Genomic DNA, 57,671 nt, shown 5'->3' with positions numbered 1-57,671 from the left:
CATTTACTTGCCCAACGCTGCCAGTGCGCGCGAGTTGACCTCGTCGACCTCACCCAGTGCGTCGACGGTGAGCAAATCGTTCTTGTAGTAGTCGAGCAGCGGCGCCGTCTCCTCGCGGTACACCCGGAGCCGGTTGCGGATGACGTCTTCCTTGTCGTCGGCGCGACCACGCGCCAGCATCCGTTCCACGACGATGTCCTCGTCCGCCACGAACGAGAGAACGCCGTCGAGCTTGGTGTCCAGATCAGCCAGGATCGCCTCGAGTGCCTGCGCCTGATCGACCGTGCGCGGGAAACCGTCGAGAAGGAAACCGTTGGCGGCATCCGGCTCCGCGACGCGCGCTTTCACCATGTTGTTGGTGATTTCGCTGGGAACGAGATCTCCGGCGTCGAGGTACTTCTTCGCCTCGAGACCGAGCGGTGTCTCCTGGCCGATGTTCGCCCGGAACAGGTCGCCGGTCGAGATGTGCGGGACACCGAGCTTCTCGGAAAGAATCGCGGCCTGGGTGCCCTTGCCTGCACCGGGAGGACCAAGGAGGACAAGTCTCACTTGAGGAACCCTTCGTAGTTGCGTTGCATCAATTGACTTTCGATCTGCTTGACCGTGTCCAGGGCGACACTGACGAGGATCAGCACTGCCGCGCCACCGAAGATGCTGCTGGTGGTCTGGCTCCCGGACAGGAAGAAGTGGGGCAACACTGCGATCAGGCCGAGGTAGATGGACCCCGGGACCGTGATGCGGTTGAGCACGTAATTCAGGTAGTCCGCGGTGGGGCGTCCCGGGCGGATGCCGGGAATGAACCCACCGAACTTCTTCATCTCGTCGGCGCGCTCTTCGGGGTTGAACGTGATCGCGACGTAGAAGAACACGAAGAACACGATCAACGCGAAGTAGATGGTGATGTACACCGGATTGTTCGGGTTCACCAGATACTCGTTGATGATCCGCTGCCACCAGCTCGGATCTGCAGCCGACGTCGCCCCGGTGAGCTGCGCGATGAGGTTCGGCAGATACAGCAGAGACGACGCGAAGATCACCGGGATGATGCCGGCCTGGTTGACCTTCAGCGGCAGGTAGGTGGACGAACCGCCGTACATCTTGCGGCCGACCATGCGCTTGGCGTACTGGACGGGGATACGGCGCTGGCCCTGCTCGACGAAGACCACGCCCGCAATGATGGCCAGAGCGGCGACACAGACGATCGCGAAGATCAGCCCGCCGCGGCTGTCGAGAATGGCCTTGCCCTCCGACGGCAGCCGGGATGCGATACCCGCGAAGATCAGCAGCGAGAAGCCGTTACCGACACCGCGTTCGGTGATGATCTCGCCGAACCACATGACGAGCGCGGCACCCGCCGTCATCACGAGGACGATGATGACGAGCCCGAAGATGCTCTTGTCGGCGATTATTTCTTCCTGACAACCCTGCAACAGCTGACCGCGCGCTGCGAGCGCGACGATGCCGGTGGCCTGCAGAATCGCCAGCGCGATCGACAGATATCGGGTGTACTGCGTCATCTTCGCCTGACCGGACTGGCCTTCCTTCCGAAGCTGCTCGAACTTCGGGATGACGACCGTCAACAGCTGAACGATGATGCTTGCCGTGATGTAGGGCATGATGCCGATCGCGAACACCGAGAGCTGGAGCAGGGCTCCACCGGAGAACAGGTTGATCAGCGAATAGATACCGGCGGAATCGCCGCCCGACAACTGGTCGACACAGGCTCGGACGTTGGCGTAGTCGACGCCGGGTGAGGGCAGCACGGCACCGACGCGGTAGAGCGCGACGAGGCCGAGCGCGATGAGGATCTTCCGCCTCAGGTCCGGGGTCCTGAGGGCCGAGACGAAGGCGGAAAGCAAAGATCCTCCTGGCACGACGGTGGGTGGACGAGTCACTGGGACTTTGTCCGTGAATGAACTCTAGAACTCTAACAGTGGCGACTGAACGTGCAGTTGGGAGACCTGGGCCGACCCGGTGCACAGCGGCAAATGGCCGCAGTACAGCCCGAAGCTGTACTGCGGCCATCTACTGGCTAGCGGTGATTGCTCACAGCTCGGTGGCGGTACCACCGGCAGCAGCGATCTTCTCCTTGGCGGAGCCGGTGAACTTGTCGACCGTCACCTGGACGGCGACAGTCAGGTCGCCGTCGCCGAGAACCTTGACGAGCTGGTTCTTGCGAACGGCGCCCTTGGCAACGAGATCCTCGACCGTGACCTGCCCACCCTCGGGGAACAGACGGGCGATGTCGCCGACGTTGACGACCTGGTACTCGGTGCGGAACGGGTTGGTGAAGCCCTTGAGCTTGGGCAGACGCATGTGCAGCGGCATCTGTCCACCCTCGAAGGCGACGGGCACGTTCTTGCGGGCCTTGGTGCCCTTGGTGCCGCGACCCGCAGTCTTACCGCGCTTGCCGCCCTCGCCTCGACCGACGCGGATCTTGGCTGACTTGGACCCGGGCGCGGGGCGCAGGTGATGCAGTTTGATGGTCATGGTTAGACCTCCTCAACTGTGACGAGGTGGCGCACCACGTTGATCAGACCGCGGTTCTGCGCATTGTCCTCGCGGACAACCGTCTGCCGGATGCCCTTGAGACCGAGGGTGCGCAGCGAGTTCCGCTGGTTCTGCTTGGTACCGATGGTGCTCTTGATCTGAGTGACCTTGAGTTCGGCCATTACTTCACGCTCCCAGCCTGTGCACGCGCACGCAGCATGCCGGCGGGGGCCACATCCTCGAGGGCGAGACCGCGACGAGCGGCAACTTCCTCGGGGCGCTGCAGACCCTTGAGCGCAGCAACGGTCGCATGGACGACGTTGATGGCGTTGTCGCTACCGAGCGACTTCGACAGGATGTCGTGGATGCCCGCGCACTCCAGCACGGCACGCACCGCGCCGCCGGCGATGACACCGGTACCGGCGCTCGCGGGACGCAGCATGACGATGCCGGCAGCGGCTTCACCCTGGACGGGGTGCGTGATGGTGCCGCCGATCATCGGAACGCGGAAGAAGCTCTTACGAGCCTCCTCGACACCCTTCTGGATGGCCGCAGGAACTTCCTTGGCCTTGCCGTAGCCGACGCCGACCAGTCCGTTGCCGTCGCCCACGATCACCAGTGCGGTGAAGCTGAAGCGACGACCACCCTTGACGACCTTCGACACGCGGTTGATCGTGACGACCCGCTCGATGTGGTTCGACTTCTCGGCCGACTGTCCGCCGCGACGATCGTCGCGACCGCCACCACGACGGTCGCCGCCGCCGCGGTTGTCCCCCGTGTTGGGTCCATTCTGTCCGGCGGGTCCGCTTCCGCCGTCACGCCTCTGACGTCCCGGCATCAGGCTGTCCTTCCGTTCGAAATGATGGTCATCAGAACTTCAACCCGCCTTCGCGAGCTGCGTCTGCCAGGGCCGCGATGCGACCGTGGTAGCCGTGTCCGCCGTGGTCGAAGACCACAGTCTCGACTCCGGCAGCCTTCGCGCGCTCGGCGATCAGCTGACCGACCTTCGCGCTGAGGGTCTTCTTGTCGCCGTCCGCAGCGCGCACGTCTGCCTCGGTGGTCGACGCCGCGGCCAGCGTGTGGCCCGCGAGGTCGTCCACCAGCTGGACGTGGATGTGGCGCGAGGACCGGTTGACGACCAAGCGGGGACGCTCGGGCGTGCCGGACACCTTCTTGCGGAGACGGAAGTGACGACGCACCTTCGACAGGCGACGCTTCGTGGACGCATCCTTGCCCAGCGGAATCCGCTTGGCTTTCTGGTTTGCAGTCTGGCTCATATCACTTACCCGTCTTTCCGACCTTGCGGCGGATCTGCTCACCCTCGTAACGCACGCCCTTGCCCTTGTACGGGTCCGGACGGCGGAGACGGCGGATGTTGGCCGAGATCTGCCCGACCTTCTGCTTGTCGATGCCCGACACGGAGAACTTGGTGGGCGACTCGACCGCGAAGGTGATGCCTTCCGGAGCCTCGATCGGGACCGGGTGGCTGTACCCGAGCGCGAACTCGAGGTCCTTGCCCTTGAGAGCAACGCGGTAACCGACGCCGTGGATCTCCATCTTGGTGGTGTAACCGTCGGTCACACCGGTGACCAGGTTCTGCACCAGCGTGCGAGAAAGACCGTGGAGTGCACGGCTACGACGCTCGTCGTCCGGACGGGTGACGCTGAGCGTTCCGTCCTCGTTCTTCTCGATGGTGATCGGCTCTGCGATGGTGAGGCCGAGGGTGCCCTTCGGCCCCTTGACCGTGACGTCCTGGCCGTCGATCGACACGTCGACACCGGCGGGGACGGTAACGGGAATCTTTCCGATACGCGACATTGTGGTGGCCTCCCTTACCAGACGTAGGCGAGGACTTCCCCGCCCACTCCTTGATTGGCCGCCTGGCGATCGGTGAGCAGGCCGGTGGACGTGGAAATGATCGCCACGCCGAGGCCGCCCAGAACCTTGGGCAGGTTGGTGGACTTTGCGTACACACGCAGACCGGGCTTCGAGACACGACGCACGCCGGCAAGGCTGCGCTCACGGCTCGGGCCGTACTTGAGGTCGACGATGAGGGTCTTACCGACCTCGGCGTCCTCGGTGCGGTAGTCGGCGATGTAGCCCTCACGCTTGAGGATCTCGGCGATGTTCGCCTTGATCTTCGAGTGGGGCAACTTCACCTCATCGTGGTACGCCGTGTTGGCGTTGCGCAGACGTGTCAAGAAGTCTGCGATGGGGTCGGTCATGGTCATGAGGTTGACCTCTACCTTTCTCACAACGGTTCCCTCTGCCGTGTCCGGCGCAGGCCTATCGCGAAGTAGGTCTTACGTTTCCCGGCCCGAGATTACGAACCGGAAGTCTGTGGTGGGTGACGTCGTCATCGTCGCGGCGACGACGTCACCGGATCACCAGGAGCTCTTGTGGACGCCGGGCAGCTCGCCGGCGTGCGCCATCTCGCGGACGCAGATTCGGCACAGGCCGAACTTGCGGAACACCGAGTGCGGACGACCGCACCGCTGGCAGCGGGTGTAGGCGCGCACCGCGAACTTGGGCTTCTTGTTGGCCTTGTTGACCAATGCCTTCTTAGCCATTAGCTCAGTTCTCCTTGAACGGGAAGCCGAGGTGCTTGAGCAGGGCACGGCCTTCTTCGTTGTTGGTCGCGGTGGTCACCACGGTGATGTCCATGCCGCGCGGACGGTCGATCTTGTCCACGTCGATCTCGTGGAACATCGACTGCTCGTTCAGGCCGAACGTGTAGTTGCCGTTGCCGTCGAACTGGGTTCCCGACAGGCCACGGAAGTCCCTGATGCGGGGAAGGGCCACGGACACGAGACGGTCCAGGAATTCCCACATGCGGTCGCCGCGAAGCGTGACGCGGGCACCGATCGGCATGCCCTCGCGAAGCTTGAACTGCGCGATCGACTTGCGTGCCTTGCGGATCTCGGGCTTCTGACCGGTGATCAGAGCGAGATCGTTGACGGCACCGTTGATGAGCTTGGCGTCGCGGGCGGCGTCACCGACACCCATGTTGACGACGACCTTGACGACGCCCGGGATCTGCATCACGTTGGCGTAGTCGAATTCGCTGTTCAGCGCAGCCTTGATCTCTTCGCGGTAGCGAGTCTTCAGGCGCGGCTGGATCTTGTTCTCAGTGGAGGTCATGTCAGATGTCCTTCCCGTTCTTCCGGGAAATCCGAACGCGCTTGCCGGACTCTTCGTCTGTCCGGTAGCCCACGCGGGTGGGGTTGCCGTCCGAGTCGATGACCGCGACGTTGGAAACGTGGATCGGGGCTTCCTGCGTCACGATGCCGCCGGAGGAAGCTCCGCGCTCGTTCGCGGAAACCGCGGTGTGCTTCTTGATGCGGTTCACGCCTTCGACGAGGACCTTGTTGGTCGCGGGGTAGGCCTGAATGACCTTGCCCTTCGCGCCCTTGTCCTTGCCGGCGATGACCAGCACGGTGTCACCCTTGTGCACCTTCATCACAGCACCTCCGGGGCGAGCGAGACGATCTTCATGAACTTCTTCTCACGCAGCTCACGGCCGACCGGGCCGAAGATGCGGGTGCCACGGGGATCGTTGTCCGGCTTGATGAGGACGGCGGCGTTCTCGTCGAACTTGATGTACGACCCGTCCGGCCGGCGACGTTCCTTCGTGGTGCGGACGATGACGGCCTTGACGACCTCGCCCTTCTTGATGTTTCCACCCGGGATGGCGTCCTTGACGGTGGCGACGATGATGTCACCGATCCCGGCGTAGCGGCGTGACGAACCACCGAGAACGCGGATGCAGAGAATCTCCTTGGCACCCGTGTTGTCGGCGACGCGCAGCCGCGACTCCTGCTGAATCACTTACTTCTCCTTGACCTGGTGTTTTCGACTGGAGCGACCAACTGGCGGTCGCTCTGTCGTGCACGGCAGATTTCCGACCCGACGTGCGCGGTCCGTACCCGTACCCTGCATGAGGCCGCCCTGACGGGTGGCACAACGGTGGGGTTGCCGTGCATCTGTCGCAAGGCAACCCCACCATCATACTGGACACATATTGTGGTTCTTACTTGGCCTTCTCGACGACCTCGACGAGGCGCCAGTGCTTCGTCGCGGACAGCGGACGGGTTTCCATCAGCTGCACGAGGTCACCGACACCGGCGACACCGTTCTCGTCGTGGGCCTTGACCTTGCTGGTCCGGCGGATGATCTTGCCGTAGAGCGGGTGCTTGACCCGGTCTTCGAGCTCGACCACGATCGTCTTCTCCATCTTGTCGGAGACGACATATCCGGTGCGGACCTTGCGGCTGCCGCGCTCTGTAGTGCTCACTGCTTTTTCCTCACTCATGCCGCGTCACCTGCGTCCGGACCAACGGCCAGTCCGAGCTCACGCTCACGCAGAACGGTGTAGATACGCGCGATGTCGTGACGGACGGTCCGAAGCCGGCGGTTGTTGTCCATCTGGCCGGTGGCCATCTGGAAACGAAGGTTGAACAGCTCTTCCTTCGACTCACGAAGCCGGGTGACCAGCTCTTCTTCGGTGAGCTCGCGGAGCTCTGCGGCTGGGGTTCCAGTAGCCATCAGAACTGCTCCTCCCTTGTCACGATCCGGCACTTGCAGGGGAGCTTGTGCATCGCGCGGCGCAGGGCCTCGCGTGCGATCTCCTCGTTGGGGTAGCTCATCTCGAACATCACGCGACCAGGCTTGACGTTCGCGATCCACCACTCGGGGGAACCCTTACCGGAACCCATGCGGGTTTCGGCCGGCTTCTTGGTGAGGGGGCGATCCGGGAAGATGTTGATCCAGATCTTGCCGCCACGCTTGATGTGCCGGGTCATGGCGATACGAGCGGACTCGATCTGCCGGTTGGTGATGTAGGCAGGCTCGAGAGCCTGGATGCCGTAGTCACCGAAGGTCACCTGGGTTCCACCCTTGGCGGCACCCGAACGGCTCGGATGGTGCTGCTTGCGGTGCTTGACCCGCCGTGGGATCAACATGCGTCAGCCCTCCTTCTGTTCAGTCGTAGCGGGTGCATCGGCGGTGGCGGTCGCTGCGCGACCGGCCTCGGTGCTGGTCGCGGTGGTGCCGGTGGCACCGGAACGACGGGGGCGGCTCGGACGCTCGCGCCGCGGACGATCGCCGGCGGGAGCAGCCACGTTGGCGGCGAGCTCACGCTTGCCACCGACGATGTCGCCCTTGTAGATCCAGACCTTCACGCCGATGCGGCCGAAGGTGGTCTTGGCCTCGTAGAGGCCGTAGTCGATGTCGGCGCGCAGCGTGTGCAGCGGGACGCGACCTTCGCGGTAGAACTCCGAGCGGGACATCTCGGCACCACCGAGACGACCGGAGCACTGGACCCGGATGCCCTTGACGTTCGGCTGACGCATGGCCGACTGGATGGCCTTACGCATGGCGCGACGGAAAGCGACGCGGTTCGAGAGCTGCTCGGCGACACCCTGGGCGACGAGCTGAGCCTCGGCCTCGGCGTTCTTGACCTCGAGGATGTTCAGCTGGACCTGCTTGCCGGTCAGCTTCTCGAGCTCGGAACGGATGCGGTCGGCCTCGGCGCCGCGGCGGCCGATGACGATGCCCGGACGCGCGGTGTGGATGTCCACACGCACACGGTCACGGGTGCGCTCGATCTCGACCTTCGCGATGCCCGCGCGCTCCATGCCGGTGGCGAGGAGCTTACGGATGGCGACGTCTTCCTTGACGTACTCCGCGTACTGCTTGTCTGCGTACCAGCGGGACTTCCAGTCGGTGGTGATGCCGAGTCGGAAGCCGTGCGGGTTGATTTTCTGGCCCACTACTGAGCACTTCCCTTCCGGCGATTACGGGTCGATGTTCCGGTCTTCGGCAGGCTCTCCACGATCACGGTGATGTGGCTCGTCCGCTTACGGATACGGAACGCACGTCCCTGTGCACGCGGCTGGAACCGCTTGAGGGTCGCGCCCTCGTCCACGTACGCCGTGGCAACGACAAGCGTGCTCGGGTCGAGGTCGAGGTTGTTCTCGGCGTTGGCTGCAGCGCTGGCGATCACCTTGGCGACCGGCTCGCTCGCTGCCTGCGGCGCGAACTTCAGGATGGAGAGGGCGTCTTCAACCGAACGCCCGCGGACCAGGTCCACAACTCGACGCGCCTTCATCGGCGTGACGCGCACGTGGCGCGCAATTGCCTTGGCGGTCGGGTTGGCGGTTTCGGTGTTGCTCATCGCCTCTTCGCCTTCCGATCATCCTTGATGTGACCCTTGAACGTGCGGGTCGGTGCAAACTCTCCGAGCTTGTGTCCGACCATCGAGTCGGAGACGAACACGGGGACGTGCTTGCGGCCGTCGTGAACCGCAAACGTGTGGCCGATGAAGTCCGGGATGATCGTGGAACGACGGGACCAGGTCTTGATGACCTGCTTGGTTCCCTTTTCGTTCTGCACGTCCACCTTCGCGAGGAGGTGGTCATCGACGAACGGGCCCTTCTTGAGGCTGCGTGGCATCCTTCACTCCCTCCTAGCGCTTGTTCTTGCCGGTACGGCGACGACGGACAATGAGCTTGTCACTCGCCTTGTTCTTGCGGGTGCGGCCTTCGGGCTTGCCCCACGGGCTGACCGGGTGGCGACCACCGGAGGTCTTACCCTCACCACCACCGTGCGGGTGGTCGACCGGGTTCATCACGACACCACGGACGGTCGGGCGCTTGCCCTTCCACCGCATACGGCCGGCCTTGCCCCAGTTGATGTTCGACTGTTCGGCGTTGCCGACCTCACCGATCGAGGCGCGGCAGCGAACGTCGACGCGACGGATTTCGCCGGACGGCATACGCAGCGTGGCGTAGGTGCCTTCCTTACCGAGCAACTGGATGCTGGAACCAGCCGAGCGGGCCATCTTGGCGCCGCCACCGGGGCGGAGCTCGACGGCGTGGATGGTGGTACCCGTCGGGATGTTGCGCAGGGGCAGGTTGTTGCCGGGCTTGATGTCGGCGCCTGCACCGGACTCGACCGGCGCACCCTGGAACAGGCCCTTGGGGGCGATGATGTAGCGCTTCTCGCCATCTGCGTAGTGCAGCAGGGCGATACGCGCGGTGCGGTTGGGGTCGTACTCGATGTGCGCGACCTTGGCCGGCACGCCGTCCTTGTCGTTGCGACGGAAATCGATCAACCGGTAGGCGCGCTTGTGACCGCCGCCCTTGTGCCGGGTGGTGATACGACCGTGTGCGTTACGTCCACCGCGTCCGTGGAGCGGGCGAACCAGCGACTTCTCGGGGGTCGACCGAGTGATCTCGGCGAAGTCCGAGACGCTCGAGCCACGACGGCCCGGAGTTGTCGGCTTGTACTTACGGATTGCCATGAGTCTTCTCGTCCTCTATGTCTCGTCAAGTCCCGGCGCTTACGCGACCGGTCCTCCGAAGATCTCGATGGGCTTGCTGTCGGCCGAGAGGGTCACGAGCGCGCGCTTGGTGTCCTTGCGCTTGCCGTAACCGAACCGGGTCCGCTTGCGCTTGCCCTGACGGTTGGCGGTGTTGACGCTTGTCACAGTGACGCCGAAGATCTTCTCGACGGCAATCTTGATCTGCGTCTTGTTCGAGTCCGGGTGCACCAGGAAGGTGTAGGTGCCTTCCTCGATCAGTCCGTAGGACTTCTCGGAGATGACCGGAGCCAGCAGGATGTCGCGGGGGTCAGCGATGGTCGTCACTTGGCCTCCTCCTTGTTCTCTTCCTGGACGCTCTCGGCGGGCCCGTGGATGAACGTGTTGAGCGCCTCGACGCTGAACACGACGTCATCGCTGTTGAGCACGTCGTACGTGTTGAGCTGGTCGGGTGCGATGGGATGCACACCGTCCAGGTTCTGCACGCTCTTCCACGCCGCAATGTCTTCACGTCCGACGACGAGCAGGACCTTCTTGCGGTCCGAGATCTCGCCCAGGAACGCCTTGGCGCCCTTCGTCGAGGGAGTCTGACCGGCGACCAGCTCGGTGATCACGTGGATACGCTCGTTGCGCGCCCGGTCGGAGAGAGCTCCGCGCAGGGCGGCGGCCTTCATCTTCTTGGGCGTCCGCTGGCTGTAGTCACGCGGCTGCGGGCCGTGGACGGTGCCACCACCAGCGAACTGCGGTGCACGGGTCGAGCCCTGGCGAGCGCGGCCGGTGCCCTTCTGGCGGTACGGCTTCTTTCCACCGCCGCGAACCTCGCCGCGGGTCTTGGTGGAGTGGGTGCCCTGACGCGCAGCTGCGAGCTGAGCGACGACAACCTGGTGGAGAAGCGCGATGTTGGCAGGCGCGTCGAAGATCTCCGCGGGGAGGTCGACGGTGCCGTTGGTCTTGCCGCCGGCGACCTTGACGTCCAGCGTCAGCTTGGTCGTCGATGTCTCGGTGCTGGTCATGCCCGTGCACCACCCTTCACTGCACTCTTGACGATCACGAGGCCACCCTTGCGGCCGGGGATCGCACCCTTGATCAGCAGCAGGCCGTTCTCGGCGTCCACCTTGTGGACCGAGAGGTTCTGCGTCGTGATGCGGTCGCTACCCATGCGACCGGACATGCGCATGCCCTTGAACACGCGGCCCGGAGTGGCGCAACCACCGATGGAACCGGGGCGACGGTGCACAGCCTGGGCGCCGTGCGAGGCGCCCTGGCCGGCGAAGCCGTGGCGCTTCATGGTTCCGGCGAAGCCCTTACCCTTGCTGGTTCCGGTGACGTCGACGTAGGCGCCGTCCTCGAAGACCTCGGCGGTAAGTTCCTGGCCGACCTCGTACTCCGAGGTGTCGGCAACGCGGAGCTCCACAACGTGGCGGCGCGGGGTGACGCCGGCCTTGGCGAACTGGCCGGAAGTCGGCTTGTTCACCTTGCGCGGGTCGATGGCGCCGAACGCGAGCTGCACGGCGCTGTAGCCGTCACGCTCTTCGGTACGAATCTGGGTCACGACGTTGGGCCCGGCCTTCACGACGGTGACCGGAACGACCCGGTTGTTCTCGTCGAAGACCTGGGTCATGCCGAGCTTCGTGCCCAGGATTCCCTTGATCTTGGTATCAGTCATTGTTTTTGTCTCCGCCGCGCTCACTGAATATTGACGTCGACGCTGGCCGGAAGGTCGATGCGCATGAGCGCGTCCACCGTCTTGGGCGTCGGGTCGAGGATGTCGATAAGCCGCTTGTGAGTACGCATCTCGAAGTGCTCGCGCGAGTCCTTGTACTTGTGCGGCGAGCGGATGACGCAGTACACGTTCTTTTCGGTCGGCAACGGCACGGGTCCAACGACGCGGGCCCCGGTACGGGTCACCGTCTCGACGATCTTGCGCGCTGACGCGTCGATCGCCTCATGGTCGTAGGCCTTGAGCCTGATGCGGATCTTCTGTCCCGCCACGCTTAGTGTCCTTTTCTTGCCGCGTTTCGTAGAACCACCCGAGTCGGGCCGAACTACCTCGTCGTCTGCACAGTCCTTACCTGGGCCGCAACTGTCCGAACGCTAGGCGACCGGGACGCACCCGATCCGCTGCCGCTGTTCATCTGTCATGGTTCTCCGGTACACGCGGTCGGGCGTGTCGCCCTCCCACTCATTCTCCGACCCGCAACTTTTCAGCTTTCGGGCCGGGAATTCGCACCGGATGCACTCGAAATCGAGTGCACAGTAGGTACTGCTTCCGTCTTGCATGGGCCGCGAACAGCTCTTTCGAACCGCTCGACGACGTTCTTCACCCCACCTGTTTCAGGCCGCAATAGATCGCGTCCCAGACAAGGCAACCCGACCAGTATGCCGTACGAGGCCCGAGACTTCAAACCGACCCGGACCGGCGCCGCGGCCGCAGAACTTACTTTCGAGTAAGGTGTCGGGATGACGACTTCGAGTCCTACCTATGCCGCCTGGCAGAAGCTTCCGGACAACGCCCTCGGTCACACTCTCTTCTCTCTGGCGATGTGTGTACGCGTTCCCTACTTCGGCTCGGTGCTCCCCCGCGTCGTCGACATGCGCCCCGGACGCTGCGAGGTTCACGCCCCGAAATGGTGGGGCGTGCGCAACCACCTCGGCACCTTTCACGCCATCGCGGCCTGCAACCTCGCCGAGGTCGCCATGGGCATGCTGTCCGAAGCAACCGTGCCGAGCACGCATCGATGGATTCCGAAGTCCATGACGGTCGACTACCTCGCCAAGGCGAACGGATCGTTGCGGGCGATCGCCGAACTACCGGAGCCGCCGGACTTTGCCACCATCACCGAGGGCGCCGAGCTGGTGGTGCCGGTACGCATCGTCGACCGCGCGGGGAACGAGGTGGTCCACGCTGACATCACGACGTGGGTGACGCCCCGCAGTGCGGGACCGGGGACTTCATAGCTCCGGGCAAGCAACCATGGTGAGCACCGAGGCGGAAGCGGAGGTGGACGACGGCACGACGCATGTCGAAGCTCACATTTCGGTCCCGGCCCCTCCGCGGCCGCGAATTGCCCTGCGGGAGTACTGCGGACACCGGGCCTGACGTTCGCACACCATGGCCGTCGACAGGGAAGACGCAGAGGTTGCGGCGGTCGCGGGAGTGGAACTGGTACAGGTGTGCGGCATTTATCGTGTACCTGTCTGCGCGCGTTACAGAAGATTCCCCGGCCCCTTCCCCGGGCGTGGACATGGTTCGCGGGTCTGGCTTCATCTCACTTCTCGCGTGCCATACTCGAGGACATGCCTGCACCTGACACCGCCGTACTTGTCGAGGGAATCGAAAAATCCTTCGGTGACGTCGCAGCGTTGCGGGGCGTGAGCTTCGAGGTACCCCGCGGCACGGTTCTGGGCATCCTCGGCCCCAACGGGGCTGGAAAGACCACCACCGTCAACGTCCTGTCCACACTGCTCCGGCCTGATGCCGGACGGGCCTTCGTCGCCGGGCACGACGTCGTCACCGAATCGGCGGACGTGCGGCGGAGCATCATGATGACGGGGCAGTACGCGGCCCTCGACGAGTCGTTGACCGGCCGCGAGAACCTCGTGCTGTTCGGGCGTCTGATGGGTCTGCCCAAGGGCGACGCGAAGGCGCGGGCCCAGGATCTCCTCACTCAGTTCGACCTCCTCGACGCCGGTGACCGAAAGGTGTCCGGCTACTCGGGCGGTATGCGTCGACGCGTCGACATCGCGTGCGGTCTGGTGATCCGGCCGGAAGTGGTGTTCCTCGACGAACCGACCACCGGTCTCGACCCCCGCAGCCGTCAGGGCGTGTGGGGTCTCGTGTCTGCGCTGAAAGATCAGGGCATCACCATTCTGCTCACCACGCAGTACCTCGAAGAGGCCGACTTGCTGAGCGACAACATCGTGGTCATCGACAAGGGCACGGTGATCGCCGAAGGCTCGGCGGACGACCTCAAGGCCCGCACCGGCGGCAGCTATTGCGAAGTCGTGCCGGTCCAGCTCTCCGATCTACCGCGCGTGCGCGAGGTTCTGGCGGGCCTGTGCCCGCCCGACCGCGTCATCGAGGAAGGTTCCGACCGCTTGTCGATTCCGGCCGAGCACGGTGCCCAGACTCTCGCCGAGGTGCTTCGTCGTCTCGACATGGCCGGTGTGAAACTTGCCGACATCGCACTCCGACGGCCGTCGCTCGATGACGTGTTCCTCTCGCTCACCGGACATGCACGCGTCGACGAGAGCCTGCCGTCGTGACGGCGCCCCCGCAGGTAGCCTTCGAACGCGCTCTCGCGGGCAAGCACCGAAAGCCCCAGCCGTCCAACGTGCAGCAGTGGGTTGCACTGACCCAGCGAAATCTCCACACCATGTCGGTGACGGGTCAGTTCTTCATCGCGGTGCTCGCACCGTTGATCTTCACAGTCGGCTTCTACCTACCGCTGCGTCTGGTGATGAAGTTCCAGGGCGTCGACTACGCCCAGTTCGTCATGCCGATCATCGTGCTCCAAGCGATGGCGTTCACGGCCGTCTCCGCCGCGCATCGAGCGGCGACCGAGGCGTCGAACGGTATGAATACCCGATTCCAGACCATGCCCGTGGGAGCAGCCATACCCTTGGCGGCGCGCATGTCTGCGTCACTCGTGCACTCGTCCATTTCGCTCGTCGCTGCCGTGACGTACGGGTATCTCATCGGTTTCAGGTTCGATGGCGGCACGAGGCTGACCCTCGGCTTCTGTGCCCTGGCGATGCTCATCGGGTTCGCACTCACGACCGGTGCGGATGCGCTCGGAACGCTGACGGGGAGCCCGGAAGTCACCAGCCAGGCGCTCACGCTCCCTCAGCTGATTCTGGGGATGTTCTCCTCCGGGTTCGTTCCGGTGAGCCAGTTCCCGGACTGGGCGCAGGGCTTCGTACGGAACCAGCCGATATCTCAGTTCTCCGAATCGATGCGTGCCATGACCGAGGGCACGATCACCCTGCACCAGATGACGCCGACTCTGCTGTGGTGCGCCGGACTCGTGCTCGCTTTCGTTCCATTGTCGATCTGGTCGAATGTGAGGCGCGGATGACCACCGAGTATCGAGCCGAGGCGCCCACCCGGGTGACGTTCCCCGCGGTGTCGAAGCCGCATCCCGAGAACTCGGCATCCGCCCTGGTGGTTCACAGCCTGTTGCAGACGAAACGGCTTCTTGTGCGTTGGGCTCGCGACCCCGGAACGATGATCCAGGCCATCGTCTATCCCGCACTGATGCTTGTCATGTTCTGGGCCGTGTTGGGCATTTCGATCACCAAGGCCACGGGCGTCAACAGTCTGTACGGCACCGTCCCCATGATCACTCTGGTCGGTGCCATGTTCGGCTCCATCGCGGGGGGACTGTCCCTCAAGAAAGAATGGGCCAACGGCCTGCTCGGCAGGTTCTGGGTTCTCCCCGTCCACAGGGCTTCTCCCCTGGTCAGCCGGCTGCTGGCCGAGTGTGTGCGCATCTCTCTGACGACGGTCCTCATCATCGCCGTCGGAATTGCCCTCGGCTTCCGGTTCGACCAGGGCGTCCTCGCCGGCGTGGGCCTCATGCTTCTGCCACTTCTCTTCGGCGTCAGCTTCGCGACGATGGTGACGGCCCTCGCTGTCAACGCGGGGAAGGCGCCACTCGTCGAACTGCTGTCCCTGCTCTGCACACTTCTGCTGTTCTTCAACTCGGGATTCGTACCCACCGCCGCGTACCCGACCTGGTTGCAGTCGTTCGTCGAGAACCAGCCGATGTCCTGTGCCATCGACGCGATGAAGGGTCTGTCGATGGGCGGCCCGGTGGCGGAACCACTGATCAAGACGATCGCCTGGTCGATCGGTGGACTGATCGTGTTCACCTACCCCGCGGTGCGCGGATACCGAAGGGCCGCAGGGACTCCCCCGTAGCACCCACGTCCGCCTGCCGTCCCGTCGAGTCCCGCGGAATCAGCGAGGGGTCCGGCCTGTGAGGGGTGGCTGAATCACCAACGGGTCGTCTGCGGCCGGCGGACCGTACACACCCCCGCCCCGGGTCGCGTTCTCCTGCCCGAGATCGTCGGGGCGTGGGACATTGACCGCACCACGCTGTTCGAGGTAGTCCTGCGACTGGCACGTCCAGTCGAGGGCCGGTTCACGTGGTTCCGCCTCGGTGACCAGTCGGCGGGGGGCGTCGTACACACACATCGGGCCCTGCGTGCCGACGAGGAGCAGATCGGCCAGTCCGCCCTTCTCGATCGAACCGATCTTCGGCAGTGCCGTCGGCATGATCGACAGGCCGTAGTCGAGTGACGGTTGCCGATCCGCCACGATGCGGGTGGGGAGGACCAGATCGGCGAGCATGGTGCCGAGGGAGTCGCGGTTGCCGGCAAGCAGGGAGTCGAGGCTGGCCATCGTCTGGGGCGAGCGTCCCATCAAATCGACGAGGGCCGCATCGTTGGCCTGCAGTTGTTCGAAGACATTTCGTGCGGTGCTCGCCGATCCGGGCAGTGCTGCAGCCAATCCGTCGGCGCTGTCCAGGAGTGGCATTCCTTTGTCGACGATGGTGGTGAGCGCTTCTGTGCGACTGTCGAGTAGCTGCGCTGCCTCGGCCGAATTGTCGAGCAGGTTCTGCAGGTCCGGTCCGGTTCCCTGGAAGGCGGTGCCGAACGTGTCGGCAATCGTCGAGAGGTCGTGCACGTCGAGTGTGTTCACCAGGTCGGTCGCCTGAACGAGGGTAGCGTCCAGCGACTTCGGAACCCCGTCCGCCGGGATGGCGATGACGTCTCCGTCGACCAGATAGGGCGGCTGGTCGGTGGTGGGCATGATGTCGAGCGACTGAATGCCGACCGGATTTTCGGTGCTGATCTTCGCGACGGACCCGATCGGTATCTCGGTTCCCGGATGTAGTTCGATTCCGAGCACTATGCCCGAACCGGAGGGGCTGACGTCGACCGATTCGACGGTTCCCACTCCCACTCCGCGGTAGTTCACCGAGGTTCCGCGGGCGAGCCCGGCCGCGTTGTCCAGTTCGGCGCTCAGCCGGAGAGGATCGCCGAACGTGTCCGGTCCGGCGACGTACCGCAACCCGAACAGAATCGCGACCAGTGAAATCACTACGAACATGACGAGCTGTGCCACGACGTGCCGGGTCATCAGCGGACACCTCCGCCGAGGACCTCGGCCAGTGTCCGGGCTTCCGGGACCTCGAGGGGCGCCGAGCCGGTGAGCAGTTTCGCGATGACCGCTGTGACGTCGAAAGTCCCGTTGAAGGTCACGTAGTCGCCGGGTGTGGCGGCGGCGAATCCACCGAGGAACCGTGCGACCGCGTCCAGTGTCGGCGCCAGCTCCGATTCGAATCCTTCGAGGGCGGCCAGTACCGTGCCGGCGTCATCGATTTCGGCCGACAGCTCCGTTCCGGCGCTTCCGAGGACACGTTCGGCTTCCCCGGTGAGTGCGGACGCCTGGTGCATGAGCGCGGTGATCTGTTCACGCTGGGACAGCAGTAGGTCGATCACCGGCGACATTTCGGTCAGCGCGCGATCCAGTATCGGTTGTCCGGCCGCCAATTCGGCGGAAAACGCATGGGAGGCCCCTATTGCCCTGTTCAGTTCGTCACGGTGGTCATCGACGACACCCAGCGTGTTGTTCAACATGTCCGCAAGGTCTCGCACCTTGTCGGAGCGGCCGGCGAAGGCTGCGCTCAATTCCCTCATGATGGTGCTCATCTGATCGATTCCACTACCGTTGAGCACGGTGGCGAGCGCTGCCAGTCCACTTTCGATGTCCGGGCCGCGCGACGTGTGTAGCAATGGAATCGCGTCACCGTCGCCCATCGGTGTCCCGATTCCGTCCTCCACGTTCAGCCGCACGAAGGGATTGCCGAGGGCAGTGGGTAGCTCGATCCGCGCGGTGACATCTCGGGGCACACGGACGTCGTCACGGATCCGCATTTCGAGCCTGGCGGTGAAGTTTCGGGTGGACACCTCGGATACGCGACCGATCACATCCTGTCCGGCCCGGACTTCGGCACCGGGTACGACCCGGTCGGCACCCGCGAACTCTGCGGTGATGCGATACGACGGCCCGTCGGGCGCGTGACCGACCGACAGGCCTTGAAGGCTGAGCGAGCATCCGGACGTGATCGCGGCGGCCCCGAGGATCACCACAGTCGTCAGTGCGTGCATTCTGCTCCGGATCGTCATCGTCCTCCGACCATGAGTTCACGTAGCCCGAACGGATCGGACATGCTGGGAGGGAATTGAATCGGGTTGGTGATTCCTGGTCCGCGGCAGAGGATCGGATCGACCACCTGACACAGAGGCGACGTCGGCTCGGCCTGCGCAAGATTGGTCGAGATGTTCAATCGGATGCGGGCACGCTGGTCGGGGGTGACCGCACGCTGAATGTTGTCGACGAGCAAGGGCAGCAGATCCATGATCTCGGCGAGGTCGGTGTCGTGCTGTCGAAGAACGCCACTCATTCCGGCGAGGTTGTCGATACTGGCACTCAGGTCGCCCCCGCGAGCGGCAACGAGCTGATCGATGTGGTCCAGCAGAGTCGTGAGCTGCACTATCGTGGAGCCGATCTCGAACTGCTGTCCGGCGAACTCGTCGCCGACGACAGTCAGCGACTGTGCCAGCGAGTCGACCTGAGCCTGCCGCGCCGAGATCGTCGTGACGAGCACCTCCAGGTTATCGATGAGGGCGCCGAGATCCTCGCTGTTGCCGGCGACGACCGAACTCGCCTGGGACAGCGTGCGGATGGCATCGTTCATCGCCTGGCCGGTACCGTGAGTGGACGCCGCGGTGGCCGAGAGTGCGGCTCCCACGTTGCCGCCTTTCGGACCGAGCACCTCGACCACAGTCTCGACACTGTCCATCAGTTGGTCCCAGGTAATCGGCGAGTGACTGCGCTCGAGCGGGATGGTGTCGCCACTGCCCAGTACCGGTCCCCCGGTGTAGGCCGGTCCGAGTTCGACGAAGCGTTCACCGATCGCGGACGAGACCAGCACATACGAATGCGCATCCGCAGGAAGGCTGACGTCGGCGGCGACCGACATGGTGACCAGAACGGTCGCACCCCTCGGTTCCACCGCCTCGACGGCGCCCACCGGGACACCCAGCACGGTGACCTTGGTTCCGGGAAAGACCCCGTTCACGTAGGCGAACTCCGAATGCACCGTGGTTGAGGACGAACGGAAGATCACCAGCCAACCGGCCACTGCGATCGCCACGACGAGCCCGACTGTCAGACCGATCCTCACAGCCCTGCGCGCCGCGGTCTTCACGAACACCCCGTCAGCAGTCCGACGACGCACAGAAGGTTGTCCGCGATGAAGGCGGAGGGCGCGGAGACGTCGGCCCAATCGCCCGTTCCGGTCGAGTTGACCAGGGCGCGTGCGGCCGGTGCACCCTGTGTGAGGAGGGTATCGATATTGCCCAGGTTGGCGTTGAGGCGGTCCGTCACCTGACGTGCGTTCGCAAGCAGGAGGTCGAGATCGTGTGTGTTCTCGCCGAGGAACTGCGACGCCTGAGCTACCAGGGACTCCAGATCTTCGACCATCTGACGTATCGCTTCCCGTCGCGTCGCCAGCGTCTTCATGACGACTTCCGCGTTTCCCAGCAGCGTCGACAACTGGTCCTGTTGACTTACCAGCACATCCGTCACAGTTCGGGAACTGTCGAGTAATTGCGTGATCTGGTCGGCATTCTTGGCCAGGATCGCGGACGCTGCACTGATCCCTGCCAGCGCATCCTGGTTGAGGGTGGCATCCGTGGGCATCGTGTCCGTGACCGTCGCAACCATTTTCTGCAGTCCCTCGACGTCCAGTTCGCTCGCTGCTTCGATCGCGCCGGACCCGATGTCGTCGAGGGAGTAAGGCACGCTGGTGCGGCTCAGCGGGATCACTCCGTTCGACGGCGTTTCATCCGGCCCGGAAGGCGCGACATCGAGATATCGCTTACCGAGGATGGTCGACAGTTTCACTGCCGCCGAAGTCGTGGAGCCGAGGCGTCGTTCACCGTCGAGCCGGAAATGGACGTGGACACGATCGCCGGCAAGCTCGACCTCCGTGACCCGGCCGGCAGGAACTCCGGCGACGTAGACGTAGTCCGAGGTGGTCAGGCCTGCCGCGTTGGCGAGTTCCGCGGTGTACGCGTCGGTCCGAACGGTAAAGCTCACCCGAGGTACGACGAGGACGATCGCCAGAACCAGTGTGGCGGCCGTGATTCCCACGGCTCCCACGGCAAGGGGACTGACCGGTCGCACACGTTCCTTGCCGGACAGGGAGTCCCAGACGTCCCGAATCTTGTCCACGAACGTCATTGGCAATACCTCGAATGCAGGTCTGGACCCAATGCGCCTTCCTGACCGTCGACATTGACGATGAAGGTGCACAGGTAGATGTTGAGCCACGATCCGTACTCGCCGGCGCGGTTGACGGAGGCGAAGAAGCTCGGAGTCGCCGTCATCAGGTGGTCGAACTCGGCGTTCGCGCCGAGCATCGCACCCGTGAGCGAATTCATCCGGTCTACCGTTCGGGTGAGTTCGGGAACTCGGCCGTCGAGGATGTCGATCATCGAGGCACTGACGGCAGCCGTGTTGTCGAGGGTATCGATCAACACGTCGTTGTTCTCGGCGAGCATCCCGGTGAACGCGGTGAGGCTTTCCACCAAGTGCGAGAGTTCGGGTCCCCTGGCGGCCGCGGTGGTGGCGACGACCTCGAGATTGCCGATGAGCTCACCGATGACCTGATCGTGATTCGCCAGATTTCCGGTCACCGCGGTGACCCGTCGCAGCAGGGTGTCGACACTGGTTCTCCGGCCGTCGAATACGGCGACGACCTCGGAGGCGAGTTCGTTGACCTGTGTGGGGTCGATCGCCTCGAACAGGGGCTTGAAACCGTTGAACAGACTCGTCAGGTCCAGGGCAGGCGAAGTGCGGTCGAGCGGGATCGTCTCCCCCTCCTCGAGCGTGCCTTTCCCGATTTCGCCTGCACTCAGGTCGAGGTACCGGACACCCAGCAAGTCACCGTACCGGATGGCGACGGTGGTGTCGGCGGGCAACGTCTGATCGCGCTCCACCCGGAAATCGACCAGGGCGGAGGCGGTTCCGGCATCACCGTCCACGATCTGCACCGAATCGACCTTTCCTACTCGCACGCCGGCGATCGTGACGTCGCTGCCAGGCGTGACGCCCTGGGCATCGGTGAACATCGCCTTGAATCCGACCGTCGGGCCGGGGACGGGGACGCGCAGGGTGTTGACCACGAGCACTGCGGCGAACACCGCGACGACCAGGAAGATCGCCAGCTTGAACGCCGATCTGCGGACGTTCATCGACCACGTCCTTCACCGCAGTTGGGCCCGCTGAGGCCGGGATAACGAGGGCAGTCCGCAGCGGTGTACGGCCGCGGATTCGACAGGTCGGCAGCGACCCGCACCGCAAACTTGCCGGTCGCGAAAACCGATGCCCCTGCCTCGCCGAACGGACCCAGCTCGTCGAGTGTCGCCCGCAGCATGTCGGACTTACTCGCCATCGTGCCGAGGGTGGGTGAAAGATTCAGTGCCACAGCGATCAACGAATCGGCGTTCTCCTCCACGACAGCCCCCGAGTTCCTGGAGACGACGAGACTGGCGGCCAGAAACCCGGTGAAGCTGTCGGCGTTCTCCACCAGGGTGTGCGACAGGGATGTGGCCGCCTCCATCGTGGCCAGTAGATCCGGGGACGCCGCACCCAGCTGCTCACTGAGACGGGCGATCTGCGGGGCGCGCTGCGCCACCGAATCGACGAGCGGCGCTGTCGCCTGCGCGACCTCGTGGAGGCTGTCGAGAGTGTGACCCAGCTGCTCGCCTCGGCCGCGCAGCGCGTCCGCGACCGCACTGAGGGCTGCCTGCATCTGTTCCGGCTCCACCTCCGACAACAGCTGATAGACACGCGAGTACAGGTCGTACATCTGCACCGTTTCGGTAGAGGTGTCGGGTGCGAGGTGCGCTCCCTCGGCGAGCCTCGCTCCGGCTGCGGCGCCGGTGGGTACGAGGTCCACGATCTGGTCGCCGAACAGGGTGCGGGGCACGATCCGAACGCGAACGCTCGCCGGGATGTGGTGGATCTGCTGGGGATCGAGGCTGATCTCCAACCCCGACTTCTCGATGCCGGGATCGACACTGGCCACGGTGCCCACCGCGGCGCCGCGGTACGACACCGTCGAATGCGACTTCACGGCGCCAGCCTCTGCAGGCAGGGTCGCGTGCACCACGGGATCGGTCACGATCGACTCGGTGCCGAAGCCTACGAGGAGAATCGATCCGGTGGCGAGGACGACGACGCCGAGCAGTCCGCGAACGGCGAGGGCGATCGTCCCTGGGCCGCCCGGGCGGCCCCGCATCACGGCAGCCCCAGCGCGGGAGCGGACGGCACGAGACCCCAGAGTGCAAGAGTCAACAGGAGGTCCACGATTCCGATGGTGAGGATGCTGGTGCGCAACGCGCGCCCGGCGGCCCGGCCGACGCCCTCGGGACCTCCGAATGCGTGATACCCGTACGAGCAGTGCACCAGCGCAATGATGGTAGCGAAGACGATCGCCTTGACGAACGAATACAGGATGTCGGTGGGAGTGAGCATGAGATGGAAGTAGTAATCGTAGGTACCAGCGGACTGTCCGGCGAAGGTGACGATCACCAGCCGCGACGCCAGGTAGGACGACAGGAGCCCCACGATATAGAGCGGCACGACACAGATCAGGCAGGACACGAGCCGGGTGCTCGCCAGAAACGGCAGCGAGCGGATCGCCATCGCGTCGAGCGCGCTGATCTCCTCCGAGATCCGCATCGATCCCAGCTGCGCGGTGAACCCGGTCCCGACCTTGGCCGCGAGCGCTATCGACGCAATCACCGGCGCCAGCTCACGCGTGTTCAGAATCGCGGACAGGAGCCCGGACAACGACCCCATTCCCAGTAGATCGAGCCCGCGCAAACCCTCGATGCCCACCTGAGTGGCCGCAACAGCGGACATGGCGAACACGACTCCGATCGCGCCTCCGCCGGCGAGCACCGTGGCGCCACCGAAGCTGATGTCACCGATCTGGCGCATGATGTGCCGCCAGTACTTCACCACTGCTAGGGGTATTCCTGCGATTGCACTTCCGTAGAAGGTGAATTCCCGGCCCAGCCCCGTCAGCAGATTCAGGGGTTGACGAGCCTTCGACTTCGCCCAGTGCGCCGCGGACCATCTGGCATCGACCACCACCATCAGTAACCACCTACTGGGACGACGAGAACGGAATAAAGCTGACTGAGAACGGTATTCACGATGAACACCAAGATGAAAGCGAGGACCACTGCCTCGTTGACGGCATCGGCAACACCACTGGGACCGCCCTTGGTGTGCAGGCCCTTGAAGCTGGCGATCAGCGCTGAGGTGACGGCGAAGGCGGCGGACTTGACGAGCGCGACGACGAAATCCGAGAGCCGGGTGTATTGGGACAGTGCGGTGAGGAAGCTGCCGGACGAGGTGTCCTGGACGACGACCTGAAAGAAGAAGCAGGCCGACACACCGATCGCCGTGACCATCGCGCACAGCGCGACCCCGACGACGACCGATGCGAGAACCCTGGGGACGACCAGCCTTTCGATCACGTTGAGCCCGATGACTTCCATGGCTTCGACCTCTTCCCGGATCGTGCGCGACCCCAGGTCGGCGCAGATCGCGGAACCCCCGACACCGGCCAGCATCAACGCGCATACCAGTGCGGACGCCTGCCCGACGATCACGAAGCCGACGACCGCCCCGGTATATCCCTCGGCACCGAGCTGACCGGCGAGACTGCCGATCGTCACAGCGATCAGAACCCCGATCGGGATCATGAGAAGCAGTGCAGGCGCCGAGGTGACCGACGCGAGCCGCCACGCCTGGTCGAGAAATTCTCGCCATGCCAGCTTGCGCCTGACGAGCACTCGCACTGCGGCAACCACAGTCGCAATCGAGAAACCGATGAGCGCACCGACCTCATGGGCGAATTGGCTCAACGGCCCCTTCGTGGGTGGCAGTTCGAATGTCATCTCGGCACGGGTTCAGACCACGACGCTGTTCGCGCCGTGCATTTTTCGAAGTTCGCCCTTGACGACCTTGCCGCTGGCATTGCGCGGTAACGCCTCGACGACGACGACGTCTTTCGGATGCTTGTAGCGGGCCAGTTTGTCGTCGAGCCATGCCGTGAGCTGGTCGGCCGAGAGGTCGTCACCGTCGTCGGCGAGCGCCACGATGGCCACGGGCACTTCGGTCCACTTCGGGTCGGGGCGGCCGACGACAGCTGCCTCGCGGATCCTCGGATGTGCGAACAGTACGTTCTCCACCTCTGCGCAGTAGATGTTCTCGCCACCCGAGATGATCATGTCTTTCTTGCGGTCCACGACGTAGACGAAGCCTTCCTCGTCCTGCCGCACGAGGTCACCGGAGTGGAACCAGCCGCCGGCGAAAGCCTCGGCTGTGGCGGTCGGCTTCTGCCAGTACTCCTGCATCATGGTCGGTCCGCGGTAGACGATTTCGCCGACGGTGCCCGGCTCGACGTCGTTCATCTCGTCGTCCACGATGCGGGTGTGGATCGTCGGGATCGGTTTGCCCACGGAACCGAGTTTGCGGATCGCGTCGTCGCCGTCGAGCACGCACGTGATCGGTGACATTTCGGTCTGCCCGAACACCGCGACGATCAGGGCGTGCGGGAAGGTGTCCGCCATCGAACGGAGGACCGTATCCGACGCCGGGGCTGCACCCCAGCTGATGACTCGCAGCGCGAGATCACGACCCTCGACGGTGGGGTCGGCACACACTGCCTGCCACTGAACCGGTACCAGGAAAACCGAGGTGACCCGTTCCTGTTCCCACACGTCCAGCATCTCGGTGGGATGAAAGGCCTTGAGGGGATGGATCACTGTGGTCCCCCCGAGCATCAGCATGGGGGCGACGGAACCGAGCGCGGCGACGTGGAATACCGGTGACGCAAGGAACCCGATGTCGTCACCCCGGTCGTAGCGCATGGCGCGGATGCAGGTGATGGCCTGCCCGACCATGTTCGAGTGGGACAGCACCGCCCCTTTGGGGGTTCCGGTGGTTCCGGAGGTGTACAGAATGAGTGAGGCGGTGTCTTCCGGAAGGTCGACAGGGTTGTACGCAGGCCCGCCTTCGACGAGTAGCTCCTCGTAACCGAGCACGTCGCCCTCGGTCACCGCGCCCATGTTCACGACCAGGCTCAGCTCCGGAACTTCCTGGCGTACGGCCGCGATCAGCGGCGCGAGCGCCGGCTCGGTGAACACGGCATGCGCACCGGAATCGCGTGCGATGAACGCGACCTCAGGGGGTGTGAGCCGAAAGTTGACCGGCACGGCGATGGCGCCGAGCGCGTTGATCGCGAGCACCGCTTCGAAGAACTCGGTCCGGTTGAGGGTCAGGAGGAGGACGCGATCGCCGAACGCGACTCCACGGCGGGACAGTGCCCCGGCAAGCGCCTCGGAGCGGTCGTGGAGTTGACGCCAGGACGTGTTCTGCCCGAGGAAGCGAAACGCGGCATGGTCCGGCTTCATCTCGGCATGGGTCGCTACCCAATTGTTCCAGTGGTTGCGGCGGGATTGCAGTGGCTGGGCGAGCAGCTCGCTACGAGATGGCATGTGTTCGTGGTCCCTTCGCTGTACTCGTCTCTTCCAGCGCGCTTCGACGGACTGCGCGATGGCTGTGACGAGTATTACAGATCATGACTGTGATCGGAACGGTTTTGTTAACCGGAATTCGCATGCTGAACGGATGCGGACGGCTCGAACGATCGGTGGAATCACCCCAGGAAGCGAGCCGCTCGCTTGCCGAGCATCGCGGTCACTCCCTCGACGAAATCCTGCCCCTGCAGCAGTTCGATCTGCCCGTCCTTCTCCCGCTCGAGGGCACCTTCGAGCGCTGTCAGCGTCGATGCCGTGAGCGCCCTCTTGGTCAGTTCGACGGCACGCCGCGGACCATGAGCCAGCTTCGCCGCGACGGCGTCGACGTGAGCCGCTAGTTCACCGGCCGGCAAGACTCCCGCGATCAACCCTTCACGCTCGGCCTCCGGCGCCCCCAGACGTTCACCGAGCAACGCCATCCGGGTGGCCCTCGCGCGGCCGATCGACGCAGCGATGAGCGCACTGGAACCGCCGTCGGGCATCAGCCCGATGTTGACGAACGCAAGGAGCAGGTACGCATCCTCGCAGGCGTAGGTGAGGTCGGCTGCCAGCGCGATCGAGGCGCCGACCCCTACTGCGGCACCGCTCACCTGCGCTAGGACAGGCACCGGCAGGTCGACGATGGCTCGTATCACCCTGTTCGCCGCCTCCATCACCACCTCGGGTGGCGCCTCCCTACCTCCCGCCGCCGCGGCGGCGGCGAGGTCGGCGCCCGTGCTGAAAGCCTTTCCCGCTCCGGAAATGACGACGACCCGGACGGAGCGGTCGGTGGCCGCGCCGGTGAGGATCGCACCGAGAGCTGTCATGTGCGCCAGGTCCAGCGCATTCATCCGGTCGGGGCGATCGATGGTGATCCGGAGGATCCCGCCGTCGCTGACGACGCGGAGGCCGTCGACCGCGGGAGCGGTCACGACGCTGCCCCGACGCGCATACCCGTCGCGTCCGAAAGTCGTCGAGTGATCAATGCTTCGGCTTCGGTGAATTTCGTTCTCAGCATCTCAGTGCACCTCTTCATAGGTGCCGCCCCGCGGCGGCCCGGTTATCGACGATGTAGAGCACGCGCGGCCCCGAACCGCCTGGACGCACATGCGAATAACGGTTAACTTATTCGCCAACTCGCACCGGTGTCAATGCTGGGCAAGCACTATCAGCACGTGCACACAAAGCTTTCGGCAGGTTGGCGCGAGCCGGGCCCCGGAACTGCACCCAGAGTCGATCGATACGCACGGGAGTGCCGGTTAAGATGTCGAACAGATAAACTGGCAGCACAGGCCGACTACCGGAGGTGACCGTGGCCCGGACCAACACGGCGGCCGGCGCCGCCACCGAAAGGCCCATTCGGCGTCGGCCGAAAGACCGCAAGGCGCAGATCGCCACCGTCGCGGCGGAAGCGTTCAGCGAGCGCGGCTACCACGCCGTCGGCGTCGACGACATCGCAGCCACCATCGGAATCTCAGGTCCCGCCCTCTACCGGCACTATCCCAACAAGTACGCCCTGTTCGTTCATGCAGCCACGACGACCGCTGATGCACTGCGCACCGCCGCCGACGATGCACTCGCAGGGCTCGAAGAGGCGGCCGCCGGGGAGCGGCTCGACCGGCTGATCTCCGCGCTGGTCACCAACACGATCGAACACCGCAAACTGGGGGGCCTCTACCGGTGGGAGGGCAGGTACCTCCAGGCCGACGACCGCATTCGCATCCGGAACGTCTTCGTCCACGTAACCCAATGCGTGGCGGCGCCGCTGCGAGAGCTGCGGCCGGAACTGTCGGCCGTCGATGCCACGACTCAGGGTGCCGCGACGCTCAGCGTGATGGCCAGTATCAGCGCACACCGCACCGCCCTGGCCACTCGTCGCCTCCACGCGCTTCTGACGAGCGCGTGTGAGTCGATTCTCCGCACGACCCTTCCGCCTGCCGTACCGACCGGTGAGGTGTCGGCACGAGTCGAGGGCGCGGGCGGCGGGCTGACCATGACGTCCAAGCGCGAGTTACTGATCAACGAGGCCGTGCACATTTTTGACCGGAACGGCTATCACGACTCGAGTATCGAGGAAATCGGCGCGGCCGCTGGGATCAATGCGTCCAGTGTGTACCGGCACTTCCCCAGCAAGGCAGATCTTTTGGCGGCAGTTTTCTATCGTGCGGCGGATCGGCTCGCAGTGGCGACGTCGGCTGCCCTGTCCGCCGCTACCGACCCTCGGGAGGCGCTGTGCACCCTGGCGGAGTCGTATCTGGAATTGGCCTTCCGCAATCCGGCCGTGCTGTCCGTCTACTTCGCCGAAATCGGGAATCTGCCCGAGAACGAACGACGAAATCTCCGCAACGTGCAGCGTCTCCACGTCGAGGAGTGGGTGCATCTCGTCACCGCGGTGCGGTCGGAGCTTTCGGCAGCCGAGGCGCGGTTCCTCGTACAAGCCGCGCTCGGCCTGGTACTCGACATCGGCCGGCTCATCCACTTCGATACCGCCGAGGAGTCACGCGCCCGGCTCCACGCTCTGATGGTGGCCGTCCTCCTAGGACAATGACGGACCAAGGGCGCCGCGGTGGTTGTCCTTGTCTGCGCCGAGGTCCCGCGGCCGGTAGCCCACCGGATAACCCGGATAACTGCGATTGCGCGCGTCCTGGGCGGCCTTCGAGCTGGTGCGCGGCGGCAGGAAGCGTACGAACTTGCCCCGCAATCGGAGCACACGCCGGGCGCTGTGCTGCAACCACACCGGTGCAGCGTCGAATCCGAACGCCGACAGCATCATCGGGTCGAGCAGAGCATTTACTCCCTGCGCCACGAAGGGCCGCACCGGCCTGGGGAACCACGAGCAGAATAAATCTCGCGTGTAGGTTCCGACGCGGTGGTTGTCCTCCGTGTATCGGAAGTGTTTCCGCTCGTAGTCGGCTTTGAACCGGTAGAAGTCCTCGTAGCTCGTGGGAATGTCCTTGATACCCATTCGAACCCCAACGCCGCGGTAAAAGTGGAAACACGCGAGGCGCTCGTGCGGAGTGAGCCGCCGCCACCCGAAGCGGTCGATCCAATCGATCGGCTCGTAGATGAACGTGGTGAGCACGTACAGCATGTCGTCATTGTCGATGTCGTACTTGCCGTGCATGCGGTTGACCACACGCAGGGATTCGATCCCCCGCTCGGAGTCGTACCCGTGTTCGACCAGTTCGGCCATCAGGAGGGCCGTGTCGTCGTAGCGCTTCTGTGGCCGCTTCTCGAATTCACCGGTGCGCTGGAGCAATTCGGAGACGGTCGGGACGCAGTAGGTCCGGAACAACGCGAACTCGAGGGACCGCTGGTAATCCCAGGGAAACTCGAAACCTGCCGTGATGCGGTGAATCTCCTGGTGATCACGCACCGGATCGAGTTGTTCGATTCGGTGTACCCAGCCATACCTGCCGCGGGGAGCGGCGCCTGGGGACCTGTCTGCAATGTCGTTCTTCATCAGCATGGGATTGTCGCCCTTTCCGGCCGCACTCAACGCCCGTGACGGTTCTTCAGCATCCAGGCGGAAACAAGCATGTCGCGCTTCTTTCGCTCCATCGTCAGCAGATTCAGCGGTGCCGCGAACCGCTGCCGGGCGATCGACTTGACCCTGCAGAACTCGCGCAGCCCGTCCGCTCCGTGGATGCGACCGAAACCTGAGTCTCCGACGCCGCCGAAGGGCAACGCAGCGACACCGGCGAAGCCCAGTACCGAACCGATCGTGACGACACCGACCCGCAAGGCTTCGGCCACACGCATCGCCTTTCCGGCGTCCTTCGTGAATACGGAAGCACCGAGGCCGAAGGCGGTACCGTTCGCTCTCGTCACCGCCTCGTCGAGACTAGCGACCTTGTTCACCACAACCGTCGGCCCGAAGGTCTCCTCGCAGATTGCCGTGCTGTTCTCCGGGACGTTGGTCAGGACGATCGGGCCCACGTAGCCGTCCTTGATGGAGTCGAGCCCGCCGACCACGGCGGAGCCACCCTTGTCCAACGCATCCTGTACGTGACGGCGCACGACGTCCGACTGGCTGGTCATCGTCATCGGCCCGTAGGACGCATCCTTCGGACCAGGGTGCAAAGCCTTCGCCTTGTCGGTGACCAATCGGACGAAATCGTCGTAGACCGAGTCGACCACGTAGATTCGTTCCACTCCGGCGCACGTCTGCCCGGCGTTGCCCATGGCACCGAAGACGGCGAAGCCGGCTGCTTCCTCGAGATCTGCGTCCGAGTCGACGAGCATGGCGTCCTTGCCGCCTGCCTCCACGACGATCGGAGTCAGCGTTTCCGCACACGCGGCCATCACCCGCTTGCCCGTCGCGGCAGAACCGGTGAAGGCGATCTTGTCCACGCCGGCTGCGACGAGCGCCGATCCGGTGGATCCATCACCCGTGACGACCTGGAGGACGGGCTGATGCGGGACGAGGGCCGCCCACTTCTCGGCGATCCATACCGCCACCCCGGGGGTCAGCTCGCTGGGCTTGAACACCACGGCGTTGCCCGCCGCCATTGCGTAGGAGACGGAGCCCATCGGGGTGTACACCGGATAGTTCCACGGACCGATGACGCCGACCACGCCCATTGGCTCGTATCCGACGCTGCTCGCCTGATTGGCACTGACCAGGCCGGAAGCCACCTTGCGGCGGCGCAAAACTTTGCCGGCGTTCTTGGTGGCCCAGTCGAGGTGCTCGATCGCGAGCATGACCTCGAGGAGTGCGTCGTCGTACGGCTTTCCCGTTTCGTCCGCAACGAGCCGGGCGAGTTGCTCGCCGTCCCGCGCCATCGACTTCTTCCAGTCGAGCAGCCACTTCTTGCGGCCGTCGAAACCGAGTCCCTTCCACCACTGAGCCGCGCTGCGTGCTCGCTCGACCGCGTCACGCACGTCACGCTCGCCGTGGATGGGGTACTCGGCCAGTACCTCGCCGGTGCGCGGGTCCAGGGACGAGAACGTTCCTGGTGACGGTTCCGCGGAAGGCAATGGCGTGGTGCCCGCACTCGTGTCGGTCGTCTCGGCCTGCTGTGGCATGGCGCTTCCTCCCTGAGATCACATCAAATATATGTGATGTGATGTAATGTAGTGGACATCACAGTATGCGGCTGACCGCATTCCGGCAAGCCCCGCACAGACCCCTGCGCCGGGCCGGCCGTCCGCCGCCTCACCCACGAGGAGCCCTTCGCACATGAGCGTCGAATTCACCAGTGAACAGAAAGACTTCGCCGCGGCGATCGCCGATTTCTGCAGGCGCGAAACCGGCACCCGCGCACTGCGGGACAAGCTGACGAACCACGGTGAGCACAACCACAACCAAGACATCTACGAAAAGATGGCCAAGCTCGGCTGGCTCGGAATCACGATTCCCGAGGAATACGGCGGGTCGGGCGCCAGCCTCGTCGACATGTGCATCCTTCTGGAGGAGGCTGCCAAGGGAATGGCCCCGATCGGTGGCATCGGGCCTACGTGGATCACCGGTGGCGCATACGCCAAGTTCGGTACCGAGGCCCAGAAGGACGTCGTACTGCGCGGCATCGTGGCCGGCCGCTCGCAGTCGATCTCGATGTCCGAACCGGAGGCCGGATCGGACGTCGGAAATCTCAGCACCCGCGCGGAGAAGACCGCCGACGGCTGGGTGATCAACGGGCAGAAGACGTGGTGTTCCAACGCGCACTTTGCCGACACCATCCTGCTCGTGGCTCGCACGGGGCAACCGGTCACGCGCGGCGCGGGAAGTTCTGCCGGGGAGGGAAAGCACGAGGGGCTGACGATGTTCCACGTGCCCGCCGGGACGGAAGGGCTGACGATCAGCGGCATCGGCACCATGGGCGGCAAGGAGGTGAACGACCTCTACTTCACCGATTGCGCGCTTCCCGCGGATGCCGTGGTCGGCGAGGTCGGCAACGGCTGGCGGCAACTGATGACCGGTTTGAACTTCGAACGCCTGATCCTCGCGGCCATGATGCTCGGTACGGCGCAGCGGGCGTTCAACGACACCCTCGAGTTCATCACCCAGCGCAAGCAGTTCGGGAGGCCGGTCGGAACGTTCCAGGTACTACGTCACCGCATCGCCGATCTCGCCACCGAAATCGAGTGCTGCAAGCTTCTCGTCTACAGCGTTGCCAAGGAGGCCGACGCCCACCCTGACAGGATGCTGGCCCGCGAAGCGTCCATGGCCAAGTTGAAGGTCACCGAGACTGCCAAGAAGGTGGCGCTCGAAGGCATGCAGATGATGGGCGGTTACGGCTACGCCACCGAGTTCGACATGGAGAAGCATGTTCGCTCGACCCTCGTCTCCAGCATTTACGGCGGCACCAACGAAATTCAGCGCGACATCATCGGTAAGACCTACGGCTTGTAAGCACTGCTCGCGGTTTATGCTGGTTGCCGCATCTAAGGAGTTACCCATGACGTTGCCCTCCGTGTCACGAAGCTCAGCGGCCCTGCGCCGTCGACCGCAGCTGTCCGACGACGTCGCCGTGCACGTGCGGAACCTGATCATGTCCGGGGGCGTTCGTCCGGGTGACTTCATCCGTCTGGACGACACTGCCGCGGAGCTGGGAGTCAGCGTCACGCCGGTGCGCGAAGCCCTCCTGACCCTGCGCGGTGAAGGGCTCGTCGAACTCGTCCCCCACCGCGGCTACGTGGTCGCCCCACTCAGTCGCGAAGACGTCCACGACCTCTTCTGGCTCCAGAGTCAGATAGGCGAGGAACTCGCGGTGCGGGCCACCCGGGCGGCCACCCCCGAGGCCATCGAGGAATTGACCGATATCAACGACAAGCTCGAGCGGGCGGTGGAGGACAACGACGCCGCCCGCATCGAGGATCTCGAGTTCAAGTTCCACCGGGTCATCAACCACCTGGCGAACGCGAACAAGCTGTCGTGGTTCCTTCTCAGCGCCACTCGCTACACGCCGGCGCACTTCTACTCCTCGGACCCCGACTGGGGCGAGTCGGCGGTCGCGAGCCATCGCCGTCTCATCGCGGCCATGGCGGAGAAGAAGGCCGACGTGGTGGGAGCCGAGAACAAGGCACACTTCATGGACGGTGCCCAGCGATTGGTCGCCCACCTCGACGAGATCGGCATCTGGGACTGAGTCCGCCCCGACTAGGTGCCGCCCTCAGGGCACGTCTCAGCCCGCCTCACATGGGGCCGGGTTCCGGTCGGCGTACGTGGGGTCGAGAGCCCGCTGAATGATGTAGAGCGCGCGCGGATCGGTCGTCAGCTCATTGTGCTCGGCAGCGTTCGACTCGCACCCGTCCTGAAGCCACACGTTGTGCACGGTCGCACCCGGTCCGGCGGTGAGGAACGTGTTCTCCGGTGGAGTCGAGACCGTGTCCCGGCGACTCGCGACCACTGTGTACTCGATACCCGGGTCCGTGTCGCCCGCGGCATTGAGAACCTGCAGGAACGGCGAACCGACCATCTGCTGGATGTACGAGGGCCCGACGGCCACGCCGGCGAGCGTCGTCACGGGCACACCCAGAGCCTGGGCGACTGCACCGAGCATCTGCACGTCCCCGAAACTGGTGCCGTGATTGGTAGCACCCAGCGTGACGAGCGAATGCACCTTGTTCAGGGCGGGATTGTTGCGATCGGCGCCACCTTCGAAACGGAGGTACTGCCGGGAGAGCGTGCCACCGAGCGAGTGCCCGACGATGTCGACCTGCGGGGCACCCGTCGTGGAACGGACCCGATCGACGAACACCGCGAGTTGCTGGGCCGACTCGGCGATGTCGGCACCGCCGAACATGCGCAGCAGATTGCCTTCGGTGAGACCGGCGACCTGCCCGTAGTTGAGGGCGAAGACGCAGTACCCCTCGGCCGCGAGAGCCGGCGCGAGGTCCTTCCAGGTGGCCGCCATGCTGACCCATGTGCCGTGCACGAGCACGACCGGGCGGGGGTGCTCGGGCGAGGGCTTGCAGTTCCAGTCGTTCGCCCCGGACAGCACCGCAGGATCTGCGACGGGCTCGGGCTCAGTCGCCGCAGGGTCCGCCGCTGCAGGTGCCGCGCCGAGCATCAAGATGCCCGCAAGCACTAACATCAGGGCCTGGGTGGCCGACGAAATACGCATATGCCTCATATCCTGGATAGGCCGAAAATAGACTTCTGGTTACGTTACCCAAAAATCCATCGAAGTCTCAATCCGTGATTGAGACTATGGGGGTGATCACCACCGGTTCGTATCCGCAACCCGATATTTCGCCGTCTCGGCAGTCCGGGAGGCGCGGAGAAACGAACCACCACTGACACACGATAGTCGGGATGAGAAAGCTACTGCCGATCGAGTGACTGGGGCGACTATGTATTTCTCCGTAGAAGAGGGGAAGAGCGATGATTCCGGAAAGGCCCCTGACGCGTCGGCGCACCAGGCACTCGAGGATCTGCGCGCCGAACTCGACGCCGTCGACGCCACCCTGCTCGACGCCGTAGGCCGGCGACTCGAAGTGTGCCGACGTATCGGTGAACTCAAGCGACGCTCCGACATCGCGATGATGCAACCGCACCGGATCGGCCTGGTGCACGAACGCGCTCGCCGCTACGCGGACAGCCACTCCCTGTCCCCCGCCTTCTTCGACGCGCTCTACGACCTGCTGATCGCCGAGACCTGCAGGCTCGAGGAGTTGGTCATCAACGGCGAGACGGGCGCGAGCGGTACCGGTGACAATGGCCACAACGGCCACCACCGCCCCCATCCCTCGACGAATGTCGAATCGTCATGAGTACGCGGACGCTGCTCGTCGACAACTACGACTCCTTCACCTACAACCTCTTCACTTTGCTCGCGGAGGTGAACGGCGAGCCCCCGACCGTCGTGCACAACGACGTCGAATGGGACTCCGTGCCGTGGTCCGAGTTCGACAACATCGTCATCTCCCCCGGTCCGGGACGCCCCGAACGCCCCCGTGATTTCGGCATCAGCGCCCGGGTCATCGCCGAAACCGGACTGCCCGTCTTAGGGGTGTGCCTTGGTCACCAGGGACTGTGCCAGTTGTTCGGCGGACAGGTCGTCCTGGCGCCTGAGCCGATGCACGGGCGCGTATCGCTCGTCGAACACCACGGCAGCGAACTCTTCGAGGGCATCCCGTCGCCGTTCCCCACGGTGCGTTACCACTCGTTGATCGCGAGGGATCTGCCCGACGACCTCGAGGCGACGGCCTGGACCACCGACGGTCTCCTGATGGGCGTGCGTCACCGGAGCCGGCCCCTGTGGGGCGTCCAATTCCACCCCGAGTCGATCAGTACGGCGTTCGGACACGAACTGCTCGCGAACTTCCGCGACCTCACCCCGACGCACTCGGGTACACCGACTCCCGGGTCGATGCTGAAGATCCCCGTCCCGCACGCGCCGTACGTCATTTCGCAGGTCCGCATCGACCACGAGGTCGACCCGCGCACCACCTTCGAGGATCTGTTCGCCACGGGGCCGAACGCCTTCTGGCTCGACGGCACGTCGGCATCCGAACCGACTTCGCGCTTCACCATCATGGGCAACTGCTCTGGGCCCCGAGCCGAGTACATCACCTACGACGTCGGTGAATCGATCGTGCGGATCATGCGCGAGGGGCTACCCGTGGAACAGGTCCACGCCCCGTTCTTCGACTACCTGGAACGCCAACTGGCGGCCAGGTCGGTTCCCGGACTCCCCGGAGTGCCGTTCGGGCTGGGCTACGTCGGCTATCTGGGCTACGAACTGAAGGCCCAGACGGGTGGCGCCGCCGCCCACCGATCGCCCACCCCCGACGCTGCACTCGTGTTCGCCGACCGGGCCGTGGTCATCGATCATTCCAACGAACGCACGTATGCGCTGTGTCTCAGCGATCACCAGGACGATCCCGAGATGCGCCGGTGGCTCGACGAGATGGAGGCGGCGCTACGGCGGCTCGCGGAGCCCGACCACCCGGTGTCGGCAGTGCCTCCTATCAGGAAACCCGAATCGACGGAGCTGGCACTGCGTCACGACCACGACCGGTATCTCGAGCACATCGCGTCCTCGCTTGCCGAGATTCGGACGGGCGAGTCGTACGAGGTGTGCCTGACCAACATGGCGACCGTCGATCAGACGATCGATCCACTGCACACCTTCGAGCTGCTTCGCACCATCAGCCCCACTCCGTACAGTGCGTACCTCCAGTTCGCGGGCCTGTCGGTTCTCAGCGCGTCGCCCGAACGCTTCCTGCGGATCGGCCCGGACCGCGTGGTGGAGTCGAAACCGATCAAGGGAACGCGTCCGCGTGGGGCGACCCCGGCCAAGGATGCGGCCCTGCGTCAGGACCTGCTCGACAGCGAGAAGGACCGCGCCGAGAACCTGATGATCGTGGATCTCACGCGCAACGATCTGGCGCGGGTGTGTGTGCCGGGGTCGGTGCACGTTCCCAAGCTCTTCGACGTGGAAACGTATGCAGCGGTCCACCAGCTGGTGTCCACGGTGCGTGGGACGCTCAGTGCCGATGCCTCGGTCGTCCAGTGCGTCCGCGCCGCCTTCCCCGGCGGTTCCATGACGGGCGCGCCGAAGATCCGGACGATGGAGATCATCGACAGGCTCGAGTCGGGACCGCGCGGTGTCTACTCGGGAGCGATCGGTTACTTCTCGCTGACCGGCACCGCTGACCTGTCGATCGTCATTCGCACCATCGTCGCTACCGGCAGCGAAGTGACCTTCGGGATCGGCGGCGCCATCACGGCACTGTCCGATCCGGAGGAAGAATTCGACGAGGCCATGGTCAAGGCCGCCACCATGGTGCGGGCGTTGTCCGTCACCGCGGACACCCCGAACGAAATAGGACCATGACCATTCCGGCGACATCATCCCGGACCGTCGCACTGATCGGCGGCCGCGGTGATGTCGGCCGAATGCTGACCGGTCGGCTCCGCGGCGACGGCATGCGCGTCCGGACCGTCGACATCGACGTTCCGGATACGGCCGACGCCGACTCTGTGCAGGGCGACATCACCGATCCGTCACCCGAGGTGCGCGCGGTGGTGCAGTCGGCTGACGCGGTGGTGCTGGCGGTACCGGAAACCGTGGCGCTGAACGCACTGACGTTCCTGTCCGAGTCGCTGGCCGAGCACGCCCTGCTGGTCGACACCCTGTCGGTGAAGTGCCGATTCGACGCCGCTCTGCGGGCGAACCCGCTGCCCAACAGTGCCCTCGGAATCAACCCGATGTTCGCCCCCGCACTGTCGCCGCAGGGCAGGCCGATCGCGGCGGTGACGTATCAGGACCGCGGTGACCTCGGCTGGTTCCTGACGTCACTGTCCGGGTGGGGTGCGACGGTCGTCCATCTGGACGCCGAGCGCCATGATCGGCTGACCGCACTCACCCAGGCACTCACCCACGCCGGTGTGCTCGCATTCGGACTGGCGCTGGGCGAACTGGGGGCCGACGGCGCCGAGCTGACGGCGATGGCAACCCCACCGCACTTGATGTCCCTCGCCCTCCTCGCACGCGTGGCGGGTGGGGTACCCGAGGTGTACCGGGACATCCAGGTCGGCAATCCGTTCGCCGCGCAGGCCCGACGCGCGCTCACCGACGCGATGCGCACTGTCGACCAGACCGTCGAGAACGGCACCGACCAGGACTTCGCCGACCTCATGTCCCGGTCGATCTCGACACTCGGTGACCGGCGCGAGCCCCTCGCCCGCCTGTGCGCCGAACTTTTCACCGACCTCCAGCACACCGCGCCCCGGTTCTGGGACGGGAACGGAGAATCCTCATGACGATCGACAACGCCCACGCCCTGCCGGAGCACGACCCGAACGACCCGGTCGAAAGCGCCGTGGTTGCCCGGCTCGCCCGCAATTGGGGGCAGCGGGCGACAGTGAAGAAGCCGGAACCTGATCTCGACACCCTGTTCGACCTCGACAAGCGGGACTACCCCGACGAACTGCTGCCTTTCGCCGACCACGACTGTTTCCGCCACGCACCTGAGGATCAGCAGAACAGACTCCGCGCGTGGGGCTGGATCGCGTTCAACAAGAACGTGATGGACATCGAGCAGTACGTCGTGAATCCGGGCTTCGATCTCGTCGCCCACGACGCCCTCGACACCGGTATCGGCGACACGTTCGTGGTAGCGGTACACGAGGCCATGGTCGACGAGCAGTACCACACGCTGATGCATCTGAATGCGAGCGCGGTGACGCGCAGGCGCCGCGGCTGGGCCATGCCGAACAACGCCTTGCCGGACGTGCTGACACTACGCCGCCAGCGTGCCGCCACCGCTGACGCCGCCGACCCCCGGAAGCGGGCGATCACCACCTTCGCCTTCATGACGGTCGCCGAGATCTCCATCAGCTCGTACCTGGACCTCATCTCCGAGAACGAGGCGATCCAGCCGGTGAACCGGGCCACGGTGCGACTACACAATCGAGACGAGTACTGCCACGCCTCCATCGCCGACGAGATCGCGGGCGTCGTCTACGACACGCTGGGGCCCGACGACCGGCGGCACCTCCTGGACGGGCTCGTCGATGCGATGACCGCCTTCAGTAGCAACGACTACTCGACGTGGCGCACCATCGTCGAGGTCATCGACCTCCACGACGGCCAGACGATGATCGACGACGCCGAACACGACACAGGGCGTTCTGCTCTGGTGCAGGACTTCGGCGGTATTCACAAACTGTGCAAGCACCTCGGCGTCGCGGGCGAGATGTCGCTCGACTGGGCATAGCACCTCACACGTGCGCGCGAGGCTGCGGTCGCCGTTCGGCGCCGGCGAAGAGGCGGCCCAGCGAGAACGACTCCCGCTCGGGATCCCACGCACGGAACGGCACCCACATGAGGAGATAGAACGGCATCGCGGTCGCGGCGACAGCGAACGTCCCGAGGGCCGCCGACAGGCGCTTGCCGTGCAGCGCAAGCGTGCGAGGACCGCGCAGCACGTAACGCCAGTAACTGCCCACCGGAGACAGATACCGACGACCGGAGATGCTCGCTTCCATCCCCGGCACCATCGCACAGGACAATCCCTCGCTCTGCAGGGTCAACGACAGATCCGTGTCTTCGTGGACGTCCTCGCCGTCGTGTAATGCGGACTTGATGTCCTCCCACGCCGTCTTGAGAATCGCCATGTTCGAACCGAAAAGTCCGGGCGCGGCGATCGACTCACCCCGTTCCAGTTTCGCCTCATTCTTCGCATTCATCTTTCGCTGCAAGGACGCGAACAGCCCCTGAAACGGAAGGTCATAGCAGGTGCAGGTACCGGTCGCCGCGGCATATCTGTCGCTGTGCCGGGAAAAGAACGATTTGATATTCGCGGCCCAATCCTCATTAATTTTCGTGTCGACATCAATTCTCGCTACGATATCTCCCGTCGCGGAATTCATTCCCGTGCTACGCGCAGGCGCACAGCCCTGTGCCACTTCCTTGACGAGCCGCACCTTGGGTTCCCGGTGCTGCGCAGCAGCAACTATCGCTGCCGTCGCGTCGGTCGAGTTGTTGTCGACCACGATGACCTCGTCGATGTGATCGATCTGCTCGAATATCCTGTCCAGACACTCCTGGATTGCCGCTTCCTCGTTGTACGCCGGGATAACCACAGACAGAGTTGAAATCGACATGCCTCAGTAATAGCAAAGGTTCCGCATATCCGCGCACCGAGGCCCATTAGTTGGACAATTGTTCAAAATACTCTCGGTCTGTCGCGAATACGCTCGCCACCTGAAGTTATCGAGTAATTCACACGGCACGGTACCGACGGCGGGTTATGCGCCGATTTAATGAACTCGAAGTATTTATCGAGGCGAAAATATCACCGGGGTCGGCTCCGGCCCGTCCTGGCGGCGGAAGAGACGAGCTCTCCCACCGCCAGGACGATGCCTCAGCGTCCGACTCGGGACCGCGCCTGTGCCACCAAGCCGGTCAGTGCCGCTACCCAGCACTGCCCGAAGTCGTCCACCTCGGAGGCCGTCAGAATTCCCGGGGGGAACGACATGAACGCCGTCAACTGCCGACCATCCGCGGTATCGGTGATCACCGACTGGATGTCGAGCACCGCCTGGGCTGGCATCTCACTGTTCACCTGTCCACCCGTCACCGAGGTCTCGAAATCGGGCAGCCAGTCCAGGCCCTGCGCCGCCTCGGGAATTTCCGCAGCATTGACGCGGCCGATGTAGTTGAACACGATTTGCGGTTCCGGCCAATTGCTCATGACCGCGGCGGTCTCCGGGTTCAGGTAACGCAGCAACCCGTAGCCGATCCCCTTGTCAGGTACCGCACCGAGCTGATTCCGTACCGCCTGTACCGCTGCTGCCGCACTCGGGCCACCCTCGATCGCCTCACCGATATCGACCCCTGCGAGATCGAGTCGAGCCGGATACATCGTGGTGAACCAGCCGACCGTACGGGACAAATCTGCACCGGGAACCACTGATTCTTCGCGACCATGGCCCTCGAGAGTGACTACCGCCGACGGCTCGTCGATCCCACGGCCCTGCCGCCAGGCGGCCACCGCGAGTGCGAGGGCTGCGGCGAGCACGTCACCGATTTCCGCGTCGAGTGCGCCGGGAGCCGTCCCGAGCAAGGCCTCGGTGACGGGGGCCGGCACATCGACCCGGGTGCGCTCGAGATTGCTGACGAGGTCGGACCGAAGATCCAGTTCCCGCGACCCCAGCACGGGGTCCGGGCCGGTGAGCATCCGCTCCCACACGGCCAGTTCGGCCACCCGCTCCGGACTCGCGGCTGCCTCGAGGAGTCCGTCGGTCCACCGCCGCAGGGACGTTCCCACCGGTTCCAGCGACGGCGTCTGCCCCGCTGCGATCTGGGCACCAGCCGTTGCAAGGTCCGGGACCAGAATGCGCCACGAGACCGAGTCGATCACGAGGTGATGGGGCACCACCAGCAGTCGGCCCGCCCGGCTCGAATCGGCCGGGTCGAACCACACGAACTGGAGCATCGAACCTGTTCTGGGGTCGAGCCGGTCGAGCGCCTGCGCGAAGGCGGCACTCGCCACCTCGTCGAACTCCGGGGAACCGGGTTCGGCGGTGACGGCGACACGCTCCACGGCACCGTCGAGGTCGACGCTGCCGGCGGGTGCGATCTCGAGGGCAGGCTCCGACGACTCCGACACCAGCGTGGCGCGGAGAGCGTCGTGCTTGTCCACCACCGCCGAGAGTGTCGCGATCAGCTGGTCACGTCCGATGCCGGCAGGAAGCGTCACCATCAGCGGCATCACGAAGCGGTCGAAATCCCCGCCGCGCTCGACCATCTTCCGGGCGACCGGGGTGAGCGGCACCGTGCCGACACCGCCACCCTCGTATTCCTGCAACGCCGCGGCCGCGGACTCCCCCGAATCGGCGACCGCCGCCAGCTCGGCGACGGTGCGCCGTTCGAACACGTCGCGTGCGGTGAAGTGGATACCGGCCGACCGTGCCCGCGCTACCAGCTGAATGGAGACGATGCTGTCGCCACCGAGCTCGAAGAACGAGTCATCGACACCCACGCGGTCCCGCCCGAGCAGTGCCGCGAAGATCGACGCCAGCGCGCGTTCGCTGTCGGTGCGCGGCGCCCGGAACTGGGCCGCCGAGGCGAAGTCGGGCACCGGTAGGGCACGCCGGTCGAGCTTGCCGCTGGTACCCAGCGGCAGTTCGGCCAGAACCATCACGGCGTCCGGCAGCATGTAGTCGGGCAACGATTCTGCGACGAACCCGGTGAGTGCAGCCGAGTCGACAGCCGAACCCGGCTTCGGGACGACGTACGCCACGAGCCGTGCGCCGACCTCACTGTCCCGCACGATCACAGCCGCCTGCGCCACCTCGGTGTGGCGCACAAAGGCCTCCTCCACCTCACCGAGTTCGATACGCAGGCCGCGGACCTTCACCTGGAAGTCGGTACGGCCGACGAACTCCAGTTCACCGCTCTCGTTCCACCGCACGAGGTCCCCGGTGCGGTACATCCGTGCGCCGTCGGCGCCGAAGGGGTCGGCGACGAAGCGTTCGGCGCTCAGCGCAGCGCTGTTGATGTATCCGCGCGCCAGCTGGGCCCCGTCGAGGTACAGCTCACCGGGGACACCGATCGGCGACGGCGTCAAGTGGGCGTCGAGCACGTAGGCCCGGGTGTTCCAGACCGGGCCACCGATCGGCGCGATGGTCCCGGTGCGCGAACGGTCCACGACCTGAGCCGCCGAGTTGATTGTGACCTCGGTCGGTCCGTACAGGTTGACCAGCTCGGCGGAACCAATCCGTGCGAGCCGATCCGCCGCCGACTGCGGAAGTGGTTCACCGCCGGCGAAGACCAGCCGCAGCGAACCGCACAGGTCGGCGGTGGCCGCGTCGAGGAACATCGTCAGGACCGACGGAACGAACTGGACCACGGTCACCGACTCCGCGCCCACCGTCTTCGCCATGTACTCGGGGTCGCGGTGACCGTCCGGGGAGGCGACGACGAGGGTGCCGCCGACCACCAACGGCAAGAACAGCTCCCACACCGAGGCGTCGAACGTGAAGGGGGTCTTCTGCAGGATCACGTCCTCGGCACCGATGCCGTACTCGTCCCGCATCCACTCGAGCTGGTTGGCCAGCGCCGAATGCGGAATCGCCACACCCTTGGGGCGTCCCGTCGAACCGGACGTGTACAGCGCGTACGCCAGATTTTCCGGGTGGAGTTCACCGAGCCGCTCGGCATCCTCGACTGCAGTGTCGGCGTAGCCGGAGAGGTCGAAGTCCTCCACCAGATACACGGGCACGTCGACGTCGAGATTGGCGATGTCGTCGGCAACGCTCAGCACACACGTCGGGGCAGCACTGTCCACCACGTAGGTGGTCCGGTCGGCCGGATGCTCCGGGTCGATCGGCACGTATGCACCACCCGCCGCGTGCACGGCGTACAGGCTGATCACCATGTCGAGGGAGCGTCGCATCGCGATGCCGACCACCGAGTCCGGTCCCACGCCCAGCGCGATCAGGTGACGGGCCAGCCGGTTCACCCGCGCGTCGAACTGCGCGTAGCTCAGTCGATCCTGCCCGGCGACCACGGCGGTCGCATCCGGGGTTCGCGCCACCTGAGCACGGAACATCGAGGTCACCGACTGGGCGGAGACGGCGTGCGCGGTGTCGTTCCACCGGGACAGGACGAGGTCGCGTTCCTCCGCGGCCAGCAGGTCGAGATCGCCGACCAGCGTGGCACCGCCGGCAGCGATGGTGTGCAGGATGCGGTCCAGGCGTGCCCCGATCCGCTCGACAGTGTCTTCCCCGAACACGTCCGGGAGGTACTTCAGTACCAGCTGGACCTCGGCGTCCGACTGCGCCAGGAGGCTCAGCGGGTAATGCGAGGCGTCACTGATCTGCGCACCGGTAACCCGCAACCCGTCGATGTCGCTGGACTCGGTGAGACCGGCCCGATCGATCGGGTACGACTCGAACACCGTCAACGTGTCGAACAGTCCGCCGATTCCGGCGATCTGCTGGATCTCGGGCAGCCCGATGTGGTGATGCTCGAGCAAAGCCGACTGTTCGGCCTGTAGACGCTCGAGAAGCCCGAGGAGCGACTCGCGGGGATCGATGCGCACGCGGATCGGGATCGTGTTGATGAACAGACCCACCATCGATTCGATGCCGTTGACCTCCGGCGGACGACCCGACACCGTGGCACCGAAGACGACGTCGTCGGACGCCGTCATCCGGGACAGGAGCAGACCCCACGCTGCCTGGACGATGGTGTTCATCGTCAGGCCACGATCCCGGGCGACGCGCGCCAGGTTCTCGCTGACCGCCGCGCCGAGACGTACCGCGAACTCGGCGGGCTCGGGGCGTACCGGACCGCTGGGTGCGGCGGCGAGCACGGTGGGACCGTCCAGCCCGGCAAGTGCGTGCGCCCACGCAGTGCGTGAGGCGTGCGTGTCACGCGCGGACAGCCAGCTGAGGAAGTCCCGGTAGCCGCGTACCCGCGGCAACACCGAGCCGTCTCCCCGGGTGGCGTACAACACCAACAAGTCCTTCATCAACAACGGCATCGACCATCCGTCGAGCAGGATGTGGTGGTTGCTGATGGAGAAGCTGCAGGTATCCGGCCCCGTGCGAATCAGCAGGAATCGCATCAACGGGGGTCGCGCCATGTCGAAGCGAGCCGAGCGGTGCTCACCCAGAAGGGTGCTCATCCGTTCTTCACGTGCCGCCTCGGACAGTCCGGACAGGTCGATCTCTTCCCAGGGCAGTTCCACGGAATCGACGACCACCTGCACCGCTTCCCCGGCATCGTCGGTGACGAAGGCGGTACGGAGGTTCGCGTGACGCGCGATGAGCGCCTCGGCGGCAGCCCGCAGTCGGGCCGCATCGACGGTGCCTGCGAGGCCAAGCACCACCTGTGCGGTGTAGACGTCGACTGCGTCCTCGGCGAGCACCGAGTGGAAGAACATGCCCGACTGCAGCGGTGCCAGCGGCCACACGTCGGAGGCCTCCGGGTAGCGCTGTTCCAGGATCTCGAGATCATGCTGGGTCACGGTGACGAGCGGGACGTCCGACGGGGTCAGGCCGCCGCCGTCGGGCCGTGACGCGTGCTCGGCCAACGCGGCCGCCGCCGAGTGCCAGAGTTCGGCCAGCTCCCAGACGTCGGATTCGTCGAGGATCTCCTCGGCGAACGCGATCTTCGCCTCGAGTTGGGGACCCGACGCCGATTCGGCGGTGACGGCGTTGATGCTGAGCACAGCAGGCGCCACCATCTCGTCGTCCATTGCGCCGCCGAACTCGCCCGAGTCGCTGTCGGGGACCCAGCCGAGGTCCCGGATCTCCTCCGGGAGGTCGACCGAACCCGCGCGACCGAGATAGTTGAAGCCGATCTGCGGCGTCGGCAGCGCTGCCAGCGCCGGGGCGGTCTCCTCGTTCAGGTAGCGCAGCAAGCCGAAGCCCATGCCGCGGTCCGGGACCGCCAGCAGCTGTTCCTTGACGGCCTTCAGCGCCGCACCCGCAGACCGTCCACCGTCGAACGCCTCGGCCAGGTCGGCACGTGAAACATCGAGGCGCACGGGGAACAGGCTGGTGAACCAGCCCACGGTCCGCGACAGGTCGGCACCCGGGACAACGGATTCTTCACGGCCGTGGCCCTCGAGATTGATGAGCACCGACTGGCCGCCCGGTGCGTCGTCGACTCCGGTTTTGTTCCGGCGCCACTGCGCGACAGCGAGCGCGAGCGCCGCGAGCAGGCCGTCGTTGACGCCGCCGTTCACGGACTGCGGGATCGAGGTCAGCAACGCCTGCGTCACCGGTGTGGAGAAGGTCATGCTCAGACTGTGCGTCCGGGCGATCACATCCCGCTCCCGGTCGAAGGCCCGCTTGCCCAGCAGCGGATCGGTGCCGTCGAGCATGGTCCGCCAGAAGTCGAGTTCGGCCACACGGTGCGGAGACTTCGCTTCCTCCACCAACCCGTGCGCCCACGCCCGCACCGACGAACCTACCGGCTCGAGCTGCGGCTTCTCCCCTCGCGCGATCTGTGATCCTGCGGTGGCGAAGTCGGGCAACAACACTCGCCACGACACACCGTCGACGACGAGGTGGTGCGCCAGCACCAGCAGTCGTCCGCTCTGTCCGGGCAGCGACTCGGCGGGAGCGAACCAGACGAATTCCGTCATCCGCCCCGATGCGGGATCGAGTCGGCTCGCGGCGCGGTCGAGTGCCGCACGCCCCAGCCGCTCGAATGCCTCGGTCCCCGGCTTGTCGGTGAACTCGACGCGTTCGAACAGCTCATCGGCGCCGAGAGCCGCGCCGACGGGCAGTGTGTCGAACACCCACTCGTTCCCCGAGCGGGTCAACCGGGAGCGGAGGATGTCGTGGTGACTCAGGATCGCGTCCACGGTCTCCACCAGCTGCTCCCGGGTCACGCCTGCGGGTGTGGTCAGCAGAACGGCCTGCGAGAACCTGTCGAATCGGCCCGCGCTTTCGGTCAGCCAGTGCGCGATCGGCGTGAGGGGTATCGAACCGACTCCGCCGCCGGGCAGTTCCTCGAGGGTCACCGACTCGACGTCGGTGGCCCAGGCGGCGACGTCGGCGAGTTCGGCAACAGTCTTGCGCTCGAACACGTCTCGCGCCGAGAACAGGACACCGGCGTTCTTGGCCCGCGTGGTCAGCTGGATCGACACGATGCTGTCGCCGCCGAGGGCGAAGAACGAATCGTCGACGCTGACCCTCTCGACACCGAGGACCTGCGCGAAGACGTCGGCGATGGCCTTCTCCATCGGCGTCGACGGCGCGCGGAACTCGGTGGCGACCGACACGAACCGGGGTTCCGGTAGTGCCTTGCGGTCCAACTTTCCTGCGGGTGTCAGCGGCACCGAGTCGATCGGCATGATCGACGAGGGCACCATGTAGCCCGGCAGTGTCTCGGACACGAACGCGGACAACTCGGCGACGTCGATCGACGCGCCCGGGGCAGGCATCACGTAGGAGACGAGGACGGTCTGACCGGTCTGCTCGCGATGATGGCCGAGAGTGACCGCGAAGTCCACGCTCGGATGCCTTCCGAGTTCGGCATCGATCTCGCCGAGCTCGATACGGAATCCGCGGACCTTCACCTGGAAATCGGATCGACCGACGTAGTCGAGGACGAGCTCGCCCTGTCCTTCCGATCCTTCGTCGTCGGCGTAGACCCAGCGGACGACGTCGCCCGTGCGGTACAGCCGCTCCCCCGAACCACCGAACGGGTTGGCGACGAAACGCTCTGCAGTGAGGGCGAATCGGTTGTGGTAGCCGCGTGCCACGCTCGGCCCCGCCACGTAGAGCTCACCCGCGACACCGACCGGGACGGGGCTGAGCCGGGAGTCGAGCACGACCACGTCGACACCGCGCGTCGGACCGCCGATGGTGACGGGCCGATCGGCCCTCATCGGGGAGCTCGACGTGCTCCAGATCGTCGCTTCGGAGGGGCCGTACAGGTTGTACATGCGCCGGCCGGGCGCCCACCTCTGCATCAGCTCGGGCGGGCAGGCCTCACCGGCCACCGACAGAACCTCGATGCCACCCAGGCCGACGGGATCCACCGTCGTCAGCGCCGCCGGGGTGATGAAGGCGTGGCTGACCTCCTGCTCCCTGAGCAGTCGAGCCAATTCCTCGCCGCCGTACACGACTCCGGAGGCGATGACCATCGTCGACGAGGCCGCAACGGCCAGAAGCAATTCGAATACGGACGCGTCGAAGCTCGGCGACGCGAAGTGCAGGACCCTCGACTGCGGCGTGAGCCCCAGCCGTTCGACCTGTTCCCGCGTGACGTTCGCCAGCCCGGTGTGGGTGACGACGACGCCCTTCGGCAGACCGGTCGAGCCCGAGGTGTAGATGACATATGCGGCGTCGTCCACCCGCGTAGGACGGATTCGGGTGTCGTCGGTGACGGCCCCGGACGAGACGTGGGCGCACGCACTGTCCATGTCTTCGTCGCCCAGGACAAGCCACCGCACCGTGTCCGGCAGGTCGGCGCTGTGCGCCGCCGTGGTCAGGCCGATCTCCACGCGGGAATCGGTGACCATGTGCAGAATGCGGTCGTACGGGTAGCTCGGGTCGACGGGCACGAAGGCGGCACCCGTCTTCGCGACCGCCCAGATCGAGAGGATCGACTCCACCGATCGGGTGAGTGCGAGAGCCACGAAATCGTCCGAACCGATTCCGCGGCCGATCAGTACCCGGGCCAGACGGTTCGAGCGCTCGTCGAGTTCGCGATACGTGACCTGCTGGTTCCCGCACACGACCGCCACGGCCTCGGGGTCCGCCTCCGCCGCGGCGGAGAGGATGCGGGCCAACGTCTGCGGCGGAACCGATGCTGCACCGCGCACGGGCGCGAGGACCCGCTGCTCGTCGCTGTTCAAGACGTCGATGTCACCGATGACCACCGAGGCGTCGCGGGTGATCGCCTCGAGGATGCGGCGGAACCGGAACGCGAACGCGGCGATGGTGCGTTCGTCGAACAGGTCGGTGGCATAGGTGAACACTGCGCGCATCGGCGCGGAGCCACCGGTGTCCGTGGGCTCTCCGGCAGCGTCCGCGAGGGTCAGCTGAAGGTCGAACTTGGCCGCGCTGACTCCCCCGTCGAGACCCTCGACGGTCAGCCCCGGAAGTTCGAGGTGGGCCTGCTCAATGTTCTGGAAGGCCAGCGCAACCTGGAACAGCGGCGAGAAGGCGGTCGACCGCTCCGGCTGCAGAATTTCCACCAGACGCTCGAACGGCACATCGGTGTGCGTGAACGCGCCGAGGTCGTGCTGGCGGACCTGCGCCAGCAGATCGGCGAATCGGTCGTCGACATCCACCTGCGAGCGCAGCACCAGGGTATTGACGAACATGCCGACGAGGTCGTCGAGAGCTGCCTCACCGCGTCCTTCTATCGCGGTGCCGATGGCGATGTCCTGCGTGGCGCTGAGCCGGGCCAACAGGACTGACAACGCGGCGTGCGCCACCATGAACAGCGACGCATTGTGCTCGCGGGCGAGCACGCCGAGGCGTCGACGGAGTTCCGCATCGATCTCGAACTCGAAGTTGGCGCCTCGCATCGACTGGGCCGGGGGCCGGGGTCGGTCCGTCGGCAGCGGCAGCACGTCCGGCAACCCGGCCAGGGTCTCGCGCCAGTAGTCGATCTGCTTCGCGGCCAGCGAATCCGGGGCGTTCTCGTCGCCGAGCAGTTCATGCTGCCACAACGCGAAATCGGCGTACTGGACGTCGAGCGGGGCCCAGTTGGGTTCGGATCCGGCGGCCCGGGCGCTGTAGGCGACCACGACGTCACGCGCCAGCGGCGCCGTCGAGGCACCGTCCGCGGAGATGTGGTGGACGACGATCACCAGCACGTGATGCTCGGAGTCGAGCCGCAGGAGGCGGGCCCGGACGGGTACTGCCTTCGCGACATCGAATCCGGCGGTGACGAGGGCGATCACGTGGTTCCGCAGACCGTCCTCGTCGGCGACGCTCTGGACTTCGAGTTCCGTGAACGCCTCGGCGCGGGACACGACGACCTGCCCGGGACCCTCTCCCGTGTCCGGGTAGCGGGTGCGCAGCGTCTCGTGTCGTTCGACGACGTCCCCGAGGGCCTGTTCGAGCGCCCGGACGTCGAGTTCACCGGTCAACCGAATCGCGAGCGGGATGTTGTAGGCCGCCGATGCGGTGTCGAACTGGTTGATGAACCACATCCGAGACTGCGCCGGGGACAACGGGATCCACGCCGGACGCGGTTGCGGGACCAACGCGGGCCGGCCAACGCCCGCCGAATCGGATTGCTCGACCCGTGCGGACAGGGCGATCACGCTGGGCGCCTCGAACAGCTCACGCACACCGATCGAGGAATCGAGTGCGGCGTTCACCCGGGCCACCACACGGGTGGCCACGAGCGAGTTGCCACCCAGGTCGAAGAAGCTGGAATCGACACTGACACGCTCGTGGCCGAGCACGTCCGCGAACACTCCTGCGACGATCTCCTCGACCGGGGTCCGCGGCGCCTTGTACTGGTCCGAAACCCCTGCGAACTCGGGCTCGGGCAGCGCCTTGCGGTCGATCTTGCCGTTGATGTTGAGGGGCAACCGGTCGAGCGTCACGAGTGCCGCCGGAACCATGTATCCCGGCACCGAGCGGCCGACGGATCCGAGCACGTCCGCGATGTCGAGTGCATCTCCGGACTCCGGCACGACGTAACCGACCAGCCGGTCACCGGTGTGGCGATCGCTGTGCACGACGACGACTGCCTGAGCCACCGCGGGGTGCGCGAGAAGCGCACGCTCGATCTCGCCGAGCTCGATGCGGAATCCACGGACCTTCACCTGGAAGTCGGAGCGGCCCACATAGTCGAGGTTGCCGTCCCGATTCCACCGCACCAGGTCACCGGTCCGGTACATCCGGGCACCCGAAGGCCCGAAGGGGTTGGCCACGAACCGTTCCGCGGTGAGGTCGTGGCGACCGAGGTAGCCGCGAGCCAGCTGGTCACCCGCCAGATAGAGCTCACCTGTCACGCCGGCAGGCACGGGGTGCAGCCGGGTGTCGAGAACGTACGTCTGCGTGTTCCACTCGGGCCGCCCGATCGGGACGGAACCGCCCCGTTCGACGCCGCACCGGTAGTGCGTGACGCTGACCGCCGCTTCGGTCGGGCCGTACAGGTTGAAGATTTCGGCACCGCTGACGTCCCGCAGGCGCTGCACGGTGTCGGCCGGGAGAGCCTCACCGATGCAGAGAACCCGTCGCAACGACGCGAGCTGGGCAGACTCCGCCACCGAGACGAAAGCCGCGAGCAGCGACGGAACGAAATGCACGTTCGTGACCTGCTGCTCGGCAACGAGTCCGGCGAGGTACGACGGATCTCGGTGACCGTCCGGCTTGGCGACGACGAGCCGTGCCCCCGAGGTCAGCGCCCACCAGAACTCCCACACGGAGAGGTCGAAGGTGGCCGCCGTCTTCAGCAACACCGCATCGTCGGCGGTCAGGGGGTACTCGTCCTGCTTCCATCGCAATTGGTTCGCGATGGCACCGTGCGTGATGGTCACGCCCTTGGGCCGGCCGGTCGAGCCGGACGTGTAGATCACATAGGCCGCATGGGTCGACCGCAACGGTGCCCGGCGATCCGCATCGGTGATCGACGTGTCCGCCGCCCCGGTGAGGTCGAGCTCGTCGAGGACGACGACATCGACACCCGTCGGCAGCGACGCGACGACGCTCCGGAGAGTCAGCACACACACGGGTTGCGCGCTGCCGAGCACGTACGCCGTCCGCTCGACGGGATGATCCGGATCGATCGGCAGGTACACACCGCCGGCCTGCGCAATGGCATACATGCCGACCAACAGTTCCACCGACCGCGGAAGGGCAAGGCCCACGACGGTTTCCGGTCCCACACCCAGATCGATGAGGTGGCGGGCGAGCCGGTAGACCCGTGCAGCGAATTCGCCATAGGTCAGCGACTCGTCCTCGAACACGACCGCGGTGGCGTCCGGATCCCTGACGGCCGCGGCGGTGAACATATCGGCGAGTGTCGTCTCGGGCAGTGCCCGTGCCGTGGCGTTCCACCCCGACACCACCTGGGCGCGCTCGTCGTCCCCGATCAACGGCAGATCACCGACGGCGACCTGCGGTGACGCGACGGCAGCCGAGAGCACCCGCAGGAACCGATCCGCGAAGCCCTGCACGGTCACCGCGTCGAACAGGTCGGTGGCGTAGGTGAACACACCGGACATCTCCTCGTCCTCGGGGCTGTCCCCGAGGACGAGGTGCAGATCGAACTGAGCTGTGTCGCCTTCCATGTCGAGCGGTGCGACGGTCAGGTCGGGTAGCTGCAGGTCGGACTTCGTCGTGTTCTGGAACGAGTAGCCCACCTGGAAGATCGGGTGATGGGCCATCGATCGTGCCGGATTGAGCACCTCGACCAGCCGCTCGAACGGCACGTCGGCGTGCGAGAACGCCTCGAGGTCCGCTTCACGTGCACGGTCGAGGATCTCGTCGAAACTCTGCCCGTCGTCCACCTGCACGCGCAGGGCGAGGGTGTTGACGAACATGCCGACGACGTCGTCGAGTTCACGCTCACCGCGGCCGGCGATCGGCGTTCCGACCGAGATGTCCTCGGTGCCCGACAGCCTGCTCAGGAGCACCGCGAAGGCCGCGTGGACGGCCATGAACACACTGGCGTTGTGCCCTCGGGCGAGTGCCGCCAGGCCTCGGTGCAGCGCCGCGTCGATCGTGAAATCGACCCGCGCTCCGCGCAGCGACTGCACGGGCGGACGCGGGCGGTCGAGCGGAAGCTCGAGAAGGTCCGGCACACCGGCCAGCGCCTTCTTCCAGAAGTCGAGCTGTGCCGAGATGAGACTCTGCGGATCGTCTTCGCTGCCCAGCAGTTCACGCTGCCAGATCGCATAGTCGGCGTACTGCACGGGAAGCGGACCGAAGCCCGGCTCCCGTCCCGCTGCACGGGACGCGTACGCCACCATGACGTCGCGCACGAACGGTGCCGTCGACTCGCCGTCGGTGGACACGTGGTGCACGATGAGCGCGAGCACGTAGTCCTGAGGGGCCGTCTCGAACAACCGCATCCGGATCGGGGGCACGTCGGCGGTCACATCGAATCCCGCGGTGGCCATCTCCACCAGGCGGGAGCGAAGTTCGTCGCCCGTCACGGCAACCGGCGCGAGATCGACCGGTACCTGCTCGGCGGGGACGATGACCTGGTGGGGTCCGTCCGCGGAATCCGGGTAGGTGGTCCGGAGTGATTCGTGCCGTTCGAGCACGTCGAACACCGCGGCCCGCAGCGCCTCCACGTCGAGGGCGCCCGTCAACCGGACCGCCAACGGGATGTTGTAGGCCGCCGACTCGGGATCGAAGCGGTTGATGAACCACATTCGCGACTGCGCGAGGGAGAGGGGAATGTGATCCGGTCGCTTCCGTGGCCCGAGGACGGGTCGAACCTCGTCGCTGGTGGCAGTGGCCGAGATGCGGACGGCGAGCGAGGCCACGGTCGGCGCCTCGAACAACTCCCGGACGCCCACCCGGAGCCCGAACGCCTGCCCCACCCGGGACACGACGCGAGTGGCGCTGAGCGAGTTGCCGCCGAGGTCGAAGAAACTGTCGTCCACGCTCACCGCGGACAGACCGAGGACCTCGCAGAAGATTGTGGCGACGGTCTCCTCAGCCGGTGTCGACGGTGCGCGGAACTCTGCACTCGAGGAGACGAACTCCGGCTCGGGCAGGCGCGCGCGGTCCAGCTTGCCGATTCCGGTCAACGGGATCTCATCGAGCAGGATCACCACCGACGGCACCATGTACGGCGGAAGGGTCTCGCCGACAACCGTCTTCAGCGATTCCGGATCCACCGTCGCACCATCGACCGGCAGGACGTAGGACACGAGGGTCGTCAGGCCCGCGGGGTTCTCACGGCCCACGGTCACGGCGAACTCGATGTCCGGCTGGGCTGCCAGTGCGGCGTCGATCTCACCGAGCTCGACGCGGAACCCACGAACCTTCACCTGGAAGTCGGACCGGCCGACGTACTCCACGCGGTGGTCGTCCGCCCACCGCACCACGTCTCCGGTGCGGTACATACGCGATCCGGGCTCGCCGAACGGGTTGGCCACGAACCGCTCCGACGTGACCGCCGGACGGTTGTGGTATCCGCGGGTCACCGACGGTCCACAGATGTAGAGCTCGCCGGGAACGCCTTCGGGCACCGGGCGCAGCCGGGAGTCGAGGATGAGTGATTCGACACCGCGCAGCGGCTTACCGATCGTCACCCGTTCCCCGGCCACCATCGGTTCGGTGATCGTGACGATCACCGTGGTCTCGGTCGGCCCGTAGGCGTTGCGCATCTCGCGGCCGGGCGCCCATCGGGCAACCAGTTCCGGTGTGCACGTGTCGCCGCCGACCACAACGGACCGCACGGAGTCGAGCCCCTCGGGATCGACGGTCATCAGTGCGGTCGGCGTCATCACGACGTTGTTGACCTGCTCGCGGCGGATCAGGTCGGCGAGCTCGTCGCCGCCGTACACGTCCGCGGGTGAAATCACCAGAGTGGCACCGGCACTGAACGCGGCGAGCATCTCACCGACCGAGGTGTCGAAGCTCGGCGACGCCACATGCAGGAAACGCGAACTCGGCGACACGACGTAGTGTTCACGAACCTCGCTGGTGAGGTTCGCCAGACCGCGGTGGGTGACCACGACGCCCTTCGGTTTGCCCGTCGAGCCGGACGTGTAGATCAGGTACGCCGGATGATCGACGGTCAGCTGACGGCGACGATCGGCGTCGCGCACCGGAGCCGCCGACACCGTACGCGTCTGGTCGGCGAACTCGGGAGCATCGAGGACGATCCAGGACACCGTGTCCGGCAGGTCGTCTCGATGACGATCGACCGTGAGACCCAGGACAGCACCCGAATCGGACAACATCTCGTTGATGCGCTCGAACGGAAGCTTCGGGTCGACGGGCAGGTAGGCGCCACCCGCCTTCGCGATCGACCAGATCCCCAGGATCGATTCCACGGAACGGGTGATGGCAAGCGCCACGTAGTTCTCCGGCCCCACTCCCTGATCGATCAGCACGCGCGCCAGCCGGTTCGACTGCTCGTCGAGTTCGCGGTAGGTGAGCTCGCGGCCCTCGAAAGACAGCGCCACCGAACCCGGTGCGAGGTCCACGCCCGAACGCAGCAGCTCGGGCAGTGTCCGCGGTTCGAGTGACCGGGGACCGCGCACAGGTGCGATGGCAGCCTTCTCGGCCGCGTCGAGAATGTCGATGTCGCCGAGAATCACGTCCGGCTCGGTCGCCACCGCTCCGAGAATCCGGACGAACCGATCGGCGAACCTCTGCACCGTCCGCTCGTCGAACAGATCGGTCGCGTAGTTGAACGACGCGACGATGCCTGCCGCTCCCCCGTCGACGTAACGCTCACCCACACTGAGCTGGAGATCGAATTTCGCGACATCCAGAGGGGTCTCCAGGACCGAGACCTCGAGGCCGGGGAACTCGAGAGTCGAGCTACCGGTGTTGTTGAACGCCAGGGCAACCTGGAAGAGCGGTTGGTGGGCCGTGGAACGGGGGACGTTCAGCACGTCGACGAGCCGCTCGAACGGAATGTCTCCGTGTGCGAATGCCTCGAGGTCGGTCTCCCGAACCTGCGCCAGCAGCTCCAGGAACCGCAACTCCGGATTCACCGAACTACGCAGGACGAGGGTATTGACGAACATGCCGACCATCTCGTCGATCTCACGCACACCGCGGCCCGCGACAGGCGTGCCGATGGCGAGATCGGTATTCGAGCTGAGCCGCTCGAGCAGTACGGCGAACGCGGCATGCACGACCATGAACATGCTCGCGTTGTGCCGGCGGGCGAGCGCCGCCAGTGCGCGATGCGTGTCCGGGTCGATGTCGAAGTCGAGCGTCGCCCCGCGCAGCGACTGCACGGGCGGACGCGGGCGGTCGGTGGGAAGTTCGAGCGACTCGGGAAGGTCGGCAAGTGCGTGACGCCAGTAGTCGACCTGGCGCGACGCGATCGACTCCGCGTCGGATTCGTCGCCGAGCACCTCACGCTGCCACAGCGCGAAATCCGCGTACTGCACGGGCAGTGGTTCCCAGCCCGGTGCGTCACCGGCTGCGCGGGTCACATACGCCTGCATCATGTCCCGGAACAGTGGTGCCATCGAGGCGCCGTCCGCGGCAATGTGGTGGACGACGAGCACCAGAATGTGCTCGCCTCCACTCATCTGGATGAGACCGACGCGGAACGGCATCGAGAGACTGACGTCGAAACCTGTGTTCGCGAGCGCACGCGCTCGGCGGTAGGCGTCGGCCTCGTCCGTGGTCGGCTCGACGGTCAACGGCTCCACGGCCTCGGCGGTCGGAAGTATCACCTGATACGGACCATCGGGCGACTCGGGGAACAGGGTGCGCAGCGACTCGTGACGCTCCACCACGTCGGTGAGAGCCGCACCCAGCGCATCGATGTCGAGGTGTCCCCGCAGACGCACCGCCATCGGCAGGTTGTACGCCGCCGACTCGGTGTCGAACTGGTTGATGAACCACATCCGAGACTGCGCCAGTGACAGAGGGATTCGTTCCGGCCGCGGCCCCGCGGTCAACGGCAGGCGCTCGCGGTCGGCGTCGGCCGAGTGCTCGGCAACGGCCGCCACGCCCTCGACCGTCGGGTTCTCGAAGACCGAGCGGACAGTCAACTCGGTGCCGAGGGCCTCTTCGAGACGCGCTACCACCCGGGTGGCACTGAGGGAGTTTCCACCGAGGTCGAAGAACGAATCGGTGGCGCCGGCCCGTTCGATACCGAGAACGTCGGCGAAGACGCCGGCCACGATCTCTTCGAGCGGAGTACGGGGAGCGACGTACTCGTGGTCGTCGGAGTCGAAGTGCGGTTCGGGCAGCCGCTTACGATCCACTTTGCCGTTGTTGTTCAGCGGCATGGATTCGAGGACTACGAGGACATCGGGAACCATGTGCGCGGGAAGGGTCTTCGCGAGCGAGGACAAGACCTCCCGCGAATCGATATCCCCGGCAGCCGGCACGCCGTAGGCGACGAGCCGCTGTCCCTGCGGGGTGTCCCGGACGACGACGACTGTCTGAGACACGTCGGGGTGCGCCAGCAGAGCGAACTCGATCTCGCCGAGTTCGATGCGCAGGCCACGGATCTTGACCTGGAAGTCGGTCCTGCCCAGGAAGTCGTAGTTCTTGTCGCTTCGGCGCCGCACCAGGTCGCCTGTGCGGTACATCCGGGTGCCGGGAGCGCCGAACGGGTCCGCGATGAATCGCGTGGAGGTGATCCCGAACATGTTGCCGTAGCCGCGGCCGACCGCGATACCACCGACATAGAGCTCACCCGTCATACCGTCGGGAACCCGGCGGAGCCGGCCGTCCAGAACATACAGCGCCACGTTGTCGAGCGCGGGGCCGATGGGCAGCCGCAATTGATCGGACACCGCATCTTCGGGTGTGATGACGTAGGACGTGACGATGTCGGACGCTTCGGTAGGCCCGTAGCTGTTGTGGCAGCGGACTCCTCGGTCGAGGAACTTCTTCAGCGGCGCAGCCTTGACCGCCTCACCGCCGAGCGCAATGGTGCGGACGCTACGAAGTTCCTCGTTCTGCTCGAGTTCTGCGACGATCTCGAAGGCGCCGGGCGCCATGTTGACCACCGTCAACTCGTTCTCGTCGATCTGACGGAGAATCGACTGGGGTTCGAAACCCTCGACCGCAAGGTGGATCGCTCCACCCGATGACAGCGTTCCCCACACCGTCTTCTGCGTCAGGTCGAATCCGGGTGCCGAGGAGACCAGGACGCCGTCGCCCTGCTCGAGCGCGAGTTGGCCGCGGAACCACACCATCATGTTGCAGAATCCGGCCATCGGCACCAGCGCGGGTTTGGGCCTACCGGTCGAACCGGATGTGGAGATGACGTAGGCCAGGCGAGCGCCGGATCCGTCCTCGGTCCAGTGATTGACGGGGTCGGAGTCATCGTGTGCCGCCAACTCCGACGCCACGGTGGGGTCGTCGAGTACGAGAACGTCGGCCTCGACGTCGTCGGCGCCTGCCCACGCCGTCGTAGCGACAACGGCACGAGCACCACAGTCGTGGAGCATGGCGCCGATACGTTCCGCGGGGTAGGCCGGATCGATCGGTGCGTAGGCGGCGCCCGCTTTCCACGTTGCGAGCATGCCGATGATCCACTCGATCGAGCGGGGAACCACCAGGGCGACCACGTCGTCGGGACGGACACCGCGGGACGCCAGCTCACGGGCCAGCTGATTGGCCCGGGCGTTCAATTCCCGGCGGGAGAGAGCGTGGCCGTTCCCCTTCAACGCAAGGGCGTCCGGATTTGCCCGGACCTGCTCCGACCAGCACTCCACGAGGTCGACGGGAAGCGCACCGGCGCGGCGATCCGACGCAGACGTGGCTTCGGCGATCACCCCGGCGAGCATGCCGGCGAACTGATCCGCGAAACCTTCACCGGATGCTCCGTCGAGCAGACCCGGCAGCAAGGTCGACAAGGCCACCGTCACAGCAGCCTCCGGTCCGACACCGACGCTCGCTAGCGTCCGCGCCAGCTCACCGGACTTCTCGTGCCATTGCCGGTAGGTCACATCGTTACCGTTGTGAGACAACGCAATACCGTGAGGATTGATCAATGCTGCCGCATCGAGCAACTCCGGCAGCGGCCGCGTCGCGAGCTCCTCCGCGACACTGTGCGACCCCAGCGACTCCACCGTGTCGCTGGAAGTGCTACCGAGCTCCGCATGTTCTGCGGCCGACAGGATGTCGATGTCACCCACGATCACCGAACTGTCCGCCACGACCGCATCGAGAATCGCCAGGAACCGAGACCGGTAGCCCTCGATCGTCGCTTCGTCGAAGATGTCCGTCGCGTAGCTGAACATCGCCTTCGTCGGACCGTCCGCGTCGGCGCCCTGCTCGTCGACGGCGAGGGTCAGATCGAACTTTGCCAGGTTGGTCTCGTTGTCGAGTGCCGTCACCGTCAGACCGGGCAGCTCGAGCTTGGCCGCTTCGTTGTTCTGGAAGGTCAGCGTCACCTGAACGAGCGGTGCGTAGGTGTTCGACCGCGCCGGGGCGAGTGCCTCGACGAGCCTTTCGAAGGGAATGTCGGTGTTTCCGAAAGCACCCAGATCCGTGTTGCGCACGCTGTCGAGCACATCGGCGAAGGTCGCCGACTGAGAGACCTCTGTCCGCAGCACCAGCGTGTTCACGAACATGCCGACCAGATCGTCCAGGGCGGCGTCGCCGCGGCCGGCGACGGGCGTA

The 57,671-nt window shown here is 65.5% G+C and carries 50 protein-coding genes (2 of these 50 running past the window's edge); 11 read left to right on the top strand and 39 right to left on the bottom strand.

The features are described from left to right. The 24 genes from map to rpsJ all read right to left on the bottom strand — a co-directional run. Positions 1–3 carry the 5' portion of a type I methionyl aminopeptidase gene (map, locus tag HYG77_RS27130; RefSeq protein ID WP_109331572.1) on the bottom strand. Its footprint begins 795 nt before the window's first position, so the window shows 3 of its 798 coding nt (coding positions 1–3); it begins with the start codon at positions 1–3; its stop codon lies beyond the left edge, outside the window. Beyond that, entirely contained in the window at positions 4–549 is a 546-nt protein-coding gene (locus HYG77_RS27125) for an adenylate kinase (RefSeq protein ID WP_109331573.1), read from the bottom strand. After that, positions 546–1,859: a preprotein translocase subunit SecY gene (gene secY / locus HYG77_RS27120; RefSeq protein WP_109331574.1), complete on the bottom strand. Its 1,314-nt coding sequence runs from the start codon at positions 1,857–1,859 to the stop codon at positions 546–548. The genes HYG77_RS27125 and secY overlap by 4 nt, the downstream gene beginning before the upstream one ends. 187 nt (positions 1,860–2,046) lie before the next feature. Further along, entirely contained in the window at positions 2,047–2,490 is a 444-nt protein-coding gene (gene rplO, locus HYG77_RS27115; RefSeq protein ID WP_109331575.1) for a 50S ribosomal protein L15, read from the bottom strand. Between the two features lie 2 nt (positions 2,491–2,492). After that, positions 2,493–2,672, bottom strand: a complete 180-nt coding sequence (gene rpmD / locus HYG77_RS27110) for a 50S ribosomal protein L30 (RefSeq protein WP_005253859.1) — start codon at positions 2,670–2,672, stop codon at positions 2,493–2,495. Then, positions 2,672–3,328, bottom strand: coding sequence for a 30S ribosomal protein S5 (gene rpsE / locus HYG77_RS27105; protein WP_109331576.1), 657 nt, complete (start codon positions 3,326–3,328; stop codon positions 2,672–2,674). Before rpsE ends, rpmD begins: the two co-directional genes overlap by 1 nt. 31 nt (positions 3,329–3,359) lie before the next feature. After that, complete coding sequence (rplR, locus tag HYG77_RS27100; RefSeq protein ID WP_109331582.1) at positions 3,360–3,767, bottom strand: 50S ribosomal protein L18; 408 nt, start codon at positions 3,765–3,767, stop codon at positions 3,360–3,362. Between the two features lies 1 nt (position 3,768). Further along, positions 3,769–4,308: a 50S ribosomal protein L6 gene (gene rplF, locus HYG77_RS27095; RefSeq protein WP_109331583.1), complete on the bottom strand. Its 540-nt coding sequence runs from the start codon at positions 4,306–4,308 to the stop codon at positions 3,769–3,771. Between the two features lie 14 nt (positions 4,309–4,322). Further along, positions 4,323–4,721 carry a 30S ribosomal protein S8 gene (gene rpsH, locus HYG77_RS27090; protein WP_005239657.1) on the bottom strand — a complete coding sequence of 133 codons (399 nt, stop codon included), beginning with the start codon at positions 4,719–4,721 and terminating at the stop codon, positions 4,323–4,325. Between the two features lie 153 nt (positions 4,722–4,874). Then, on the bottom strand, positions 4,875–5,060 hold the full coding sequence (locus HYG77_RS27085) for a type Z 30S ribosomal protein S14 (protein ID WP_005239644.1): 186 nt from the start codon (positions 5,058–5,060) through the stop codon (positions 4,875–4,877). A gap of 4 nt (positions 5,061–5,064) precedes the next feature. Next, the gene (rplE, locus tag HYG77_RS27080) at positions 5,065–5,631 is read right to left on the bottom strand and encodes a 50S ribosomal protein L5 (RefSeq protein WP_109331587.1); all 567 of its coding nucleotides are present in this window, start codon (positions 5,629–5,631) and stop codon (positions 5,065–5,067) included. A 1-nt stretch (position 5,632) separates the two neighbouring features. Next, positions 5,633–5,950 (bottom strand): 50S ribosomal protein L24, encoded by a 318-nt coding sequence (gene rplX / locus HYG77_RS27075; protein ID WP_109331588.1) that lies wholly within the window; start codon positions 5,948–5,950, stop codon positions 5,633–5,635. Next, positions 5,950–6,318, bottom strand: a complete 369-nt coding sequence (gene rplN, locus HYG77_RS27070; RefSeq protein ID WP_005239639.1) for a 50S ribosomal protein L14 — start codon at positions 6,316–6,318, stop codon at positions 5,950–5,952. Before rplN ends, rplX begins: the two co-directional genes overlap by 1 nt. Before the next feature lie 202 nt (positions 6,319–6,520). After that, positions 6,521–6,802 carry a 30S ribosomal protein S17 gene (gene rpsQ, locus HYG77_RS27065; protein ID WP_109331594.1) on the bottom strand — a complete coding sequence of 94 codons (282 nt, stop codon included), beginning with the start codon at positions 6,800–6,802 and terminating at the stop codon, positions 6,521–6,523. Then, positions 6,799–7,035 carry a 50S ribosomal protein L29 gene (rpmC, locus tag HYG77_RS27060; RefSeq protein ID WP_109331597.1) on the bottom strand — a complete coding sequence of 79 codons (237 nt, stop codon included), beginning with the start codon at positions 7,033–7,035 and terminating at the stop codon, positions 6,799–6,801. Before rpmC ends, rpsQ begins: the two co-directional genes overlap by 4 nt. Further along, the gene (gene rplP, locus HYG77_RS27055; protein WP_005239636.1) at positions 7,035–7,451 is read right to left on the bottom strand and encodes a 50S ribosomal protein L16; all 417 of its coding nucleotides are present in this window, start codon (positions 7,449–7,451) and stop codon (positions 7,035–7,037) included. The genes rpmC and rplP overlap by 1 nt, the downstream gene beginning before the upstream one ends. 3 nt (positions 7,452–7,454) lie before the next feature. Further along, entirely contained in the window at positions 7,455–8,261 is an 807-nt protein-coding gene (gene rpsC / locus HYG77_RS27050; RefSeq protein WP_005239635.1) for a 30S ribosomal protein S3, read from the bottom strand. Then, positions 8,261–8,665 carry a 50S ribosomal protein L22 gene (gene rplV / locus HYG77_RS27045; protein ID WP_109331598.1) on the bottom strand — a complete coding sequence of 135 codons (405 nt, stop codon included), beginning with the start codon at positions 8,663–8,665 and terminating at the stop codon, positions 8,261–8,263. The genes rpsC and rplV overlap by 1 nt, the downstream gene beginning before the upstream one ends. Beyond that, entirely contained in the window at positions 8,662–8,943 is a 282-nt protein-coding gene (gene rpsS, locus HYG77_RS27040) for a 30S ribosomal protein S19 (protein ID WP_003940820.1), read from the bottom strand. The genes rplV and rpsS overlap by 4 nt, the downstream gene beginning before the upstream one ends. A 13-nt stretch (positions 8,944–8,956) precedes the next feature. Continuing rightward, positions 8,957–9,793 (bottom strand): 50S ribosomal protein L2, encoded by an 837-nt coding sequence (rplB, locus tag HYG77_RS27035; RefSeq protein ID WP_015889918.1) that lies wholly within the window; start codon positions 9,791–9,793, stop codon positions 8,957–8,959. Between the two features lie 39 nt (positions 9,794–9,832). Then, positions 9,833–10,138, bottom strand: coding sequence for a 50S ribosomal protein L23 (gene rplW / locus HYG77_RS27030; RefSeq protein ID WP_109331599.1), 306 nt, complete (start codon positions 10,136–10,138; stop codon positions 9,833–9,835). Beyond that, the gene (gene rplD / locus HYG77_RS27025) at positions 10,135–10,824 is read right to left on the bottom strand and encodes a 50S ribosomal protein L4 (protein ID WP_109331600.1); all 690 of its coding nucleotides are present in this window, start codon (positions 10,822–10,824) and stop codon (positions 10,135–10,137) included. The genes rplW and rplD overlap by 4 nt, the downstream gene beginning before the upstream one ends. After that, the gene (gene rplC, locus HYG77_RS27020; protein ID WP_009479366.1) at positions 10,821–11,477 is read right to left on the bottom strand and encodes a 50S ribosomal protein L3; all 657 of its coding nucleotides are present in this window, start codon (positions 11,475–11,477) and stop codon (positions 10,821–10,823) included. The genes rplD and rplC overlap by 4 nt, the downstream gene beginning before the upstream one ends. Before the next feature lie 20 nt (positions 11,478–11,497). Continuing rightward, positions 11,498–11,803, bottom strand: a complete 306-nt coding sequence (gene rpsJ, locus HYG77_RS27015) for a 30S ribosomal protein S10 (protein WP_003938093.1) — start codon at positions 11,801–11,803, stop codon at positions 11,498–11,500. A gap of 468 nt (positions 11,804–12,271) precedes the next feature. Here rpsJ and HYG77_RS27010 point away from each other — a divergent pair, with 468 nt between their 5' ends. The 4 genes from HYG77_RS27010 (at position 12,272) to HYG77_RS26995 (ending at position 15,734) form a co-directional block, all read left to right on the top strand. Beyond that, positions 12,272–12,769, top strand: a complete 498-nt coding sequence (locus HYG77_RS27010; RefSeq protein WP_208961184.1) for a hotdog fold domain-containing protein — start codon at positions 12,272–12,274, stop codon at positions 12,767–12,769. A gap of 339 nt (positions 12,770–13,108) precedes the next feature. Beyond that, a complete protein-coding gene (locus tag HYG77_RS27005; protein ID WP_109331608.1) occupies positions 13,109–14,077 on the top strand; it encodes an ATP-binding cassette domain-containing protein in 969 nt (322 codons plus the stop codon). Next, the gene (locus HYG77_RS27000) at positions 14,074–14,889 is read left to right on the top strand and encodes an ABC transporter permease (RefSeq protein WP_208961183.1); all 816 of its coding nucleotides are present in this window, start codon (positions 14,074–14,076) and stop codon (positions 14,887–14,889) included. Before HYG77_RS27005 ends, HYG77_RS27000 begins: the two co-directional genes overlap by 4 nt. Beyond that, positions 14,886–15,734, top strand: coding sequence for an ABC transporter permease (locus HYG77_RS26995; protein ID WP_109331610.1), 849 nt, complete (start codon positions 14,886–14,888; stop codon positions 15,732–15,734). Before HYG77_RS27000 ends, HYG77_RS26995 begins: the two co-directional genes overlap by 4 nt. A gap of 39 nt (positions 15,735–15,773) precedes the next feature. On the opposite strand, the gene HYG77_RS26990 is transcribed toward HYG77_RS26995, so the two are convergent. The 10 genes from HYG77_RS26990 to HYG77_RS26945 form a co-directional block, all read right to left on the bottom strand. Further along, positions 15,774–16,958, bottom strand: a complete 1,185-nt coding sequence (locus tag HYG77_RS26990) for an MlaD family protein (protein WP_244373263.1) — start codon at positions 16,956–16,958, stop codon at positions 15,774–15,776. Beyond that, entirely contained in the window at positions 16,958–17,989 is a 1,032-nt protein-coding gene (locus HYG77_RS26985) for an MCE family protein (protein WP_244373259.1), read from the bottom strand. Before HYG77_RS26985 ends, HYG77_RS26990 begins: the two co-directional genes overlap by 1 nt. A gap of 14 nt (positions 17,990–18,003) precedes the next feature. Continuing rightward, the gene (locus HYG77_RS26980) at positions 18,004–19,092 is read right to left on the bottom strand and encodes an MCE family protein (protein WP_244373256.1); all 1,089 of its coding nucleotides are present in this window, start codon (positions 19,090–19,092) and stop codon (positions 18,004–18,006) included. After that, on the bottom strand, positions 19,089–20,129 hold the full coding sequence (locus HYG77_RS26975) for an MCE family protein (protein ID WP_208961180.1): 1,041 nt from the start codon (positions 20,127–20,129) through the stop codon (positions 19,089–19,091). Before HYG77_RS26975 ends, HYG77_RS26980 begins: the two co-directional genes overlap by 4 nt. Continuing rightward, positions 20,126–21,142, bottom strand: coding sequence for an MCE family protein (locus tag HYG77_RS26970; RefSeq protein ID WP_208961179.1), 1,017 nt, complete (start codon positions 21,140–21,142; stop codon positions 20,126–20,128). Before HYG77_RS26970 ends, HYG77_RS26975 begins: the two co-directional genes overlap by 4 nt. Beyond that, the gene (locus tag HYG77_RS26965) at positions 21,139–22,191 is read right to left on the bottom strand and encodes an MCE family protein (RefSeq protein WP_109331618.1); all 1,053 of its coding nucleotides are present in this window, start codon (positions 22,189–22,191) and stop codon (positions 21,139–21,141) included. The genes HYG77_RS26970 and HYG77_RS26965 overlap by 4 nt, the downstream gene beginning before the upstream one ends. Next, positions 22,191–23,051 (bottom strand): ABC transporter permease, encoded by an 861-nt coding sequence (locus tag HYG77_RS26960; RefSeq protein WP_208963538.1) that lies wholly within the window; start codon positions 23,049–23,051, stop codon positions 22,191–22,193. Before HYG77_RS26960 ends, HYG77_RS26965 begins: the two co-directional genes overlap by 1 nt. Positions 23,052–23,053: 2 nt before the next feature. Continuing rightward, the gene (locus HYG77_RS26955) at positions 23,054–23,863 is read right to left on the bottom strand and encodes an ABC transporter permease (RefSeq protein WP_208961178.1); all 810 of its coding nucleotides are present in this window, start codon (positions 23,861–23,863) and stop codon (positions 23,054–23,056) included. A gap of 12 nt (positions 23,864–23,875) precedes the next feature. Further along, positions 23,876–25,465, bottom strand: coding sequence for a fatty-acid--CoA ligase FadD5 (gene fadD5 / locus HYG77_RS26950; RefSeq protein WP_208961177.1), 1,590 nt, complete (start codon positions 25,463–25,465; stop codon positions 23,876–23,878). Between the two features lie 161 nt (positions 25,466–25,626). Next, complete coding sequence (locus HYG77_RS26945) at positions 25,627–26,418, bottom strand: enoyl-CoA hydratase (RefSeq protein WP_109331623.1); 792 nt, start codon at positions 26,416–26,418, stop codon at positions 25,627–25,629. A gap of 374 nt (positions 26,419–26,792) precedes the next feature. Here HYG77_RS26945 and HYG77_RS26940 point away from each other — a divergent pair, with 374 nt between their 5' ends. Further along, entirely contained in the window at positions 26,793–28,034 is a 1,242-nt protein-coding gene (locus HYG77_RS26940; RefSeq protein ID WP_208961176.1) for a TetR/AcrR family transcriptional regulator, read from the top strand. Here HYG77_RS26940 and HYG77_RS26935 read toward each other — a convergent pair. Continuing rightward, positions 28,023–28,955, bottom strand: coding sequence for an oxygenase MpaB family protein (locus HYG77_RS26935; protein WP_208963537.1), 933 nt, complete (start codon positions 28,953–28,955; stop codon positions 28,023–28,025). The two genes, HYG77_RS26940 and HYG77_RS26935, sit on opposite strands and share 12 nt — an antisense overlap. A 26-nt stretch (positions 28,956–28,981) precedes the next feature. Next, positions 28,982–30,514, bottom strand: coding sequence for an aldehyde dehydrogenase family protein (locus HYG77_RS26930; RefSeq protein WP_208961175.1), 1,533 nt, complete (start codon positions 30,512–30,514; stop codon positions 28,982–28,984). Positions 30,515–30,668: 154 nt separating this feature from the next. On the opposite strand from HYG77_RS26930, the gene HYG77_RS26925 reads away from it, so the two are divergent. Continuing rightward, positions 30,669–31,841: an acyl-CoA dehydrogenase family protein gene (locus HYG77_RS26925; RefSeq protein ID WP_208961174.1), complete on the top strand. Its 1,173-nt coding sequence runs from the start codon at positions 30,669–30,671 to the stop codon at positions 31,839–31,841. Positions 31,842–31,887: 46 nt separating this feature from the next. Then, the gene (locus tag HYG77_RS26920; protein ID WP_109331636.1) at positions 31,888–32,577 is read left to right on the top strand and encodes a GntR family transcriptional regulator; all 690 of its coding nucleotides are present in this window, start codon (positions 31,888–31,890) and stop codon (positions 32,575–32,577) included. A gap of 36 nt (positions 32,578–32,613) precedes the next feature. Here HYG77_RS26920 and HYG77_RS26915 read toward each other — a convergent pair whose 3' ends face one another. Next, positions 32,614–33,555: an alpha/beta fold hydrolase gene (locus HYG77_RS26915; protein ID WP_109331637.1), complete on the bottom strand. Its 942-nt coding sequence runs from the start codon at positions 33,553–33,555 to the stop codon at positions 32,614–32,616. Between the two features lie 229 nt (positions 33,556–33,784). Here HYG77_RS26915 and HYG77_RS26910 point away from each other — a divergent pair, with 229 nt between their 5' ends. The 4 genes from HYG77_RS26910 to HYG77_RS26895 are packed head-to-tail and all read left to right on the top strand — an operon-like array spanning position 33,785 to position 38,158. Next, a complete protein-coding gene (locus HYG77_RS26910; RefSeq protein WP_109331641.1) occupies positions 33,785–34,204 on the top strand; it encodes a chorismate mutase family protein in 420 nt (139 codons plus the stop codon). After that, entirely contained in the window at positions 34,201–36,273 is a 2,073-nt protein-coding gene (pabB, locus tag HYG77_RS26905; RefSeq protein ID WP_208961173.1) for an aminodeoxychorismate synthase component I, read from the top strand. The genes HYG77_RS26910 and pabB overlap by 4 nt, the downstream gene beginning before the upstream one ends. After that, entirely contained in the window at positions 36,270–37,202 is a 933-nt protein-coding gene (locus HYG77_RS26900; RefSeq protein WP_208961172.1) for a prephenate dehydrogenase, read from the top strand. The genes pabB and HYG77_RS26900 overlap by 4 nt, the downstream gene beginning before the upstream one ends. Continuing rightward, positions 37,199–38,158: a diiron oxygenase gene (locus HYG77_RS26895; RefSeq protein WP_208961171.1), complete on the top strand. Its 960-nt coding sequence runs from the start codon at positions 37,199–37,201 to the stop codon at positions 38,156–38,158. Before HYG77_RS26900 ends, HYG77_RS26895 begins: the two co-directional genes overlap by 4 nt. 4 nt (positions 38,159–38,162) lie before the next feature. On the opposite strand, the gene HYG77_RS26890 is transcribed toward HYG77_RS26895, so the two are convergent. Both HYG77_RS26890 and HYG77_RS26885 read right to left on the bottom strand, forming a co-directional pair. Further along, positions 38,163–39,047, bottom strand: coding sequence for a glycosyltransferase family 2 protein (locus tag HYG77_RS26890; RefSeq protein ID WP_109331650.1), 885 nt, complete (start codon positions 39,045–39,047; stop codon positions 38,163–38,165). Between the two features lie 260 nt (positions 39,048–39,307). Continuing rightward, positions 39,308–57,671, bottom strand: partial view of a non-ribosomal peptide synthase/polyketide synthase gene (locus tag HYG77_RS26885; RefSeq protein WP_280123285.1) — the 3' portion only. It continues 15,509 nt past the right edge of the window; 18,364 of the gene's 33,873 nt are visible here — the last part of the coding sequence; its start codon lies beyond the right edge, outside the window; the stop codon is at positions 39,308–39,310.

Origin of the sequence: Rhodococcus sp. ZPP (genome assembly GCF_017656075.1) — a bacterium.
In the GTDB taxonomy this organism is placed as follows: Bacteria; Actinomycetota; Actinomycetes; order Mycobacteriales; family Mycobacteriaceae; genus Rhodococcus_F; species Rhodococcus_F oxybenzonivorans.
This window is presented reverse-complemented; position numbering and strand designations above follow the sequence as displayed.

Excerpts from the sequence above, each read along its gene's own strand:
- rpsH (WP_005239657.1), bottom strand. The coding sequence starts at position 4,721 with ATGACCATGACCGACCCCATCGCAGACTTCTTGACACGTCTGCGCAAC.
- rplF (WP_109331583.1), bottom strand. The coding sequence starts at position 4,308 with ATGTCGCGTATCGGAAAGATTCCCGTTACCGTCCCCGCCGGTGTCGAC.
- rplD (WP_109331600.1), bottom strand. The coding sequence starts at position 10,824 with ATGACCAGCACCGAGACATCGACGACCAAGCTGACGCTGGACGTCAAG.
- HYG77_RS27010 (WP_208961184.1), top strand. The coding sequence starts at position 12,272 with ATGACGACTTCGAGTCCTACCTATGCCGCCTGGCAGAAGCTTCCGGAC.
- rplP (WP_005239636.1), bottom strand. The coding sequence starts at position 7,451 with ATGTTGATCCCACGGCGGGTCAAGCACCGCAAGCAGCACCATCCGAGC.
- rpmD (WP_005253859.1), bottom strand. The coding sequence starts at position 2,672 with ATGGCCGAACTCAAGGTCACTCAGATCAAGAGCACCATCGGTACCAAG.
- rpsS (WP_003940820.1), bottom strand. The coding sequence starts at position 8,943 with ATGCCACGCAGCCTCAAGAAGGGCCCGTTCGTCGATGACCACCTCCTC.
- HYG77_RS26915 (WP_109331637.1), bottom strand. The coding sequence starts at position 33,555 with ATGCGTATTTCGTCGGCCACCCAGGCCCTGATGTTAGTGCTTGCGGGC.
- rplX (WP_109331588.1), bottom strand. The coding sequence starts at position 5,950 with ATGAAGGTGCACAAGGGTGACACCGTGCTGGTCATCGCCGGCAAGGAC.
- fadD5 (WP_208961177.1), bottom strand. The coding sequence starts at position 25,465 with ATGCCATCTCGTAGCGAGCTGCTCGCCCAGCCACTGCAATCCCGCCGC.
- rplE (WP_109331587.1), bottom strand. The coding sequence starts at position 5,631 with ATGACCTCCACTGAGAACAAGATCCAGCCGCGCCTGAAGACTCGCTAC.
- HYG77_RS26965 (WP_109331618.1), bottom strand. The coding sequence starts at position 22,191 with ATGCGGGGCCGCCCGGGCGGCCCAGGGACGATCGCCCTCGCCGTTCGC.
- HYG77_RS26910 (WP_109331641.1), top strand. The coding sequence starts at position 33,785 with ATGTATTTCTCCGTAGAAGAGGGGAAGAGCGATGATTCCGGAAAGGCC.
- HYG77_RS26930 (WP_208961175.1), bottom strand. The coding sequence starts at position 30,514 with ATGCCACAGCAGGCCGAGACGACCGACACGAGTGCGGGCACCACGCCA.
- HYG77_RS26900 (WP_208961172.1), top strand. The coding sequence starts at position 36,270 with ATGACCATTCCGGCGACATCATCCCGGACCGTCGCACTGATCGGCGGC.
- HYG77_RS27005 (WP_109331608.1), top strand. The coding sequence starts at position 13,109 with ATGCCTGCACCTGACACCGCCGTACTTGTCGAGGGAATCGAAAAATCC.
- HYG77_RS26925 (WP_208961174.1), top strand. The coding sequence starts at position 30,669 with ATGAGCGTCGAATTCACCAGTGAACAGAAAGACTTCGCCGCGGCGATC.
- pabB (WP_208961173.1), top strand. The coding sequence starts at position 34,201 with ATGAGTACGCGGACGCTGCTCGTCGACAACTACGACTCCTTCACCTAC.
- rplB (WP_015889918.1), bottom strand. The coding sequence starts at position 9,793 with ATGGCAATCCGTAAGTACAAGCCGACAACTCCGGGCCGTCGTGGCTCG.
- HYG77_RS26935 (WP_208963537.1), bottom strand. The coding sequence starts at position 28,955 with ATGCTGATGAAGAACGACATTGCAGACAGGTCCCCAGGCGCCGCTCCC.
- rplO (WP_109331575.1), bottom strand. The coding sequence starts at position 2,490 with ATGACCATCAAACTGCATCACCTGCGCCCCGCGCCCGGGTCCAAGTCA.
- HYG77_RS26955 (WP_208961178.1), bottom strand. The coding sequence starts at position 23,863 with ATGACATTCGAACTGCCACCCACGAAGGGGCCGTTGAGCCAATTCGCC.
- HYG77_RS26890 (WP_109331650.1), bottom strand. The coding sequence starts at position 39,047 with ATGTCGATTTCAACTCTGTCTGTGGTTATCCCGGCGTACAACGAGGAA.
- rpmC (WP_109331597.1), bottom strand. The coding sequence starts at position 7,035 with ATGGCTACTGGAACCCCAGCCGCAGAGCTCCGCGAGCTCACCGAAGAA.
- rpsE (WP_109331576.1), bottom strand. The coding sequence starts at position 3,328 with ATGCCGGGACGTCAGAGGCGTGACGGCGGAAGCGGACCCGCCGGACAG.
- HYG77_RS26970 (WP_208961179.1), bottom strand. The coding sequence starts at position 21,142 with ATGAACGTCCGCAGATCGGCGTTCAAGCTGGCGATCTTCCTGGTCGTC.
- HYG77_RS26985 (WP_244373259.1), bottom strand. The coding sequence starts at position 17,989 with ATGCACGCACTGACGACTGTGGTGATCCTCGGGGCCGCCGCGATCACG.
- HYG77_RS26975 (WP_208961180.1), bottom strand. The coding sequence starts at position 20,129 with ATGACGTTCGTGGACAAGATTCGGGACGTCTGGGACTCCCTGTCCGGC.
- HYG77_RS27085 (WP_005239644.1), bottom strand. The coding sequence starts at position 5,060 with ATGGCTAAGAAGGCATTGGTCAACAAGGCCAACAAGAAGCCCAAGTTC.
- HYG77_RS26895 (WP_208961171.1), top strand. The coding sequence starts at position 37,199 with ATGACGATCGACAACGCCCACGCCCTGCCGGAGCACGACCCGAACGAC.
- rplC (WP_009479366.1), bottom strand. The coding sequence starts at position 11,477 with ATGACTGATACCAAGATCAAGGGAATCCTGGGCACGAAGCTCGGCATG.
- rpsQ (WP_109331594.1), bottom strand. The coding sequence starts at position 6,802 with ATGAGTGAGGAAAAAGCAGTGAGCACTACAGAGCGCGGCAGCCGCAAG.
- HYG77_RS26995 (WP_109331610.1), top strand. The coding sequence starts at position 14,886 with ATGACCACCGAGTATCGAGCCGAGGCGCCCACCCGGGTGACGTTCCCC.
- rplV (WP_109331598.1), bottom strand. The coding sequence starts at position 8,665 with ATGAGCAACACCGAAACCGCCAACCCGACCGCCAAGGCAATTGCGCGC.
- HYG77_RS26990 (WP_244373263.1), bottom strand. The coding sequence starts at position 16,958 with ATGACCCGGCACGTCGTGGCACAGCTCGTCATGTTCGTAGTGATTTCA.
- HYG77_RS26920 (WP_109331636.1), top strand. The coding sequence starts at position 31,888 with ATGACGTTGCCCTCCGTGTCACGAAGCTCAGCGGCCCTGCGCCGTCGA.
- rplR (WP_109331582.1), bottom strand. The coding sequence starts at position 3,767 with ATGAGCCAGACTGCAAACCAGAAAGCCAAGCGGATTCCGCTGGGCAAG.